We start from the raw sequence: 52,947 nt of genomic DNA on the forward strand, positions 1-52,947 counted from the left end.
GACAGTGGTGAAGGTGTGGGTGGCGTGCGTGTGGACCTGCTGAATGAAAGCGGCGTGTTCGTGCGCAGCACGACCACCAGCAGCGTCAGCACCACCCTCGGCTCCTACCAGTTCAGCAGCGTGGTGCCTGGAAACTACTACGTGCGTATTCCTCCGAGCGAGTTCGCCACGGGCATGCCGCTGGTCAACACCCTCTCCATCACGCCAACCACACCGGTGGACGACGCGCTGGATGACAACCTGGGCAATGGAGACAGCGGCGTCGATGCCGCCACGCCTGCTTCCAGCGGCATCTCCAGCCCGATGCTGGCGCTGTTTGAAGACACTCTGCCCACGAACGCCACGGGTGAGGCCGGCTTCCGCAACACGCTGGACGACAGTGATGACGACAACGGCAACATGACCGTGGACTTCGGCTTCCGCAGCACGGGCCCGAGCGAGACGGGCTGCTATCACCTCGTGTTCGGCGATGCCAACCAGAGCGGCAACGTGAACAAATCCACCGAATTCACACCGACCCAGGCCTACGACTTCCCGTATTCGCCAAACATCGCCTACATCAACAACTTCAACCTAACCTATGATGCGGCAACGAAGCGGCTGGCGCTGGACTCCAGCTTCACGCAGCTGACCGGCAAGAAGGTGGACGCCATCGGCATGCTGGTGAGCACGGGACCAAACCCTGCCACCGCCGATCACGCCGTGATCTACATGAACGGCTTCAGCCGCGGCGCGCCGGTGATCAGCATCTACCGCTTCAACACCACGCTGGGCATCTCCAGCTGGCAGACAGCGGCCAACCTCATGATCAGCACCGCTCCTGGCGGGGCCAACAGCGCGGACGTGCTGCAGAACAAGGTCACGGAGACGGGTTCCAACGTGCGCTTCCAGTTCGTGATCGATGTGAACCGCATCAACACCGCCTCCAACTGGAGCGCCATGGGCGTGAGCGCCTCCACCTGGGAAGGCCTGCTCATGGGCGGCGCCACCGGCCTGGTGCTGCGCACAGCGGACCTCGACAGCGCGCCGACCTATGATGCGTCAGGCGCGATGACGAGCTTCCCCTTCACCCCGAGCAGCACCACGATGGGCAGCTTTGACACCGATCCTTCGGGTGTGGCCACCATCGCCACCGAGCCTTGCTCCGTCTCACCATGGGTCAGCCTGGGCAATCTGGTGTGGAGTGACGTGAACAACAACGGTCTGAAAGACGCGAGCGAGCTCGGTGTCACGGGTGCCACACTGCAGCTCTTCGATCCGGGTGCGGACAACGCGGTCGGCGGCAGCGGCTCGAACGCTGACGTGCAGGTCGGTGCCTCCCTGGTCACCACCAGCAGCGGTGCTTACAGCTTCACCAACCTCGTTCCGGGCTCTTACTACGTGCGTGTCACGCCTCCGGCCAACTTCCCCGCCAGCGGCGGTGTGGCGGTGACGAGCGACAACAATGTGGAAGGTGACAACAACGGCTCGCAGCCCGGCGGCCCAGGCACTGCCATCTTCAGCCCGGTCATCGATCTCGCCGTGGGTGCTGAGCCAGCCTCCGCGGTGGACGGTGACGGCACGAGCGGCAACGCGACGATCGACTTCGGTCTGTGGAGCGGCTTCACCATTGGTGACCTGGTCTGGAACGACGTGAACAACAATGGTGTGAAAGACACCTCTGAAACAGGTGTCAGCGGTGTCTCGGTTGACCTTCTGACTCCAGGAGCCGACAACGCCATCGGCGGCTCTGGCGGCAACGCGGACACGCTGCTGGGCACCACCTCCACCAACAGCTCCGGTGTGTACAGCTTCCGCAGCTACACGCTGGGCAAACACTACGTCCGGATCACTCCCACGGCGTCTCTCTCGCTCTCCAGCTCGACGACGGTGACCACGGACACCGGCATCAACAATGACAACAACGGCGCGCAGCCCGGCGGTGCCGGCAGTGACATCTTCTCCATGGTCTTCGACCTTGCTCCTGGCACTGAGGCCGGCAGCAGTGGCTCAACCAATACTGAGAACACCATCGACTTCGGTCTGCGTGGCTGCCCGACGATCACGATCAGCCCGACCTCGCTTCCAGTCGTGACCATCGGCACGGCCTACAGCCAGACACTGACAGGTTCCGGAGGCAACACGCCTTACACCTGGACCCTGGCCAGCGGCACGTTCCCGACCGGCATCTCCCTGAGCAGCGCCGGGGTGATCAGCGGCACCACGACCGCGGCCACGGGCAACTACAGCATCACCGTGCGCCTCACGGACCTTTCCGGGTGCCAGGTGACACGCGCCTACACCCTCACCGTCTCCTGTCCGACGCTGACGATGACACCCGCCAGCCTGTCTGGCGGATCACAAGCCACCGCCTACAGCCAGACGCTGACGGCCACCGGCGGCACCACACCTTACACATGGTCGCTGCCCACAGGCACCCTGCCTGCAGGCATCACGCTCAGCAGCGGCGGCGTGCTTAGCGGCACACCGACCACGCCGGGCAACTACTCCTTCACCGTCCGCGCCACGGATGCCCGCGCTTGTATCGTGGATCGTGGTTATACCATCGCCATCACCTGCCCTGGCATCACCGTGAGTCCGACCTCGCTGACGGCTGGCACGCTCGGCGTGGCCTACAGCACCACCAGCTTCAGCGCCACGGGTGGCACAGCTCCCTATGCCTGGAGCGTGAGCAGCGGCACCCTGCCCTCCGGCATGAGCCTGACCAACGCCGGCCTGCTGAGCGGCACACCGAGCGGAGCGCCCGGCACCTACAACATCACCGTGACGGTCACGGATGCGAACCTCTGCGCCGGCAGCCGCGCCCTGAGCCTGCTGATCAATTGCGGCACCTTCATCATCACCCCCACCTCGCTTTCCAACGCCACGCAGGGCGCAGCCTACACATCACAGACCATCTCCGCGGCCGGCGGCACGGCTCCTTACACATGGACAGTGAGCGCCGGTGCACTGCCCACGGGCATGACCTTCAGCAGTGCCGGTGTGCTCAGCGGCACGCCGACCTCCGCGCCTGGCACTTACAACTTCACTGCTCGTGCCACGGATGCCTACTCATGCTCAACGACACGCAGCTACGAACTCATCGTCAACTGCCCACCGGTGAACATCACCACCACAACGCTGGCTGGTGCCACCCAATACTCCAGCTACACGCAGACGCTGGCGGCCACGTCCGGCTCCACGCCTTACACCTGGACCATCAGCAGTGGTGCTCTGCCCACCGGCCTGAACCTCTCCAGCGGCGGCGTGATCAGCGGCACACCGACCCAGCTCGGGACCTTTAACATCACCTTCCGCGTGACGGATGTGAACGCCTGCGCCACCACCCGCGCGCTGAGTCTGACGGTGGCCTGCCCGGTCATCTCACTGACACCCGCCACACTGGCCGGAGGTCAGAACAATGTGGCCTACAGCCAGCAGTTCACCGCGAGCGGTGGCACCAGCCCGTATGTCTTCACCCGCACCAGCGGCGCGCTGCCCACCGGCATGACACTGAGCTCGCAGGGCCTGCTTTCCGGCGCGCCGACCTCGGGTCCGGGCAACTACAACTTCACCATCCAGGCCATGGATACCTCAGGCTCCTGCTCCGGCAGCCAGGCTTACACGCTGACGATCACCTGCCCGACCGTGGTGCTGACCCCGGCGACGCTCGGCAACGGCTCCGTGGGCACGGCCTACTCCGTGGGCCTCTCCTCCAGCGGCGGCACAGCCCCGTATACCTACACTGTGACCTCCGGCACTCTGCCCACCGGCCTGAGCCTCTCCGGCAGCGGCCTGCTCTCCGGCACGCCTACCAGCGCCACGACGGCCAGCTTCACCGTGCAGACCAGTGATGCCTTCTCCTGCTCGGCGACACGCTCCTACACCCTGACGGTGGTCTGCCCGGCGATCGACATCGACCCGGATGATCTGGACGATGCCTACTACAATGTGAACTACAGCCAGGCCTTCACCGCCACGGGCGGCACGGGCCCTTACAGCTGGAGCGTCATTGCCGGCGTGCCACCTCCTGGCATCACGCTCAGCAGTGCTGGTGTGCTCAGCGGCAAGAGCACCACCTTCGGCACCGCCAGCTTCACGGTGCGTGTGACGGACAACTTCGGCTGTCAGGCCACGCTCAGCACCTCCCTGACGGTGAAGGGCCTCTCCATCGGCAACCTCGTCTGGGATGACCTGAACTACAGCGGCACGTATGACGCAGGTGAAGCTGGTGTGAAGGACGTGGTGGTGCAGCTCTGGGATCCAGGTGCGGACCACTCCATCGGCGGCAGCGGCCCTAACGCCGACGTGCAGATCGGTGCGAACAAGCTGACCAGCGTTTTTGGCACTTACTCCTTCAACAACCTCCTGCCCGGGTTCTACTACCTGCGTGTCGTTCCCCCCACCAACCTGCCGATCCCTGGTGGCAATCCGGTGGATGCGGACAACGGCACCGACAATGACAACAACGCCGCGCAGCAGCCCGGAGGCTACGGCACCGTCATCTACGGACCCGTGATCGAACTCGCCACCGGCGGTGAACCGACGGATGATGACGGCGATCCTGACACTGATTTCTCCGTGGACTTCGGCCTCTACCGCGGCCTGAACATCGGTGATCCTAACCCGGCCTCCGGCAACTCCAACTTCGTGTGGGCAGACACGAACGACAACGGCATCAAGGATGCTGGCGAGCTTGGCATCGACGGAGTGGACGTGCAGCTCTGGGCCACGGGACCTGACCAGGTCATCGGCGGCAGTGATGATGTGCTGCGCAAGACGGCAACCACGACGGGTGGAGGCAAGTATGGCTTCGAAGGCCTGGCTCCAGGCAAGTATTACCTGCGCATCGCCACGCCACCGTCCACGCATCCGCTGTCCAGCTCCACCACGGTGCTTCTGGACAATGCGACCAACGATGATGACAACGGCCATCAGGTCGGTGCGGGCAGCATCTACAGCCCGGTGATCCAGCTCACCTCCGGAGCCGAAGTCGGCGGCGGTGGTTACAATGAAAACAGCATCGACTTCGGTCTGCTGCCGGTGATCCCGACCGTGTACGTCTCCGCCACCCAGGATGACTCCATCCAGACTTATGACTCGCAGAGCGGCCGCTTCACCGGCGTGCTGCGTGATCCGTTCGGGACCGCGCACAACCAGGGCGATGGCAATCCGTTCGACGTGCCTTACAACATCGAGCTCGGCCCGGATGGAAACTGGTATGTGGCCCATTACGGCAACGGCAACCTGAACCGGATCAGCAGCAACGGCACGCAGACCCCGAACATCCTGAACAAGGCCGGCATGACCATGAGCGAGGTGCAGAACTTCGCGATCGGTCCGGATGGCAACTTCTATGTCGTGGATCATCAGGGCGGCCGCATCGTGCGCTTCCAAGGACCTCTGGGCACCACACCTGGGGCACCGATGGGCACCTCGCCTTACACCTACATCTCCCGCACCGGCATCCAGGACATCGCCTTCGGTCCGGATGGCAACATCTACCTCGTGATCCAGGACGGCACCACGCGTGACGTGCGCCGTTACAACACGAGCACCGGAGCGCTGATGAACACGATCGTCACGGATGCGCAGCTGGCCAGCATGGTGGCCAACGGCCAGCCTGCGCCGATCATCTCCGGCATCGACATCCACGGCAGCACTCTCTACGGCGTGAACCGAAGCGATGGTGAGATCTTCCGGATCAGCCTCGCCACACCATCCGCACCTGGCTCACCGCAGCTGGTGGCCACCATCAGCAGCGCCGGCCTGGGTGATGTGGACACACGCGACCTGGAGTACAATGCGCAGAACGACCTTCTCTACATCACTGGTTATGCCTGGCAGAAGACGGTGATCGGCGGAAGCTACACCAACGGCACGCTGCTGCGCCTGGATCCCGCGGGCGCCCCGAACGCCACAGTGGAACTCTTCGAGGCGCCGATCGCAAGCCCGCCAGGGCCTAACAATGAGATCTGGTCCGGCCCGCGTGATCTTGCGCTCGGCAAGCCACGCGCCACGCTGAGCCAGACGGTCTCGATCGGCAGCACGGTGTGGAATGACTCGAATGGCGACGGCCTGTACACGGCTGGAGAAAACGGCATCCCCAACGTGCGCGTGGAACTGTGGCGTGATGCGGACGGCCTCCCTGGCAATGGCGCGGAGACCCGCATCGGCTGGACTGCCACGAACTCCCGCGGCATGTTCTACTTCTCAGGCCAGGCTCCTGGAGTCTACCAGCTGAAGATTCCTGCCACGAACTTCGGTGACGGACAGCCTCTGGCCGGCTCCGGTGTCAGCAGCGCCATCACGGTGACCACGGACAACCGTGTGGACGGTGATGACAACGGCATCCAGGCCGGTGGCACGAAGACGGAAGTGGTGAGCCCGCTGATCACGCTGACTCCAGATGCCGAGCCAACGGGCGACGGCAACACGGGCACTGAGTCCAAATCCGGAGGTGACCTGGACGACTACCCTGCCATCACGGCCTACAATACCGATGCCAGCGGTGACATGACCGTGGACTTTGGTTTCGTGGAGCCCGGCACGATGGCGATCGGCAACCTTGTGTTTGACGACTCCAACGGCAACCGCCGCTATGACAATGGTGAAGGCCTGAACAATGCGGTGGTGCAGCTCTACTACTGGGGCCAGACACCAGGCGTGAATGAGCCGGTGGCCAGCACCGTGACCAGCAATGGCGGCAAGTATCTCTTCAACGGTCTGTGGCAGGGCCAGTACTTCGTCCACCTCCCGGCGGCGCAGTTCCAGTCCAGCGGCGATCTGCGCGGCCTCTTCAGCCTCGAAGGCGTGCAGGCAGGTGACGATGACGTGGGCGAGGACTCCACGGACACGCTGCAGCCGCATGTGGACGGCATCAACACCGGCCGAATCATCCTGACGAAGGACAGCACCCCCACGAACCTCACCTCTGAAACGGGCTTCGACTCCACAAGCGACGACAGCGACGATGCGAACACCGACCTGACGGTGGACATCGGCCTCTTCCGTCCGGTGGCGATCGGCAACCTGGTCTTCATGGACAACAACGCCAACAACCGCGCGGACAGCGGTGAAGGCATCGACAACATCACCGTGGAGCTCTTTGCCTCCACGCAGAACCCGAACCTCGACGCGCCTCTGGCCACGACCACCACGGCCAATGGCGGCAGGTATCTCTTCAGCTTCATCCGCCCGGGCAACTACCTCGTGCATGTGCCGAAGGAAATGTTCCAGAGCAGCGCTCCTCTCTACCGCCGCGTGAGCATCGCCGAAGGTGTGGCGGGCGATGACGACGCTGGTGAGGACGGCCGCAATGACAGCGTGCCCGAGACGGCAGGCGTAACCACTTATGTGGTCACGGTGATCCCAGCCCAGTGCCCGACGGACCTCTCCTCCGAAACGGGTGTGGACCACACCTCTGACAATGAGAACGACGCCTCAGTGGACCTCACGGTGGACTTCGGCTTCCAAAGCCCGGTGGGCGTGGGCAACATGGTCTTTGTGGACCTCAACAGCAATGGTCATGCCGACTCGAACGAGGGCATCGATGGTGTCAGGCTGGAGATCTACCGCGGCGACCAGAACCCAGGCGTGTCCGAGCCGCTCTTCACCACGATCACCTCCGGCGGCGGCAAGTATGCCTTCAATCATCTCTCCTCCGGCAGCTACATCGTCTTCATTCCGCCCTCCCAGTTTGCTCCGGGCGCGCCGCTCGGTGGCGTGGTGTCCATGACAGGCGCGCAGCTGGGCAATGCCGATGACAACACCGGTGAGGACGGCATCGACAGCGCCACACCGGCCATCACCGGCATCCGCACGCGCATCATCGCGCTGAACATCGACAACGCACCTGTGGACGGTGGTGAGGAAAAAGGTCTCTACAACACCGACGACATCTTTGATGACAACAACTTCGACCTGACCATCGACTTCGGCTTCGTGGCCGCCAATCCGAATGCGCTGGGCATCGGCAACCTGGTCTTCCTGGATGCCAATGCCAACGGTGTGTATGACAACGGTGAAGGTCTGGACGGCGTGGTGGTGCATCTGCATGCAGGCAGCGCTGATCCTCTGACCGCAACACCGGTGCGCACCACGGTGACCAGCAACGGAGGCATCTATCTCTTCAGCGGCCTGGATGCCGGCAGCTACAAGGTGCACATTCCGCCGTCCCAGTTCCAGGCCAGCGCCATCCTCCACAGCTGGATCTCCTTCCCCGGCCAGGGCGGTGACAACGGCATCGACGACAACATGGATGAAAACGGCAGTGATGCCGATGCGGTGGTCCATGGTGTGACCTCCACGGTCATCACCGTGGCCTCGGACAGCGAGCCGGTGAACTTCATCAGCGAGCTCGGACGAGACGCCTTCATGGATGACTCCAACGATGACAACACCGACCTCACGGTGGACTTCGGCTTCTACAAGCCTGTCGCCGTGGGCAACCTGGTGTTCATCGATGCGAACTACAACGGCCGCGCTGAAGCTGGTGAAGGCGTGGCTGGCGTGGAAGTGCAGCTCTTCCGCCAGGGTGACTCACCGCTGTTCGATGTGCCGGTGAGCTCCGCCACCACCGATGCGCAGGGCCGCTACCTGATCACGGACCTGGCGCCGGACAGCTACTTCCTGCACATCCCGTGGACGACGTTCCTCAACGGCTCGCCGCTGTATCTCCATGCCAGCATTGTGGGCACGCAGGCCTTTGACGACAACCTGGGTGAAGACGGCCTGGATGATGCACGCCCGGATCTGAATGGCATCAGCACGGCGGTGTTTGTGCTGAGCAGCACCAACAGCCCGACCGGCTCAGCGGAAGGCGGCTTTGAAGGTGACTCCGACGATGCGCGAGACGCGGCGACGGATCTCTCACGCGACTTCGGCTTCGTGCCGCGCGTGCAGGTCGGCAATGTGGTCTTCAAAGACTCGAACAGCGACGGCATCTTCGATCCGAATGTGGAAACAGGCCTGGATGGCATTCCGCTGCAGCTCTGGAGCGCGACCTCAAACTCACCGCTGGCCACTACGACAACCTCCGGCGGCGGTCTGTACAGCTTCAACGTGGCTCCAGGCACCTATCATGTCCGCATCCCTGCCAGCACCTTTGCCTCCGGTGGCGTGGCTGAAAACCTCATCGCTCCGCCATCGACACCGAACAGTGGCGGCGTGCATGTGGATGATGATGTGGGCCAGGACGGCTATGTGAACGGCTCCAGCATTGTCAGCGGCGGCATCCGCACGGCCAGCTTCACCGTGCTGCCCGGACTGGCGCCCGATGACAGCAATGGTGAGACGGGCTTCCTCTACTTCGATGACGACGTCTTTGACCATGACTCCGACCTCACGGTGGACATCGGCCTCGCGCCGAAGCCCATCTATGTCGGCAACCTGGTCTTTGCTGATGTGAACGGCGACGGGCACTTCACCCCGGCCACAGATCGTGGTGTGGCGGGCGTGCTCATCGAGATGTATGCCACGGGTGCTCTTCCTGGTGTGGACCTGCCGCTGCTCTCCACGTATTCCGGCGCCGATGGCAGCTACCTCATGCGCGCTCCTGGCGCCGGCACGTACTTCCTGCACATCCCGCAGAGTCAGTTTGCCACCGGCGCCCCGCTGCGCAATGCGCTGCCTGTGACCGGCTTTGGTGATGACGACGGCACGGATGACAGCACGAACGAGGACACGCTGCTGTCCTCCGATCCTGCCTCCGATGGCGTGAACAGCATCGTCTTTGAACTCGCCTACGGCACCGAGCCTTCCGGCGCGAAGGAAGGCGGCTTCCTGGGCAGCAGTGATGATGCGATCGACGCAGACTCCGATCTCACCATCGACCTCGGCTTCAACGGAGTGGGTGCCGCGACGGACCTGGGCATCGGCAACGTGGTGTACATGGACACCAACAGCAACGGCCGCTACGACAGCGGCGAGGGCAAGTCAGGCGTGTGGATGATCCTCTACCGCGCAGCAGACACAAGCACTCCGTTCCGCACCACGCACACGGATGCGCAGGGCCGCTACCTCTTCACGCATCTGCCGCCTAACCAGTACATCGTCCACGTGGCCGCGGACAACTTCAAACCCAACATGCCGAACCCAGGCCAGCCTAACCAGACAGGCACTGGCAATGGTCCTCTTTATGGCATGGTGTCCGTGACTGGCAACCAGCCGAACCTGACCACGGGTGATGACAACACGGGCGAGGACGGCATTGACGCGCCTAACCCTGAAGTCGTCGGCATCAGCACGAACTCCATCAACCTGGCCGTGGGCACGGCCCCTGTGGGCACGACCGAGGCTGGCTTTGACGGCAGCTCTGACGGCAGCGCTGGCAGTGCCAAGGATGCGAACTACAATCTGCTGGTCGACTTCGGCTTCAAGGCAGCGCCGGTGGCCAGCAACCTGAAGGTGGGCAACCTGGTGTTCCATGATGAGAACGGCAACGGCATCGCTGATCTGAACGAAGGCGTGCCAGGCGTGACCGTGCAGCTCTTCCCTGCCTCGGCGAACCCGCTGGCCTCCGCGCCGCTGGCCACTCTGAGCACCAGCGCGATCACCAACGAGCGCGGCGCCTATCTCTTCGAGAACCTGGCTCCGGGCGAGTACTTCGTGTTCATCCCGCCAACCAACTTTGCGAATAGCGGGCCGCTGTATCACAAGGTCTCGCTCTTCGGCACGCAGGGCAGCCTGGGCGCGGCCGCAGGTGATGACAATGCGGGCGAAGACGGCCTGGATGAGTCCGCCCCTGAGATCAACGGTGTGCGCACGGCCAGCTTCACCCTTGCCCCAGGAACGATGCCTGCTGGCACGGCTGAGACGGGCTTCCTCGGTGCCTCGGATGACTCGGTGGATGGCAATTCGGATCTCACGATCGACCTGGGCTTCATCACCCGCGTGGGCATGGGCAACCTGGTCTTCAAGGATCTGACACAGGATGGCTTCTATGGCAGCGGTGATGTGACCGTGGACGGTGTGACGGTGGAAGCCGTGCGCATGAATGGCAGCATCGAAGCCGGCATCGCCGCGACCACCGTGTCCGCGAATGGCGGGAAGTATCGCCTCAACGTGTCACCAGGCACCTACAAGGTGCGCATTCCTGCCAGCCAGTTCACCCAAGGCTCAGCGCTGGAGTTCTTCCAGCCCACGATCCTGACCGGCTCCGGTCATGACGACAACACCAACCAGGATGCGCTCTTCACAAGCACGCCTGCCGCCAATGGCGTGAGCACTGCGATCCTGAACCTCACGCCGGGCACACAGCCGACCACCGCGGACAGCCGCGAGCCTGGCCATGACCATGACAGCGACGTGGATGAAGATGCGAACGTGAACCTGACGCTCGACTTCGGCATGGTGCCGAAGGGCTACGCAGTGGGCAACCTGGTGTTCCAGGACACGAACGCGAACTCACGCTACGATGCAGGCACGGACACCGCGCTCAGCGGAGTGACTCTGAAACTCTTCGCCGCCGGAGCCGATGTGCAGACTGCATCTCCTGTGGCCACCACGGCCAGCGCCGCGGACGGCAGCTACCTGCTGATGGTGCCGACAGCCGGCAGCTACTTCATTCACGTGCCTTCCAGCAACTTCCAGTCGGGTGCAGGTGGTGTGCTGGCGGGCATGAAGGCCTGCTCGACGACGGGTTCGGCCACGGCCGCGATGGATGACAACTACGACCAGAACGCGATCAATGCGACCTCGCCATCCGCGAACGGGATCAGCACGGGTGTGTTCACCCTCAACGCCTCCACGCTGCCAGTGGATGGCACCGGCACGATCGGTGAGACGGGCTTCAACAAGACCTCCGACAACTTTGCGGACACCTGGGGCAACATGACGATCGACATCGGCTTTGAAACCGCGCCGCAGGGCTTCCCGCTCGCCCAACGCGAGCGCAACACCAGCAGCGGCACGTTGGCCGCGACGAGCACGCCTGCTCCGGAAACCAGTGGTGAAGGCATGGCCGCCAGCGATGAACCGGTGAGCATGACCTTTGCGCTGTGGCAGAAGGATCACCCTGGCGCGGCCAATGATGACACGGATGCGGACACCGCGGTGAACCTGCTGGAGTATGCGGCGAACTCGGATGCTGAAAGCGGCACCTCACAACCGGTGGTGCGTCTGGTGACGGACAGCAGCACCGGGCGTGTGGATGCGATCTACACGCGCCCAACCAACGGCCGCGGAGACATCCGCTACCTGCTCACGGGCAGGGCTGATGCACGCAGCAACACCTGGAGCCGCATTGTGCTGGCGCCTGCGATCACGCAGAACAATGACGGCAGCGAAACTATTCGTTATGCCGACGTCACGTCTGACGCGGTCTTCACCGGCGCGAACTCCGGCATTGTCCGCCTGGATGTGCAGCTGGATGCGAACCTGGACGGCACGCCGGAAGCTTCCGCCGCCTCCGTGCCACAGGGCTGGCTGCGCCGCGCCATCACCGGCCGCATGACGCTGGCCATGCCGCTGCTCAAAGACGCGCTCTTCACCGGCAAGGTGAGCTCTGTGGAAGGTGACAACGTCCTGGTTCTGCCAGCGGCGGTGACGCTTCCGACCTCCGCACCTTCCTACGTGGAAGTGCACAGCACCGGCGAGCGCCTTGAAATCAACGGCGGCGAGTCCAGCGGCACACGCATCGCCCTGCACAGCACGCATGCTCCAGCGGCGGGCACGCAGATCAGCCTCCACACTCACTGGACCATGAATGAACTTCTGGGCACGGATCTCTTCACCGCTGGCGACAGCAGTGAAACGGCCGACCGCGCGATGCTCTTCGACCCGAGCACCAACGCCTTCCGCACCGCCTGGCTCAGCAGCACGGGCTGGAAGGGCGACTTCACCGGCAAGCGTGTCCTGATCCCTGGCGAAGGCATGCTGCTGCACGCCCGCGAAGGCACCGTGACCCTGACGCTGACCGGTGCTGTGCGCACGCATCGCTTCCAGGTTCCCCTGACAGCGGGAGCCCAGCTGGTGAGCAGCGGCTTCCTGCTGGATCACAGCCCGCACAGCCTGGGTCTGAGCACTGCCAACGGCTTCACGGCGGGTGCGCGTGCGACCAGCGCGGATCGTCTGCGCCTCTGGGAAGGTGACATCACCGAAGGTGCCGCGACCTACCGCAGCCTGTTCCTGCAGCAGCGCACGGGTGGCACCGCCTGGATCCTGGAGGGAGACAGCGCCCAGGTGGATCAGACGCGTGCGGTGCTGGTGCAGCCTGGCCAGGCATTCTTCATCCTGCCGAAGGTGGCGGTGCCTGGGTATCAGGAGCCGTGAGCTTGCGGAAGTTGGATGTGTGTGCGCGCACAGCGGTGTCGCGCTTGAGCGCTACCCCTGGGCTTTACCCAACCAGCGAGTCACCACACATGTCCCCGCATGGACTGCGGCAGCCCTGCTGCCGCTTTCTCCAAGCCAGCCCTGCTGGCCCTCGCCAACACAGAAATGTCCTGAGTTCAATCGAGGCTTTTCTCCCGGCAGCAGGCTGCCGCAGTCCATGTCACTGCCGCGACTTCGGTGATAATGTCTCGTCAATGGCTTTGAGGAGGGAGTGGTCTCCTGGGGCGTCAGAGTTCAGGGACCAGATCATGATGCCGGCGAGGTCTTGATCGAGCACGAGCTGGGTTTTGGCCTTGATGGTGGGGATGCTGTTGTACCAGATGGTTTCTCCGACTTGATCTTTCTTCTCGGCACCGGGATGGGCGGCGATGATGTCCGCATAGGAGTATTCATCGCTCTTGTAGGCTTTGCCGAAGCCGTAGCCATAGAAGGGCACGCCGAGCACGGCCTTGGATTTGGGAAGCCCGCGCTTCAACCACCAGGCGACATTGCTCCTGGCGAAGTCTAACGAAGAATGCTGACCGCTGCCCTCTTTGTCCCAGGGACCGGTGGCGTCGTAGGCCATGATGTTGACGAAGTCGAAGTGCGCAAAGACGCTGGCGGGCACGTTGTCGCCTCCGTAACCTTGGGACAGGGCTGCGGTGAGGAGTTTGCCCTTGGGTTTGAGGAGGGTCGCCAGTTCATCAATGAAAGCACCGTAGTCCTCATTGATGGCGGGCCCTTCGAGATCGACATCCAGGCCATCGAAACCATGGCTCACCACGTAGTCGGCGAATTGGGCCGCAAACTTCGAGCGCCGGGCTTTCTTCAACAGATCAAAATAGCGCTGGCGCATCTTCTTTTCAGACGAAGCCGACCCTCCTCCGATGGAGACAAGCACTTTCACACCCGCGGCCCTGGCCTTCTCGATCAAGACCTTGTTGTCTGGGTTGAAGGAGAGCTCCCCTTCCCCGTTCACGGGATTCTCAAAGGCGACGTTGACGTGCGTGAGCCTGGAGTAGTCGATGGTCTTCGCGAAGGCCCCGAGATCAATCCAGTTCGGCACGTAGGCCACGACCTTTGACTGCGCCTGGGCCAGGACGGCCGACAGGAGAAGCGCGCAGATCGCGATGACGCATCGTTGGTTCGGCATCAGCATCAGGGCGGAGGCGGCTCGGCCTCGAGGCGGCGCAGAGCATCCTGCGCGGCGCTCACGCGGGCCTTCTGGGCGGCGATCTGGCCTGCATACTGGGTCCTGCGGCCCTCGATGTAGTATTTGCGCGAAGCCGAGGGGTTGGAGTTCAGCTCTTTCTCCGCCTGCATCAGCAAGTCCTCCAGGCTGGTGAGATCACGCTGCATCTTTTGCGTGGCGAGCTGGGCATCCAGGATCTTTTTCCCATGCTTCTGGCGAGCCTCAGACATGACGCCCTCAGGAGCGGACGACACGGGAGCTGGTGGAGCGGCGGCGTCAGCGACAGGCTTGGTGTCTGCCAGTGCGCCGGGGCGCAGGCGCTCCTTCAGATCGGCGTTCCATTCGCTGGCTCTGGCCCGGCGGATGCCGAGAGAGTGCTTGATAACGATCTCATCATCCGAGACCTCCTGGATGAGAGCATTTTTCAGGGGCGAGCCTGTGGCCAAGGATAGTTCGTCAAAGCGCATGCCCACGGTCTGCTGGCGGATCTGGGCGATGGCGGCCCGGATGCCCTCTGTCAAGGCAGGGCGCTCAGCCTCGACAGCCTGAATCTCGGCCTCCAACCGGACCTTCTCGTCCTTCAGGGTGGCGAGGGTCTTGGTCAGATCCGTCACCGAACTCCGGCGCTGAAGCTGGCCACTGATCTGATCAATCTGCGACTGCACACCCGTCATCTCCTGACGGACGACTATGAGCTTGGTGTTCAGCTCACCTAGATCCTGGTCCAGGTAGAGCTTGTAGGAACCGCCCAAGGCCGCGCCGATCAGGATGAGGTAGAGAAAGATTTTGCCGTCCATGAGGGTGGTGGGAATCTGTTAGAGCTTGGTGTGCTTGGCGAGATAGGCGTCCTTCTCGGCCTTGATGGCGGCGTTCTTCGCTTCCTCGGCCGCTTTGCGCTGCTTCACCTCCTCAATGGAGGCCTTCAGGTCCTCGACCTCCTTGGTCAGGCGGTCAATCTGGGACTGGCCGGTGGCCATGGGGGTGCTGGAGGCGGCCTTGGACTCCTCCTGAAGCGTGGCATGCTGAGCTTTCTTGGTCTTCAGCTCGGCCTCCGCCACCTGAAGTTGGGTGCGCACGGGGCCACGTTTGTCACAACTGGAGCAGGCCATCATCAGGGCCAGCAGGAGGAGGGAGCGTCTCATAAACGGCATATTCTCTAGATGCTAATGAGGAACCGCAGAAGCACGCAAGGGGCTTTTTACAATTTCCTGATAGCTGATACGGCACCGAACGGGGGAAGAGCATCTCACCCGGGACGGCATGGGAGAGCGATGCCCACGGCCCCCAAGCGGCCAAATTCTGCTGTATTTCCCCGTCTTTTCCCAGGAGCAGGCCGCTGGTGTCAAAACCCTCGTTTGCCAAAACGCGGTTCGCGGGTAGTCTCCGCGCCCTTTTTCCGCCCCCGCCCCCTAAAGAACCATGACGCCCCCCTCAAAAATCCGGAACATCGCCATCATCGCGCACGTCGACCACGGCAAAACCACTCTGGTGGACACCCTGCTCCGCGCCAGCGGCAACTTCCGTGAGAACCAGGCCATCGCCGAGCGTGCCATGGACAGCATGGATCTGGAAAGGGAAAAGGGCATCACCATCAAGGCCAAGAACACCTCCGTTCACTGGAATGATCACATCATCAACATCGTGGACACCCCTGGCCATGCCGACTTCGGCGGCGAGGTGGAGCGCGTGATGAAGATGGTGGACGGCGTGATGCTGGTGGTGGACGCCTATGAAGGCCCGCAAGCGCAGACGCGCTTTGTTTTGAAAAAGGCCATGCAGCAGGGCATCAAGCCGATCATCCTGATCAACAAGATGGACCGCCCGCACATCGAGCCTGCGAAGGTTCATGACAAGGTGCTGGAACTCCTGATGGAACTTGAGGCCACCGAAGAGCAGTTCAACGCCCCCTTCATTTACGGCAGCGCCCGCGCTGGCTGGGTGACTGACAAGCCGGATGGCGAGCAGAAGGACATGACCTTCATCCTTGAGCAGATCGTCAAGCACATCCCCGAGCCCAAGGCTGAGCTCGAAGGCAGCTTTGAGATGCTCGTTTCGAACATCGACTGGGATAACTTCGTGGGCCGTGTGTCCATCGGCAAAGTCACCCGTGGGACCGTGAAGCTGGGTGACCGAGTGTTCCTTCTGGGCAAGACGCCTGAAGAAAAACCCCAGGGTTTCAAAGTCACGAAGGTCTTCCAATACACCACACTCACCACGAGTGACTCCGTGGAAGGCGGCGCCGGTGACATCGTGGGCATCAGCGGCATTGAGAACGTCGACATCGGTCAAACCATCGCCGGTGCGGCCGACGCGCCTGCCCTGCCCTTCGTCGCCATTGATCCTCCAACCATCGTCATGCAGTTCGCTGTGAACGATGGCCCGCTCGCCGGTCGCGAAGGTGAGCACGTCACCTCCCGCAAGATCCGTGACCGCCTGGACCGTGAGCAGAAGATGAACGTGACGCTTTCCTTCAAGGACACGGACACCGCCGGTATCTTTGACGTCAGCGCCCGTGGTGCCATGCAGATCGCCGTGCTGGTGGAGCAGATGCGCCGTGAAGGTTTCGAAGTGCTGGTCTCCCGCCCAATGGTCATCACCAAGAGGATCGACGATGTCGTCTGCGAACCGTTTGAGACCCTCTACCTCGACGTGCCGGATGATTACCTCGGCCCGGTGATGAAGAGCATCTCCGAGCGTAAAGGCCGCATCGAAGACATGAACGCCCACAACGGCCGCACAACCGTGCAGGCCTACATCCCGACGCGTGGTCTGATCGGCTTTGAGTTCGAACTCATGAACTTGACGAGCGGTCACGGCATTCACAGCCATCTCTTCCGCGAGTATGCCCCGCACGCCGGTCACATGCAGACCCGCAGCAGCGGCACGCTGGTCAGCACCGAGGCTGGTGAAGCCACCTCCTACGCGCTGGATACCATCCAGATCCGCGGAAAGCTTTTCGTCACCGCTGGTGACCAGGTCTATGATGGCATGATCATCGGTGAAAACCCACGTACGGACGATCTGCCGGTGAACCCGACACGCGCCAAGCAGCTCACGAACTTCCGTGCCGCTGGTGGTGACAAGGGCATCCAGCTCACCCCGCCGATGAAGTTCAGCCTTGAGCGCGCCATCGAGTACATCGCCCCTGATGAGCTCGTGGAGTGCACGCCGAAGAACCTCCGCCTGCGCAAGCGCACACTGGACTCCAGCCAGCGCCAGCGTGAGAAGAAGAAGATGGAAGCCGAGATCGAAGCCGCAGGCTGATCTCAGCGACTGCTGAATTCAGAGATTCATTCACCCCATCACAGCCCGGGAGTTCGCTTCCGGGCTGTTTTGTTTGTGGACTTCTTCCAGTGAATCGAGGGCCGTGGATTCGATGGCTGTCTAGCTTCAACAGACTGGTCGACTACAAAGCACCAAAGGTGCGCGGCATTAAAGCCTGGGGTTTTAACCCCAGGGAATGGCGTGCGTGGAAGATGGGGGAGCGCTGAAAGCGCGTGTCATGCAGTTCGGAGGTTCGCGTGAAGGAATCATCCGCCGTGTCCATGACACGCGCCTTCAGCGCTTTCCGGTGGTTGGGCGCATTTTCCCTGGGGTTGAAACCCCAGGCTGTATTGAGACGCGCCCTTGGCGCTGAGAAAATGCTCGACCCGTCGCGCGCTCTTGACCTAACTTGATTTCATGCCGCAATCACTGTCGCTTGTGATCGTTCATCTGGTGTTTAGCACGAAAGACCGGATTCCCTTCGTTCTGAAAGAGATGCGACCACGTCTTCACGCTTACATGGCGGAGGTCGCTCGGAGTCATGGATGCATGGCCTATCGAGTCGGAGGAGTGGCGGATCATGTGCATCTGGCGCTCACGTTGCCGAGGACAATGACTCAGAGTGATCTGGTCAAAGAACTCAAGACGGCCTCTAATCATTGGTTGGAGAAACAGGATCGCAAGAGCTATGCGGACTTCGCATGGCAGCGAGGTTACGGCATGTTTTCCATTGGAAAGAGTCAGCTCACTGACTTGGTGCAGTACATCGAGGATCAGGAGGCGCATCATGCCAAGCGCACGTTTCAGGAGGAGTTCCGCGCTTTGCTCAGCAAGTATGGGATGGAGTATGATGAAGCGTATGTGTGGGATTGACCTCTTCTTGGCGGCGCGTGGGAGGGATTTCGGAGGTGGGTCAATCTGGCTACGTGTGGAGTGCATGACACGCGCTTTCAGCGCTTTCCGGTGATGGCGCGTGCCTTTCGCTGGGGTTGAAACCCCAGGCTATGATGGGACGCGCCTTTGGCGCTAAGAGACCAGGAGGTCATGAGCAATCGTGGAGGGCGGGGGCTTTGAGAGTAATCCGATTGGGAATCCTGGGAAAATATGAAGGTGACGGATGCGCACGATAGCGGTGTCGCCGAGGCACGGTGGCCCGTGCCTCTCTGCCACCGCACTCCGGGACGCTCCGCGACTTCGGCGCTCACATTCCTGTGATAAATTCCCTGCGAAGGACGGATTTTGTGGCAAGCCTTGGCTTTTCCATGGCAACCGGTTACGAACTTCTCGACAGCGGCTCTTTTCAGAAACTGGAGCGTTTTGGCTCTGTGGTGCTCTCACGCCCCTGTGCGCAGGCGGTGTGGAAGAAGACGCTGCCTGAGTCTGACTGGCGCAAGGCCACGGCGACGTTCTTTCGCGACGGTGGCAACCAATGGCGCGGGCGTGACAAGCTGCCGGAGACCTGGGACATTGATGTGGACGGGACTCGCTTCAAGCTGAGCAGCACGGACTTCGGGCATCTGGGGATCTTCCCGGAGCAGCGCGACCAGTGGCGGCGCATCCGCGAGGTGTGCGCGGCTTATCCCAAGAAACATCAGCGTGCTCCGAAGGTGATGAACCTTTTTGCCTATTCCGGCGGCAGCACGCTGGCGGCGGCGCATGGCGGTGCTGAAGTGTGCCATGTGGATGCGAGCAAGGGCATGGTGGACTGGGCGCGGGGGAACGCGGGGCTTAACCAACTGGATGACAAGCCGATCCGCTGGATCGTGGATGATGTGACGAAGTTTCTGGAGCGCGAGCTGCGCCGTGAGCGGAAGTATGATCTGATCATTCTGGATCCGCCGAGCTATGGTCGCGGTGCCAAGGGGGAGGTCTTCAAGATCGAGAACGACCTGCCAAATCTGCTTTCTTTGTTAGGCAAGCTGATGTCGGACGAGCCGCTGGGTGTGCTGCTGTCCTGTCACACGCCGGAGCTGACACCGATCTCCCTGCATCATCTGCTGCTGCAGGAGTTTGGTGACAAGGGGACGCTGGAGCATGGGGAGATGCAGCTGCGTGGTGCGGAAGATGTGCTGCCGGTGCCGAGCGGTGGTTTTTGCTGGTGGCTGGGGGGAGGGGCCTTGCCTAAAAGGTCAGGCCGCAGCCTCGCAGCGACCATAGACAAGTGTGCCTCTGAAGTCGGGACGCTGAGGATAATCACAGCGGACAAACTCGAATGAGACCTGCGGGTCGCCACGCTCCGGCCAGCAGAAATCCGCGACGACCTGGGTGACTGTGCCAGCATCAAAGTCCTCGATGATACTTTCGTGCATCGCACCGTCATGCCAGACAATCAGGTGAATGCTCTCGGGGCAGAATTCCACACCGATGAAGCGCATCTGAGTTGTGACCTCTCCCACCAGAGCGCGCTGAACCGACAGCAGTACTCGGTCGTGAAGCTTTGTGTCAGAGGAGGCCATGGATGTCAGTGTGAGATGAGCGTCGGATGTCAGAAGCCGTGCTCAGGTTTTTGGCCGTCAGGCAGGTGGCTATTCCTCGCTCTGAGCTTTGATGATCTTGCGGATGTATTTCGAACGAGTACCGGACCATCCACACTTGGTGCACTTCTTTCCAACGAAGACATGATCACACAGCGGATAGCCATACAGGTAGTGGGAGCATTCCGTGCACAGCTTCCACATTTGAGACGAGGCGGTGATGTAGTCGCCGCCGCATTCATCGCAGGCCTGTATGGGCGGGCGGTCTTGGATGGGGCTAGATCCCATGATTACATCGAGGTGATATTCACCCTCAACACCCCCCAAGACGCCAACGAAGTAAGCATCGATCCACTCTGCCACGGTGTTGAGTTGGAACTCAGCCAGCTCAAATGTAGCGAATCTGTCCGACTCCCAACTCGCAAGCTGTGCAGGAAGTTGGGGCAGTCCCAGAGAGAGTAGTTTCTCCTCCGGGCTGTCGGAATAAGGGTAAGCCGCGTTAATCGTCCGGCCGACAATTTGTATCCAATTTTCAGGAGCGCCTTCGACTTCGAATGTCACGCAGGTGTTGGGCGCACCTTCAGCGACCTCCCGGAGAGCGGGACGGATTTCAGCAAGTTGATCGGCATTCATGTTATTTGCGGTCTAACCCAGGACTTTGTTGGGATGGTATTCAAGGCGGAAACACGGTGTCCAAAGGGTCCGCTTGGGTCCGTTTGCGAATTAGTGAAGGTGATGAAGGGTGCGGGTAACCGTTTGCGGTTAGTCCTTCGCAGCATGCTTCAGAGAATGGATTGTTGGATGTGGTTGGCGATTGTTTACGGTTGTTTTTCGGGAGACCTCTGGAAACGACGGAGCGCTCGAAGGTCGGGATTGAGGCGTTCGGAGAAGCTCGGGTTATCTTTGATTGGGCTACGGAACACACGGAAGACGCGGAAAGGGAAGGGAGCTGGTGATGGAGAGGAGGGGGCGTGAGTTCGCTGCTCTGTCTCGCCCTTTCAGGGCTCTGTGAGGTTGGATGATGCGGGTGGTTTTTCCAGGGCTGCACGGGCTGCGCCCGCTTGCCCTTCGCTTTGCTGTCTTGCCCCTTTGGGGCTGGGGAAGGACGGGAGCCGTCGACGGTGGTTTACTGTGGTTGACAGTTGTTTACGGTGGTTTGGGAGAGGAGGGCGATCCGGCTCAATCCAAGTGGATCCGACCTGGAGGGAAAATGGCAGGGCGGAGGAGATGGCGGTGTTCAAAGAACGGCAGACTCACTTCGGCCGCTACACGGGGCGATCCGAGTCAATCCAACCTGATCCAACCTCCTTGGGAGACTGACAGGATAGAGGGAGATGACGGCGTTCAGGGACGGCGGGCTGACGCCAGCCGCCACGAGGGGGCGATCCAGCCAGATCAAGGTGAATCAAGGCTCGGAGGTTGTGGGAGATGGCGGAGTGGGCTCACCTTTCGGAGGAAGGTGGTCTCGGGCCGATCCAGGTGAATCCAAGTAGATCCAACCGGTTTTTGACAGGGTCTACGGAACACGCGGAAGACACGGAAAGGAGACCGAGGCGGTGCGTCGTGGGGTGGTAATGGATCCTTTGAGGTGGCAGGATCCTCGGCTCATCACACGGAGTGTGATGGCTACTTTATTAGAACAGCTCCGCCTGTCCGCTCACGGGTGGCACGAGGCCTAACTTACGATATGCTGCGGGCATGGCGACGCGGCCGCGGGGGGTGCGTTTGATGAAGCCTTGCATGACGAGGTAGGGCTCGTGGACGTCCTCCAGGGTGGAGGCGTCCTCACCGACGGCGACGGCGACGCTGTTGAGGCCGACGGGGCCGCCATCGAACTTGTGGATGAGGGCTTCGAGGAAGCGCTTGTCCATCTCGTCGAGACCGGTCTCGTCAATGTCACGCATGGTGAGGGCGTGGTGGGCAACGTCCTGCGTGACGACGCTCTGGGCCTTCACCTGGGCGTAGTCGCGGACCCAGCGGAGGAGGTGATTCGCAATACGCGGGGTGCCGCGGGAACGGCGGGCGATCTCCAGGGCGCCGTCTTCCTCAATGGGCACGGCGAGGAGGCGGCCGGAGCGCATGATGATGTGCTGAAGCTCCTCGACGGTGTAGTAGTCCAACCGGTTCGGGATGCCGAAGCGGCTGCGCATGGGGGCGGTGAGCATGCCGGCACGCGTGGTGGCACCGACCAGGGTGAAAGGCGGTAGATCGATGCGGATGGTGCGGGCCTTGGGGCCTTGATCGATGATGATGTCCAGCCGGAAGTCCTCGATGGCCGGGTAGAGGTACTCCTCAATGCTGGGGTGGAGGCGGTGAATCTCGTCAATGAAGAGGATGTCACGCTCCTGGAGATTGGTGAGGATGCCGGCGAGGTCCCCTGCCCTTTCGATCTGCGGACCGCTGGTGGTGTGCAGCTTTGAACCGACAGAGCTGGCGATGAGATTCGCCAGTGTCGTTTTGCCCAAGCCTGGAGGTCCGCAGAGGAGGGCGTGGTCCAGGGGCTCGCCGCGCATCTTGGCGGCCTGCACCATGACGAGGAGCTGCTCTTTGACCTTGGTCTGCCCGTGGAAGTCGTCGAAGTTCGCCGGACGCAGGGCGAGATCGAAAGGAGAGTCGGCTTCGTTAAGGGTGGGATTCACAGGCGGATGGGTCTTTTTAAACGACGGGTGGCTGATGGCAAGGCTGGCGTCAGCACTGAACAGTATCATTGCAATCCTTGTGGCACCTCCCACGTTGAACTTCACCCCAACCATGAAACCCCGTCTTTTCGTTCCTGCCCTCCTTTCTCTCACCACCTCCGCTGTGCTGGCTGCTGATGCGCCAAAGCTGCCGGAGATCCCTGCCCAGGCGATCTCGGCGAAGAAGGAGCTGCTTTTCTCCGATGACTTTCAGAGCAGCCCGCCGGCGAAGCCCTGGCACAAGGTGGTGGACACGTTCACCTTTGAAAATGGCGAGATGAAGGGCACGCAGACTCGTGAGAAGGACATGCCCTCCAAAGACGGCAAGAGTGTGATCAAGGCGCATGCGGCGGTGCATGGCCTGGAGATCCCGACGAAGGACAGTGTGGTGGAGTGCCGCATCAAGTTTGAGGGCGCGACGATGATCGATGTGGAGTTTGATGACCGGAAGTACACGGGCTGCCACTACGGCCACATCTGCCGCGCGCAGGTGCGCCTCACGGGTGTGACGATCATCGACGAGAAGGACGGCAACATGCGCAATGACATCTATGAGATGAAGAAGGACCCGGCAAAGAAGGCCGAGGTGGCAAAGCTGCTGGTGGGACGCCAGGCGACCTTTCCGGCGAAGCTGGAGACGGGCAAATGGTACACGCTGGTGGTGGAAACGGTGGGTGATGAGATGCGCGTGACGATCGACGGCCAGCCGATGGGCTTCCTGAAATCCTCCGGGATCGCCCATGCGACGAAGTCCAAGATCGAGCTCGGGGTGGCTGGCAAGACGGGCAGTTTTGACGACATCAAGGTCTGGAATGCTGAGCCTGTGCCGGCGAAGTGAGGGTGTGAACGGCCGGGAGTGATGGAGTAGTGGAGTCATGGGGTGTTGAGCTGGTGCCCAAACCTCCAGCACTCCATGCTCCCAGAGCGTGACGCTGGGTATAAATCGACCCGACGGGGTGGCGGTAGGCTGCCCCGCCCCTTGACCCTCCCCCCCTTCGGGAGTAAGAAGACGACCCCCAAACCGCCGCCCGCCCCCCGGATGCCCATCGAAAACACCCGCAACTTTTCCATCATCGCCCATATCGATCACGGAAAGACCACGCTCTCCGACCGCTTGTTGGAGTTTACCAAGACCATCACGGTGCGTGAGCAGCAGGATCAGCTCCTGGATGCGATGGACCTGGAAAGGGAGCGCGGGATCACCATCAAGGCGCACCCGGTATGCATGAACTACAAGGGGCGCGACGGGAAAGACTACAAGCTCAACCTGCTGGACACTCCTGGGCACGTGGACTTCAGCTATGAAGTGAGCCGGTCGCTCGCTGCCTGTGAAGGCGCGCTGCTGCTGATCGATGCCTCCCAGGGTGTGGAAGCCCAGACGGTGGCGAATTTGAACCTGGCGCTGCAGCAGAACCTGCACGTGATCCCGGTGATCAACAAAGTGGACCTGCCGAGCGCGGACATCGAAAAGTGCAAGCGCCAGCTCGAGGACATCCTGCAGCTGCCTGCCGACGAGGCCGTGCCTGCGAGCGCGAAGATGGGCATCGGCATCGAAGATATCCTGGAGGCCATCGTGGCCTTCTGCCCGCCTCCGAAAGATCCAGGTGACGGCTATCTGCGCGCGTCGGTGTTTGACTCCATCTTCGATCCGTATCGCGGTGTGGTGAGCTATGTGCGTGTGATCTCCGGCACGATCATCCGTGGTCAAAAGGTGCGCCTGATGGCCTCTGGCAACGACTCTGAAATCAAGGATCTCGGCACCTTCCGGCCAAAGATGGTGCCCTGCGAGAAGCTGGAAGCTGGCGATGTGGGCTACATCATCGCCAACGTGAAGACGACAGCGGATGTGAAGATCGGTGACACGCTCACTGAATCACGCAAGCCTGCGCCGGAGCCGCTGCCAGGCTTTAAAGAGATCCATCCGCTGGTCTTCAGCGGCATCTACCCGGTGAGCACGGATGACTTCGAGGCGCTGAAGCTGGCCGTGGGCAAGCTGCAGATCAATGACGCGGCCTTTACCTTCATGGCGGAAAGCTCCGCCGCGCTGGGCTTTGGCTTCCGCTGCGGCTTCCTGGGCCTGCTGCACATGGAGATCGTGCAGGAGCGTCTACGCCGTGAATTTAACATGGATGTCATCTCGACGTATCCGTCCGTCATTTATGATGTGCGGAAGACGGACGGCACCGAGCTGCAGGTGGACAACCCGACCTTCCTCCCACCGGCGAACGAGATCGAAGAGATCCGCGAGCCGATCGTGAAGGTGGACATCATGATCCCGAACGAAAACATCGGTGACGTCATGCAGATGGTGATGGACAAGCGCGGTGTGGTGAACAATACCGAGACGCTGGATGACCGCCGCGTGCTGCTGCACACGGTGCTGCCGCTGAATGAGATCCTGGTGGACTTCAATGACAAGCTCAAATCCATCACCCGTGGCTACGGCAGCATGGACTATGAGCACGCCGGCACGCAGCCTGCGGAACTGGTGAAGATGGACATCCTCATCGCCAGCGAGCCTGTGGATGCCTTCTCCTGCATCGTTCACCGCAGCAAGGCTGAGAGCCGTGGACGCCAGCTTTGCGCGAAGCTGAAGGAAGTGATCCCGCAGCAGCTCTTCGTGGTGGCCATCCAGGCGGCGATCGGCGGCAAGATCATCGCCCGTGAAAGCATCAGCGCGCTGCGCAAAGACGTGACGGCGAAGTGCTATGGCGGTGACATCTCCCGTAAGCGCAAGCTGCTGGAGAAGCAGAAGGAAGGTAAGAAGCGCATGAAGTCCATCGGCCGCGTGAACATTCCGCAGGAAGCGTTCATCGAGGTGCTGAAGAACAACTAAGGCCTGCCGCTTTTGGCCTAGCCAACTTTTCATTCATTTTTCACAGCATGTCCCAGCCTGCGATCCTCTCAGACATCGGCAATGTGCTGGTGACCTTTGATTTCAAGATCGCGGCCACGCGTGCCACCGAGTTCAGCCCGCATCCGGCGGAGCTGCTGCTGACCAGGCTGGACCCGATCAAGCTCCCGTATGAAAACGGGGACATGGATGACGACACCTTTGTCACAGAAGCCATCCAGCTTCTGGAATTTCGCGGCACACCAGATCAGTTCCGCCACATCTGGTGTGACATCTTTGCGGAGAACAGCGCCATGGACAAAACGCTGTTAGGCCTGCAGGGCCATCTGCCCATGTATCTGCTCTCCAACACGAGCGGACTGCACAAAGACTATCTCCTGAGCTCCTTCGATATCTTCCGCCACTTCCAGGGCGGCGTGTACTCCTACTCGGCGAAGTGCAGCAAGCCGCATGCTTCCATTTTCAATGTGACGGCGAAGGAGCTTTCGCTGGATCCAGAGCGCACCTTTTTCATTGATGACCTGGAGGCGAACATCGCCACGGCACGTGAGCTGGGTTTTCACACGCATCATTATCAGATGAGTCAGCATGAGGCGCTGGAGAAGGATCTGGCTCAGTGGCTGGAGAAGCAGGGCGTTGTGACACACTGACGGCTACTTTGAGCGACGAATCTGACTGCGCGCGAACCGCTATCTCGCCATTGGGACATAGCGATTGAGAGCTCTGATGTTGATCGAATGAGGCCTTTGCAGCCTTGCTGATTCATCACCCTAACCTTCAATAAGTGTCGTAGCATCTATACGGACAAGAAATAAAAGCAAAGCGAGCCGAGTGAGACATGCTTTCCGCAGGAAGGCCTAATGTCTTGATTTCGAGCAACTTAGTTCTGACTCTTCCACCACTAAGTTCTCACCAAGAACTCACAACCAAAGAGTGCTGTCAGAAAAATGTGATAAATATGAAAATTGTTGTTGCGGGCATTTTGTGATTTGCTATAAATACCATACTTCGATTGAAAATTCCCTTCTGGAAATTGGAACTCGGAGCCCTCAAATCCAACAGCCCAAAATACCAAGATATCATGAAACACACCAAAGTTACCTCCCTGAAGGCTGGCTTCAGCCTTGTTGAAATGCTCGTCGTGATCGCGATCATCGGCATCATCGCCGCCATCGCCATCCCGAACATCGGTTCCATCAACGTCAGCGCCCGCGAAGCTACCGCCAAGCGCAATGCTCAGTCCATCGCCTCCGTGCTGAACGCCGCCGCCGCTGCTGGCGTGGACTTCACCGCCGTCCTTGGCTCCACCCCGATCAACACCGTGGCAAACCCAGGCGCAGCTAACTTGGTGGGTACGGATGGATCCGCCCAGCAGCTCTTGATCGTGGACGCTGCTGAAGGTGCTGCTGATGGCGGCGCAGACGTCAGCCCTACCGATGGTGCTTTCTCCGGCAAGGTCTTCACCACCGGCAACATCGACAACACGGAAGAAGGTGTCGCTGCCAAGTATCTTGGCTTTGACCCAGCCAACAACCGCATCATCTACAACCCAGGTAACTAATCAGCTGCGGTTTAAGACCGCCTGAACCTGAAAAGACTTAAACCCGCAAGAGGCAACTCTTGCGGGTTTTTTGTGTCTGGAGGCCCTGAAAGATTTCCCCCCGGACACAACCAGCGGAACTTCGCCCTGTTGAAGGAGGCACTGCATGAAGCATTCATTTCTCCTCCTCGCATTCTTACTCCTGAACATCCAGGCCATGGCGGATGTGAAACCCGCGCCCACAGGTGATCTCATCCTGACCTGGGAGGTGGATGGGGTGAAGAGGGAGGGCATGGTGCACATTCCAGAGTCCGCTCGGGTGTCCCCTGCCCCGGTCATCTTTGCCTGGCACGGTCATGGCGGCAGCATGAACAATGCCGCCAGCAGCTTTGGCTATCACAAGGTCTGGCCTGAGGCTGTCAGCGTGTATCTTCAGGGACTCAACACGCCCGGACGGCTCACGGATCCGGAAGGCAAAAAGCCGGGATGGCAGAGCCGCGCAGGAGATCAGGGTGATCGGGATCTGAAGCTCTTTGACACCGTGCTCGCGCAACTGAAGCGTGACTACAAGGTGGATGAAAACCGCATCTACAGCACCGGGCACTCGAATGGCGGTGGTTTCACCTACCTGCTCTGGCAGACGCGTGGAGAGGTCTTTGCCGCCATGGCACCTTCCGCCGCTTTCTTTGGCGGGCGTGGAAACCTGGCTCTCATGCCGAAGCCTGTGCTGCATGTGGCCGGGGAAACGGATCCTCTGGTGAAGTATGAATGGCAGAAGGCCCTGATCGAGAACCTGAAGACGAACAATCAATGTGGTGAAGGCCACGCGTGGGGTGACTCCAAGCTCTGCACAGAGTATGTCTCGAAATCAGGGAATCCCGTGGTGACCTGCATCCATCCTGGCGCGCATGGCTTTCTGAAGGAAGCACCGGCACTCATCGTGAAGTTCTTCAAGGAGCATTCGAAAGCCGCGAAGACAGCCGGCAAGCCATGATCTCGGCTCGCTCACTCAGGCGATCACATCGCGCAGCACATTCCCGTGCACGTCCGTGAGGCGGAGATCTCTCCCGCTGAAGCGATACGTGAGCTGCTCGTGATCAATGCCCATCTGGTGCAGCACGGTGGCCCACATGTCATAGATGGTGCAGGCGTTCTCGATGGCATGATAACCAAACTCATCCGTGCCGCCGTAAATGTGCCCGCGCTTGAGGCCACCGCCTGCCATCCAGATGGTAAATCCATACGGGTTATGGTCACGACCATCCGTGCCTTGAGCAAAAGGTGTCCGGCCAAACTCGCCCGCCCACACCACCAGTGTGCTGTCTAACAAACCGCGTGACTTCAGGTCCTTGATCAGCGCGGTGATGGGCTGGTCCACCTGATGCGCCATGTTCGCGTGGCCTATTTTGATCTCCCCGTGCTGATCCCAGGGGTTCGCGGCCTGCTTCCCGCCCAGCTTCTGCGGCAGGCAGCTCAGCTCCACAAAGCGCACGCCCTTTTCCACCAGACGTCTGGCGAGCAGACATTGCCGTGCATAGGCGGTGCGTGGAGAGTCCGGTCCATCCATGCCGTAAAGTTTTCGTGTCGCTTCCGTCTCGCCGGAGATGTCGCACAGATCAGGCACGGCCGACTGCATGCGCCAGGCGAGCTCGTAGTTTGAGATCGCCGCCTCCACATGCAGATCATGCTGCGTGGTGCCCGCAAAACGACGGTCCATCGCGCCGATGAAGTCGAGCTGCTTGCGCTGTAATTGGTTAGACTGACGCGGGCGGATGTTCTCCACCGCCTCCGCTTCATCCGCCTGGATGATGCTGGCCTGATGCTGCGCGGGGAGAAAGCCGTTGCTGAATAATCCCACGTCACCATGAGCAGGCTTCGCACCTCCGCTCTGCAGCACGATGTAGCCCGGCAGATCCCGTGACTCCGTGCCCAGGCCGTAGCTGGTCCATGCGCCCACGCTCGGGTATCCCAGAAACGGGAAGCCCGTGTGCAGGAAGAAGTTTCCCTGCGCATGCTCGCTGAACTTCGCCGTCATGCTGCGGATCACGCAGATCTCATCCGCCAGCGTGGCCATGTGTGGGAACAGCTCGCTCACCGGCATGCCGCTTTGCCCACGCTGGCTGAACTTCCAGTGAGAGGGCTGCACCGTGCCGTTGTTGTTAAACTGCGTCTTCTTGACCTCCACCGGCATGGGCTGCCCCGCATACTTCTCCAGCAGCGGTTTGGGATCAAAGGAGTCGAGATGCGACACACCGCCGCTCATGTGGCAGAAGATCACGCTGCGTGCCTTTGGCGCGAAACGCCTCGAGCGATGCACCACCGGTGAAGCTTCCGCCTGCATCAGTCCCGCCAGCGCCGTCAGGCCAAAGCCTGTGGAGGCAGTGGAAAGCATGTGTCTGCGTGTGAGGAGCGGATTCATCAGGCAATGATATCTCTCAATACATTTCCATGCACGTCCGTCAGGCGCAGATCTCGCCCGCTGAAGCGATACGTGAGCTGCTCATGATCCACACCCATCAGGTGCAGCACTGTGGCCCACATGTCATAGACCGTGCAGGCATCCTCAGTGGCTTTGTAGCCAAAATCATCGGTCGCGCCATGCACATGCCCGCCTTTCACACCGCCGCCGGCCATCCAGATGCTGAAGCCATGCGGGTTGTGATCGCGGCCATTGGAGCCTTGAGCAAAGGGCGTGCGGCCAAACTCACCGGCCCACACGAGCAGGGTGCTGTCTAGCAAGCCGCGGGCTTTGAGATCCTTGATGAGCGCGGCGATGGGCTGGTCAATCTGGTTTGCCACCATGCCATGGCCTTCCTTCACCTGGCTGTGATGATCCCACGGATTCGCCGCGTTACCGCCACCGATGTTGTAGCCCAGCGCACTGAGCTCGATGAAGCGCACACCACGCTCGACAAGACGGCGCGCCAGCAGGCACTGGCGTGCATAGGCGGCCTTTTTCGGTTCGGGATCATCGAGGCCATAGAGTTTCTTTGTCGCCTCCGTCTCACCAGAGATGTCGCAGAGTTCAGGCACCGCAGATTGCATGCGCCAGGCCATCTCGTAGTTGGAGATCGCCGCCTCCACATGCATGTCACGCTGTGTATTTTTGGCAAAGCGCCGATCCATCGCGCCGATGAAGTCTAACTGTTTGCGCTGCATGCCCAGCGGCTGACGCGGGCGGATGTTGTCCACCGCCTCCGCCTCATCTGCCTGCACGATGCTCGCCTGATGCTGCGCCGGAAGGAAGCCATTGCTGAACAAACCCACACCGCCATGCGGTGTGCGCGCATCGCCACTCTGCAGCACCATGTAACCCGGCAGATCACGCGACTCCGTCCCGAGTCCATAACTGGTCCAGGCCCCCGCGCTCGGGAAGCCTAGAAAGGGGAACCCTGTATGCATGAAGAAGTTTCCCTGCGCATGCTCGCTGAACTTCGCCGTCATGCTGCGCACCACGCAGAGATCGTCTGCCACACCGCCGATCTGCGGAAACAAATCACTCACCGGCAGACCTGAACGGCCACGATTCTTAAAGGCCCAGTGAGACGGCTGCAGGGTTCCGTTATTGTTGAACTGCGTCTTGATCGCGCCCCCAGGCATGGGCTGGCCCGCATACTTCTGAAGCATCGGCTTCGGATCAAACGAGTCCACGTGCGACACACCGCCGCTCATGTAGAGAAAGATCACGCTGCGTGCCTTCGGCGCGAAACGCTTCGACCGATGCACCAGCGGCAGCGCCGCCTGCGCTTCCTCCTGCATCAGGCCTGCCAAAGCAGCCATGCCAAAGCCCGTGGACGCACGCGAAAGCAGAGAGCGACGAGAAAGGTTCGTGGGAATGTTCGGGGGCGTGATCATCGCAGGTAAATAAACTCCTTCAGGTTGATCAGGGACTGGGCCAGGCTGGTCCAGGCTTGCAGTTGCGGATTGTCATCGCTGAGGTGGTCGCGTGCGGCGGCGAGACTCTGGCTCACTTGATCACGCTGAGTCTGTAGACTCGTCAGGGCGGCGCGTTGCTCATTACTGAGCGCGGCGAGGATGTCCGCCTCGGAAACAGTGGTGGCCTCGATGCGCGAGGTCTGCTCAATCTCCTCTGCCGTGAGCGCGCGATCATAAAGACGTGCACGATAGATGCGGCCGCTGAGCCCCTTGTTTCCCGCAGGTTTACCGTGACGGCAGCCGAGAAGAATCTGGCTCTTCCCTGCCTCGAAGACAGCTCCAGGAGCTTTGCGATAGGTGCGTCCGTAAGGCTTGCCATCACGGTAACCACTGATCGTACCATCAGCTTGATACACGACCGCTACATGCACCGGACGCGTGGCAGCCTCGGTCTCTGAAGTGCCGTCAAAGAGCTCGCTGCGCTCAAAGAAGTTGCTGCCAGCCACCCAGTGCTGCGGGGTCTTCTCGGCGAAGACGATGGAGTCAAACAAGCCCCCATCACGCTCCTGCACGGTCATCACCCCGCCGCCGCGCTGGGTGAGATTGTCCAGCAGGACCCAGGCTTCGAGCGTCTTCGCCGTGAGCTTCTTCGGCAGCGCACCGCTTTCCGCCATGGACTTTCCATCGAGCACCAGTGCACCGCCTTCGATACGCGCAGCACCACTGAAGGTGAGATCGAGTTTGCCTCTAACATCACTCGTGTCCTTGTCGAAGGTCCACTCGGCCAGGGGCGATGGCGCGGACAAGGCCGACGTCACCGATGCCTGACCCGGGAACAGTTTCTCCCGCACGGGAGCAAGGATGGCGGTGATCCGACGATTCAGATCCGTGAGCTTCTTCTCCTCAACCGCAAGCTCACGAGACTGCACATCGCTCTCCGCCCGGAGCACATCCAGATAGGCCAGACTCTGCTTCACCTCCTCATCATTGGCTTCACGGGCAAACGCCTCACGGAACATCTGGCGGATGCGCAGATCATCGGCGCGGTCCTTGTCCTCATTTATCGTGCGCAGTGCCCAGCTCCGCGACCAGTCGATCACGCGTGGATCGTTGAGCAGTGCAAGCGACTGCGCAGGCACGTTCGTCACATCACGTTTGCCACGCGTGGCGAAGGGCACCGGCGCATCAAAGGTGGTTAGGAAGGGCGTGAGTGAGTTACGGATGACTTTGACGTAGATGCTGCGTCTTGGATCACCATTGCCGACCGACTCGCCATAGAGCGCGGGGTTGAGCTTCCCTGACAGGGAGATGATCGAGTCACGAATAGACTCCGCCTCGATCCGGTGAATGCTCCAGTGGCTCAGCAGCTTGTTCTCCGGGTCCTTTTGCGCGCTCGATGCCGAGGCTTCAGCACTTCTCTGGAAGGCCTTGGAGGTAAGCATGAGCTTCAGCAGGTCCTTGATGGAACCTCCGCTCTCGATGAAGTGCTGGGAAAGGAAATCGAGCAGCTCCGGATGCGTGGGCACATCACCCAGCTTGCCAAAATTGTCCGTGGTGGCCACGATCCCACGACCAAAGACGTGGTGCCACAGGCGGTTCACGATCACACGCGCGGTCAGTGGATTGACCTTCATGTCCGCCATGTGCTCGGCGAGCTGAAGACGTCCGCTGCCGCTGGTTTTGAAAGGAGCCGGGTCCAGCGCATCCAGGAACCGCCGCGGCACCAGCTCTGCAGGCTGTTTGTGATCACCGCGAACAAAAAGCGCGGCATCCTTCGCATCGGCCTCGATCACTCCAGGCACGCGGGTCGGCATCGGCAGTTTCGCCTCGACCTCGCGATAGCGCTTCACCAGCCCACTGACCTCCGGAATCACTTCCAGCTTGTTCTCCAGCTCACCTGCTTGAAGCAGTCGGTTGAGTCCTTCCGCATGGGCATCGGTGAGCGTCCCATCTCGCCAGGCCTTGATGGCATCTGGCTTGGAGAAGACAAAGCGCTCCTCCGTGGTCGGTGGAGTCTTGTCCTGCGTGATGATGACATCCGTCAGACCGAACCACGAGCGCGCCCCGTCCATGAACTCCGCCGGCATGTCTGCTGAGGTCATGATCTGGATGAAGATCTCGTCTCCCTTCCAGAAGGCGAGGTCCACGGATTTCCAGCCCAGCTTCTCATCGCGAGCCTCCTTAAGTTCCACCGCCTTGTGGATGGTTCCAGTGCGCGGATAGTTCTGCACCACATACTTGGCCTTCACGCCACCATTGCCAGCCACACGGAACCACAGTGTGCCGCCTTCGCATTGAAAGCGCTTGGAGAAGAGAACAGCACGATCCTTCGTCGTCAGCACATTGCTGAAATAACCCGCCGGATAGATCTGGGAAACGATGCGATCACCTTCCAGGGCAACAGCAAACTCACCCGCCTTGGTCAGGTTCACTCCATTGGAGATCCACTCATACTTGGACAGGCCTGGAGGCTTGACGTCCGCACGATCCGCCGCATTGCCTTTCGCGGTCTTCAACCAATGCTCGGCCACCGCATCCTTGATCTGCACTTTCAGCTTGGCCAGCTCTTCACGCTCGGCCTTGCCAGTGCCAGGAGCATTCACATCGATCACCGCCGGATGCGTGCTGGTGAAGATGCCATACATGGCATAGAAATCGGCCTGCGAGATCGCGTCGAACTTATGGTTATGGCAGCGGGCGCAGCTCACCGTGAGGCCCTGGAACGCCTTCGTGACGGTGTCGATCTGGTTGTCTGTGAAGGTCACCATTTCATCCAGCGAGTCCACCGGGGAGAAGCCATGCAGCACCATGCGGAGCTGGCCGATGCCGATGGCGCTTTCATTGAGGCCATTCTTCACCCGAGGCTTCGCCAGCAGGTCACCGGCGATGGCTTCTTTGACGAGCTGCGGATACGGCACATCCTCATTGAAGGCACGGATCAGATAGTCCCGGTATTGATAAGCATACGGAATCGCAGGATCCCCCTCCGAACCATAGCTCTCGGCATAGCGAACCCAGTCCATGAAATGGCGCGCCCACTTCTCACCGAAGTGCGGCGACGCCAGAAGCTCGTTCACATAAGCTTCATGAGACACCTGGGCCCCGGCCTTGTCAGGCGGCAGGCCCGTCAGCACATAAGCGGTGCGTCGGCGCAGAGTCTCTGCATCCGCGGGCGCCGAGGCCGTCAGTCCATTCTTCTGGAGTTCCGCATCCAGCAAGCCATCAACACTTTGAGACGCTTTTGGTTGGGCAATCGGCTGAAACGCCCACCACTGCTTGCGACGCTGCAACACCGCATTCCAGTCGGTCTCTTTGGCGACCTGCTCTTTGGAAGGTGGTGCGTCACGCGGATCCACCGCTCCATCACGGATCCACTGCTCAAAGTCGGCAATGACCTTGTCATCCAGCTTTGCGCCGTTCTTGGGCATCTTCATGTCCTCGTCATCGTGCTCATGCTTGATGGACTGGATGAGCAAGGAAACCGCAGGATTGCCGGGCTTCAGGACATCTCCCGAATCACCACCCGCCTGCCAGCCAGCGCGTGAATCCAGCACCAGCCCGCCCTTCTGCTTGGTGGCCGTGCTATGGCACTCATAGCATTCTTGCGCGAGGATCGGCCGGATCTTTGATTCGAAGAACTCGACCTGCTGCGGTGTGGCCGCGAGGACTGCGCTGCCGAGAAGCGATGATGCGGAGATGAGCAGCGTCTTGTTCATGCCAGGAGCCTCCGGTTGATGGTTACAGCAGCTTCGATGCAGAGCTGGCCGAGTTGATCAAACTGGTCACGCTTCAGCCGGAAGCTCGGTGCCATGACGGTAATGGCCGCGACCGGATAGCGATACTCATCCAGCACCGCTGCCGCCGCGCAGTGGATGCCTTCCAGACCTTCCGCGATGTCCGTGGCATAACCACGTTTGCGGGTTTTGCCCAGGTCGGCCTCCAGCAATTCACGAGTGGCGAGTGTCGTCGGCGTGTATTGCTTCAGCTTCACCTTCTCAAAGAAGCCCTCAAGTTCCGCCACGGGCAGATGCGCCAGCGTGGCCTTGCCCGGCGCACAGGAATACATCGGCACCTGCAGGCCGACCGTGCTGCTGACCTTGATCGGCTGGGTGGAGATGCACTGCTCCAGCACGGTCATCTTATGATTCACGCTGGTCAGGAGCTGCACCGTCTCGCCCGTGGTATCGCGCAGCCATTTCAGCGATTCCAAGGCGCAGACGACCAGACTTTTTTCACGCACTTGCGGGCGGGAGAGGTCAAAGAGCTTGTTCGTGAGAACGAAGCGTTTGTCGTCCTCGCGGCGCTGGAGGTAGCCGCGATTGTGCAGCGTGTTGCTGATCCGGAACACCGAGTTCACGGGCAGGCCGAGCTCGCGGGCGATCTCCGTGAGGTTCAGTCCGGCGCGATGACGGCCAAGCAGTTCCAGGATGGCCAGCGTGCGCTCCGTGCCGGGGGCGGACGAGGAATCGTCGAGGGGGATGGTTTGAGGGGCGAGTTCCATTTTTCCAAATCTAGAATCGATTCCAGATTTAGAATTCTTGCATCATTCCCGGAAACTCGCCAAATAAAAAGCCTCTCCCTCATGAAATCCGTCATCGCCGTACACCCTGGTCACCTGGAAATCCTTGATACCCCTGTGCCGAAACCCGGCTCGTATCAGGCACTGGTCAGGACGGAGTGCGCCTGCATCTGCAACCGCACGGACAGCGAGCTCCTGCATGGCAACTTCCCCGGCATGGAGGACAAATTCCCCTTTGCCCTCGGCCATGAGAGCGTGGGCATCGTCACCGCCGTGGGAGAAAAGGTGCGGAATTTCGCGGTTGGCGATCGCGCCGTGGGCGGGCTGAATTTCAATCTGCAGATGGAGAGCGTGGACTCCGGCTGGGGTGGCTTTGGGGAATACACCCTGGCCAATGACCATGCGGCCATGGTGGAAGATGGTGTGGCGAATGAGGCCGGTGGCTGGGTGGAAGTCTATGAGATCCAGACCAAGGTGGATGCCGACATCCCGCCGCAGGAAGCCGTGCTGCTCTGCACCTGGCGCGAGGTCCTGGGCGCCTTCCGCGACTTCCATCTCCAGCCTGGCGATGACGTGCTCATCTTCGGCGCAGGCCCGGTGGGACTGAGTTTTGTGAAGCTGGGCCGCCTCTTCGGCCTGCGCTGGATCGGCATTGTGGACCGCCATGCGGACAAGCGCGCCAAAGCCATCTCCTTCGGCGCGGATGCGGCTTTTGAGCCCGGCAAGATTGAGACTCCAGGAAAGCTCGATGCCGTGATCGATGCCGTGGGACATCCAGACATCCTCCAGCAAGGCCTGCCCCTGCTGCGCCGCGGTGGCTCCCACTGCATCTACGGGGTGCTGAGCCAGCCCGTCATGCATCTGGACAAGACGAAGGCTGACTTCAATTTCAACGTGCTGGTCCACCAGTGGCCAACCCGGAAATACGAGCGCGAAAGCCAGCCCCAGCTCTGCCAGTGGATCCGTGAGGGCAGGCTGACCTCCGCCGACTTCATCACCCACCAGTTCCCGCTTCAGGACATCCATCTGGCTTTTGATGAGGTGGCCCGGCGCGGAGTCATCAAGGCCCTGATCGAATATCCGGCCTGACATCTGCCAGGGTGACAAAGCTTGCTGGCATTTCCGCAACACCAGCGGCAGTGATACAGCGTATTACTGCTGCATTGAACTCCCAGCCCTCGCCCTACTCACACGCCGCGCTCATCATCGTCGGCCACGGCTCCACCGTGAACCCGGACTCCAGCGCGCCCACGCATCAGCATGCGGACAGCATCCGCAAGCAAAAGCTCTTTCGTGAGGTCGTGTGCTGCTTCTGGAAAGAGGAGCCAAACATGCGGGAGGTGTATGAGTCCGTGGACAGTGATGACATCTACATCGTCCCGAATTTCATCAGTGAAGGTTACTTCTGCCAGCAGGTGCTGCCACGCGAACTGAGGCTCGAGGGGCCGGTGACGCAGCGCGATGGCCGAACCATCCGTTATTGCGATCCCGTGGGCATCCACCCAAACATGACGAAGCTCCTGCTTCAGCGTGCGGATGAAGTGGCCCCCGGCGTGCCGCGTGGTGAGACCAGCCTCGTCATTGTGGGCCATGGCACGAACCTCAATGAGAACAGTACCAAGGCCATTCAAGATCAGGTGAAGCTCATCCGCGAAGGTGGCTACGGCTTCGCTGAAGTCGTCGATGCCTACATGGAGGAGGCACCGCTTGTTTCTGAGTGGGACAAGCTCACCACCTCGCCGAATGTGGTCGTGGTGCCTTTCTTCATCGCCGATGGTCTGCATAGCTTCCAGGACATCCCTGTCTTGTTAGGCATCGAGCAGGAGGTGGGCAAGGCACTCAGCCAGATGGATGTATTCCGTCATAATCCCATCCCGCTGCGCGGCCGCCAGCTCTACTACAGCTCCGCGATTGGCACAGAAGCATTGATGGCTGAAGTCATCCTCGATCAAGTGCGCGACTTCGATACGAAGCACGGCAGGAATGACGAAGCCCGAATGCCGAATGACGAATTGAAGAGCGCGCTGGCTCGCTGGCTCGATGAAGGACGAGACGTTATCGGCCAGATCAAGATCATCAAAGAGGGCCAGGGCTTTGTGCTGCATCACCTCGATGACACGCAGGAAACCGTGCAGGACTACTTTGGCAATGCCGTCGATGCCCGTGAGATTGCCCGCTATGATGCGAGTGGTGAGTTCAGGCCTATCAAAACTGCACCGACTTTGATTCGCGGATGGCAGATGGATCTGCGAAATCTGGATGAGCTGCTGCTCGCGCTCGAGTTCTTCTATCCCGCCGCCGTTGGCATGGCCATGGCTCAAGAAAAAAGCACACTGGAGCCGGTGCCCCTGCGCTCTCTGCTGCAGCGCCAGACCGGCATGTATCGCTTTGCCAATGGCATCACTGATGAGCAGGCAGACGAGATCATCGGCGAATGCTGTGATACTTCCACGAAGTGCCTTCGCCGCATCGTCTACACTCTGGACGGCACCCGTGCGTTCAGCGGGCCTGCGGCAACAAAGTTGAGTGACGATGCTGGGCATGTGTCTGGCCAGAACAAAGCAATCACGCTCTTCTGCATGGAATCCTGCAATCACATCGTCTCCGCTGCGCGTGGCGTGGCACGGAAGAATGCGGAGAAGAAGACAGACGCTTAATTGATCGGGTGATCTTTAAACAGATTGCCTCCGGGCATCTCAAACAAGGCCACTCCATCAGCGATGAAGCCCACACCAGTTCAACGATTCTTTGCATCTCCGTGGCCGTTCCGTCTCTGGGCAGCAGCCTGGGTTGTGATCACAATGGCCGCGACGATCAAGGAAACAGGCATGACGTTCGCCATGATTCAAGGCACACCAATGCTGCTCCGGTGCCTGCTGGGACTTCTGTCGGTGGGCGCGCTTGGCTTTATATCAGGATGTTTCGCTGCTGCCATCGTTTCGATCTTTCTGATCCCCTGGCGTTCGCATGTCAACGGCGGGCCATTTAAGGTCGGCGATCAAGTTCAGATCATCAATGGTCACCATCGGGGCACAGTCACCAGGATCTATGCACTATGGCAAGGCAACACGTTCCGTGTCGAGTTGGGTCTTGAAGCCAAGGCCGCTTTTAAAGACATCTTCACACAGCTCCAGGTTATGCGTGTGAATTGACATCATCACCCAAAGGCAAAAAAGAAGCGGCTCGTTGGGCAACGACACCGCTTCTTCTGTTTGACTTAAAATTAAACCTGGAATGCCCTAACCAATCATCACGCAGCCTTCTTGACCGCGCCTTTGGCAGCACCCTTCTTTGCCGGCTCAGGCTGGGTGCTGGGGCGGACTTCGATCCTCACTTCGGCGGGCTGGTTGGCCTTGTAGATCTCGTCTTCAAACTGGGCGGCCTTCTGCAGCAGCGTGGCCTCCTGCTTCTTGCCTTCGCCATTCCACCAGGCATCAAAGGCAGCCTGATCACCGGCGCGGAGCTTGCCTTTGCGCTGGCCGTAGAGATTGCGCAGCGGGCGGATGGCCTCGTCATTGCGCTGCTTGTTCAGCATGATGACCTGACGTGCCTGGGAGAGTGTGACGGACTCCGGATCTGCCTGAAGCTCGATCTTCTTCCCAAGTGTGATGTGATCCCAGGTGCCGACAAGCTGGCCGTTTTCCAGCACATCATAGCGGCCGGGTTGCAGACCATTCACCGTCAGCACCTCGCCACCTTTGCGATGGCCGGCTGCGGTGAGGGTGGCGCCGAGCTTGGCTTCTTCCAACACGGCCCAAGGCAGGCACTTCGGCTGTAGCGTGAAGGAAAGAGTCTTCCCAGCCTCCCCTGAAGTCGCGGTGACGGTGCTTCCAGGACTTGCGGTCACTTTCCAACCACCTGCTGCTGCGGGAGTGCTCATGAGACCCCACACGACACCAGGTTCACCGAACGCTTCGATGATGGAATAAGCCATGACAAACTGGCCGTCGCCCGCCGGATGAATGGCATCCGCGATCAGCGTGAAGCTCGGGTCTTTGACGCGGCCATCGGTGGTGAACTTGTTCAGAGGCCCGAAGAGATCGATGAAGCCATAACCACGCTTGCGAGCCTGCTCCTGGCCCCACTTGCCGAAGTAGGCGAGAACGGCGTTGTAGTTGTCAGGCTTTTTGTTTTTCCCACGGGCAGGATCCTTGGCCACCATCTGGTCAAAGGCCTGATGATCAAACATGGTCGGGCTCATCAAAAAGACACGCACCTTCAGCGCATCCAGCTTGTCGAGCAGCTTCGTCATGTCATCCGCATAGGTTTTGAAAATCTCCGGCGTGAAGTCCTGATACGCACCGTCATTCATGCCCAGCAGCACGGTGGCGATGGTGGGCTTGAAGCTGGCGATGTCATCGTCAAAGCGGTTCAGCGCATCCGCCGCGCGGTCACCACTCACCCCGGCATTGCGGAAGTGCAGACGCAGCTTCGGATAACGCGTGTAGAAGAAATCCTCCACATACTGGGTGTACTGGCACTGGTGCGTGATGGAGTCGCCGATGAAGATGATGCGGTCACCGTCCTTCAAACCAAGACCGGCGGGCTTTGGCGCAGGTCGGGCGGCAGGTTTCGGGGCCTGGGCAAAGCTGCCAGCAGCAAGTCCCAGGGTGGCGATGAGCGTGAGAGCAAGACGTGAGTGCATGGTGAAGGGCAGAGCAGAACGAAGCGCGAGGTGCGGGTTATCCTTTAAAATGACGAATGTCTGTCCCTCAGTCCTCTTCTCGCGCCTTGCGGCCTTCGAAGCTGAGAATGACGCGGAAACCGACATCGGCGAGCTGGTCAGTGATCAAGATCTTGCGGCGGAAGGAGGCGAGCAGTTCGCGCGGCTCATAGGTGGTGAAGGAGCCACCGCGGACGATGCCTTCATTGGCATCTGCCGCCCAGGTGTCGGACACCCACTCCCAGACGTTGCCGGCGAGATCGTACATCTGCGTGCGTGGATCAGGCTTGAAGCTGGCCACGGGTGAAGGGCCCGCATTGCCATCAGTATAACCAGCGATGGATTTTTTGCCGGAGGCATCCGCCGTCTTGTCGGCAAAGTTACCTGCTTTGGGCGGCGGGATGGCGGTGAACCCCCAAGGATAGAATCCCAGAATGGCGCCGCTGCGCGTGTCGGTGTCCCCAATCTCACGAGGCAGGTTGACCGCCATGCTCCATTCATCATCCGTCGGCAGGCGATACTCCTGATCCGGCTCCAGCAGGCCTTTGGCACGCTCGCGATCTGTCAGCCAGCGGCAGAACTGCTCGGCTTCAGCTCGCGTGACATTCGTCACCGGCAGATCGGGTGCCTTGTCGAGATCACGATTGACCACCGGGGCCAGCTTGGAACTGCGCGCAAACTCCGCAAAGTCCTTCCGCTTCGTTTCCGTGGCGGCCAGCATGGCCTTGCCCAGCGGCACCAGTCTCATGCCGAGACTGTTGTCCCAGGGCTTGCTGAAGACCACAGCACCCGTGGCACGCAGGCGCAGATTGAAGCTCATGGCCTGGCCTTCCTTCAGGTTGCCGCGCACGACTTCGTTCTTGTAACCCGGCAGACGCACTTCGAACTCAAACTTCTCCGCGCGTGTCTTGTCCAGGTTCAACGGTGTGCGTCCAACGATCAGTTCGCCTCTCAGCACCTCAGCTCCAGGCGGCTTGCTATCAATGCTCACCTTGCCGTAATGCATGGGCACGATCTCCGTGCGAATGGCCTGCCGTCCGGGTGTGGGCTGTGAACCCGGGACACTGACAGCACGCCAGGCGTACTCATGATCAACGTCCAGCCGTCCGCTCTGACGGTCGCGCGTGGTCATCCAGGCACAAAATGCGTCCGCATCTTCCGGAGAAACCATGATGAAGGCACGTTTTTGAGTCGCTGTAGGCTGGATCACCGTGAAGGCAGCGGCGCGGTCGGTGGCATAATAAAACGCCTGGAACTGCGCCACCTCGGCGGGCTCATCTGCCACATGGCGGTCCTTTATGAAACTGAACCACTGGCCGTAGATGTTCTGCCAGGGCTTGCCATTCTGAGGCTGGATGGGCGCGGGCGCGGGCTTCACCGGCAGCGGCAGGTCATAGGCCCAGTCATGCTGATATTTTCCCGCATGCAGCGCGGCCCCTGCCAGCGCCGAACCAATGATGGTAAAAACCGCCGCGCGCGCGAAACGGCGCATGAACTTTTCCGGACGCTTCTCGCCAACTCTTTGCAAAGCTTCCGCAAACTCACCTGCGGTTTGAAAACGCTCCTTCAGATCTGGCGCGCAGGCTTTGCAGATCACACGGTTCAGATCCATCCAGAACGGCCATTCGCTGTCGCTCAGATTGGAAGGGATCTCAGGGAACTCCATGCGGTCCTTCCCGCTGCTCATCTCATAGAGCACCTTGCCGAGACTGTAGATGTCCGCCTGCGGCGTGCCTGGACCTTCCGGCGGCACGAAGCCTTCCGTGCCGACAAAGGTTCGCTCGCCCAAGGCAGCCACGAGACCGATGTCTGCCAGTTTGCACACACCGCCGCAGAAGATGATGTTAGACGGCTTGATGTCACGGTGCGTGAGACCGTGCGTGTGCATGTAGTGCAGCGCATCCGCGAGATACACACCGGCATCACGGCAGAACACAAGGTCCAGCCGACCATGACTCTTCATGTCCGTGCCCAGCGTGCGCGGCACATAGGTCTGCAGATCCTCAAAGTTAGGCCCGGCGTCCGCATCATCCGCCAGTTCCATCACACAGTAGTAGAAACCGCGCTTCTCGTTCCAGCCCACATGCAGGATGTGCACAAGACAGGGATGACCGCGTGAGATGGGCTCAAACTGCTGGATGCCGAGGAACTCACGCTGGAAAGTGCGGGTGAGTTCGAAGTCCTCACGCCAGACGATCTTCACCGCGCGATACGCCCCCGTCACGCTTTGCCCCAGCCACACCTCGCCATAGGCACCCGAGCCGATGCGGCGGATCAGCGTGTAGTCCTGGATGACGATGTCATCACGATGTGAAGGCGGACCATTCCTCTGCCGTGCAGCCGGCGTGTGCCGCGGCACCACCGGCGGAGCAGGCAGCTCCAGCATGGTGGGGTTAGGCTCCGCAGCAGGCGCTTGCGCGTCTGGTACAGGCTGGTCGGCGGGGTTGGGGGGCATTCTGCGGGCGAAGATACGCAGCCGCCGCGCCCGTGACAACATTCCTCTGTGATGTCCTGAAAATCGTTTTCGGCCTCTGCCCTCGAACCTACTCCTGCTTCTTCCCTGCCCTTTTCGCCTCAAAGCTGAACGCAGCCTGAGGATCCATGCGCTTCAGGTCCTCCTCGCTCGGTCCACCGCCAAACTGCGCCCAGTACTCCTCGGCAAAGGGGTTCAGCTTTGGCCCGACCGCCTTTTCATTGAGATCAATCTGCCCGGGCAGGGAGTTCCAAAAGGTATCATAGCTCGCCAGCATGCTCTTCACGACCTCAGGTTTGTCAGCGGCGATGTTCTTCGCCTCCGCCGGGTCTGTCTTCACATCGAAAAGCTGCCATCCTGGCGCATCAGCAGGTGCCGCAGGAGCTGCCGCAGCCTTTTTGCCCTTCGCTTTCCCCTGCCCGCCTCCGGCCTCGCTGACCAGATGATACTGGGTGGTGCGGACGCTGGCATTACGGGTCTTCGCGAGGTTATAATCCGTGCCCTTCGCCCAGCGGCCCACATGACTGAAAAGGGTGCGATCTTCCCAGGTCGAATCAGGCTTCTCCAGAAGAGGTACAAGACTCCGCCCCTCCACCTGTTTCTCCGCTTCCGGCGTGAGAGTAGCGCCCGCGAGGGCAGCCCAGGTGCGGAAGACATCCACATGCGCGGTGAGAGCCCCGCAGTCCGCCGGAGTCAGCGTCCCCGGCCAGCGCCAGAAGGACATGGCCCGTGTGCCGCCGATCCATGGGCTGCCTTTCGACCCGTGCATACCGGCATTGAAGACACGCACACCAGCGGTGCCGCCGTTGTCATTCATGAAGATGACCAGCGTGTTTTTGGCGATGCCCCATTCATCGAGCTTTGCCATGAGCTTGCCGACGTTTTCGTCGATGTTGTGGAGCATGCCGAAGAAGTTCTCCGTGTCCGCGCCGAGGTTTTTACCTTCATAGAGCTTCTTGTCCTCCGGTCTCGCGATGTAGGGACCGTGCGGTGCATTCGTGGCGATGTGGCAGTAGAAGGGCTGCTTGCCTTTCACCGAATCCATCCACTTCGTGGCCTGCGCAAAGAACACGTCCGTGCAGTAGCCCTCCGTCTTTTCGAAGCGGTCATTGTGCAGGATCACTGGATTGAAATACTTGTTGTCCGGCGCATCACCACAGCTTCCCGGATAACTCTGACCAATGCCTCCACCGCCATGGATGAACTGCTCATCAAACCCGCGCTGGCTCGGACGATACGCCTTTTCATCGCCGAGGTGCCATTTCCCAAAGATGCCGTTCGTGTAGCCCGCTCCCTTTAGCACTTGCGCGATCGTGACGGCCTTCGGGTCCATGCGCTCGCGTTCTAGAATGGTGTGCGTGATGCCATTGCGAAACTCATGCCGCCCGGTCTGGATGGCGCTGCGGGTAGGCGCGCAGGTGGGGCTCACCATGAAGTCCGTGAAGCGCACGCTCTCACTGAGCAGCTTGTCCAGGTTCGGTGTCTTCAGCACCGGATTCCCATGCGCGGAGAGGTCTCCATACCCCTGGTCATCCGTGAGGATGAAAAGAATGTTCGGCTTCTTGGAAGCGATCTCAGCAGATGCCAGGGACAGGCAGGACGCTAAGGAAAGAAAGGTCAGGGCACGGAGCATGCGCTGGAGAACGAAGGCTCCGGGGAACACATTTCGCCTCAAACACAGATCTGCGGACCAATCATCAATCGAGTGACGACTTCGGATCCAGCGCATCACGCAGACCGTCACCGATCAGGTTCAAAGCGAGCAGGGTGAGCGTGAAGAACACACTGGGGCCAATGAGCATCCAGGGATAGACAGCCATGCTTGCGGCACCTTCGCTGATCAGCACGCCCCAGCTGGCATCCGGTGGCTGGATGCCGAGGCCGAGGAAGCTCAGCGTGGCCTCCAGCAGCATGACTCCAGGCACGGTGAGGCTGGCGTAGATGATGACCGGACCCATGACATTCGGCAGCATGTGCTTGAAGAGAATGTGCCAGAAGCCAGCACCTGCGGCACGTGCGGCCTGGACGAACTCCAAATTCTTCAGCGACAGCACCTGGCCGCGCACCACGCGTGACATGGTGAGCCACTCCACGGCACCAATGGCCACGAAGATGAGCTCAAACTTCCGTCCGAAAATGACAACGAGCAGAATCACGAAGGTGATGAAGGGAAAGGCGTAAAGCACATCCACCACACGCATCATGAAAGCATCCAGACGACGACCGGACAGACCTGCAATCAATCCATAACCCACTCCAATGATCGTGGCGACGGCTGTGGCGAGAGCGCCCACAAGCAAGGAGATTCGGCCACCCACCATGATGCGGGTGGCGAGATCACGCCCCAGAGGATCTGTGCCCAGCCAGTGATCACCCTGTGGAGGAACTGCTTTTAGCTCCAGGTCCTGGCTATTTGGATCGTAGTGGGAAAGCAAGGGTCCAACCACACAGGTGACGATCATCACTCCAAGAACGATCATCGCCGCCACGGTCACCTTCGAACGAGTGAGTCGCTGCCATGCCTGCTGCCAGGGGGATTTGGAAAGGCCGCTCATTCTCTGAGACTGATTCTGGGATTAAGCAGCGCCTGCACGACATCCACGAGCAGATTGAAAGTCACGATCATGAGCGCGTAAAAGGCCGCAGTGGCCATGGTGAGCTCGTCGTTGCCGTTCTGCGCCGCTGCGACAAAATGCTGTCCGAGTCCGGGAAGCTGAAAAACGTTCTCAGTCACGATGGAACCCGTCATCAAACCCGCCGCCGTGGGACCAAGGAAGTTCAACACCGGCAGGCAGGCCAGTTTGAAGGCGTGACGGAAGACCACCGCGCTTTCCGAAGCGCCCTTGGCTCGCGCCGTGCGGATGAACTCCTGGGCGAGCGTCTCGCGCAAACCACCCCGTGTCAGCCTGGCGATGTAAGCGCTGTAAATGATGCCGAGAGTCACTGCGGGCAACACCCAGTCGTCCGCATCGAACCATCCTGAGGCATTGAACCATCGCAGCTTCAGGCCAAAGACCAGGGCAATCAGCGGGCCAAGAACCAAGCTCGGCGTGCAAACGCCAAACGTCGCCATGATCATGCTTGCACGATCTTCTAGCGAATGCGGCCGCAAGGCCGCAAGCGCCCCCACCGGAATGCCAATGGTCAAGGCAATGGCCAGCGCCGCGAGACCGACCTGCGCAGATACCGGAAAGGCCTGGATAATCACCTCATCCACACCACGTCCGGGCAACTTCAGCATCGGAGGAAAGTCAAAGGTGGCAAAATTGGCGATGTGGCGGCCAAGCTGCACCGGCCAGGGCTTATCAAGGCCTAACAACGCCTTCCGCTGCTTGAGAATATGCTCCTGGACATGGCGTTCACTCTCAAGAGGGTCGCCAGGCTTCAACTTCACCATGATAAACGTGATGCAGAGCACGCTGAAGATGACAGCGATGCCCTGGATGACGCGACTGAGGAGGAAACGAAGCATGAATGCGACCGGACATTAACGACAGAACGACTGCCAGAGCAATCAGAGTTGTGGCACGTGCAGGCCGTCATTGTGGATTTGCACGATGCGCCAGTCCCAGGGCCAGGGTCCCTTCTTATGCCAGTGGAAGAACCATGGTTCCTCGATGCTGTTCACCTGGGCGACGACCATGTCACTGATCCCGAGGCCCTTGCCTTCCACGCGAATCTTCATCTTCACCATGGCGAGACCTGGCACGGCCTGAAGCTGCACGATCTCGGGCTTGATGGTGAGGCTCAAGAAGCTCCCCAGCGCCTGCTGTGCATCCTGCACGGCACTGTCGCGATCATGGCCATAATCATCCGCATAGTCATCCGTGAGCATGGCCTTCACATCATCCCAATCCCGTTCTTCAAGGGCGAGCAAAAAGGCCTGCTGTCGGTCGCGGATCTGATCCGCCGGAGATCTGCCAAAGGCCCACCAACCAAACCAACTGAGAGAGATGAGCAGTATGACACTGCCGAGGACAATGTAAGAGCGGGGGGACATAAATCCGAGCATGAAATGGCCGCCGGGTGAGTGTCAATGCCACGTGACACACAGGCACAAAAAAGCGGGGACTCACGTCCCCGCTTTCGCAAATTTTGTTCAATGAATGGCGGACTATTCCTTGGCCACGCCATTGTTCCAGGCGGAGTACATTTCCTCCACCGTCGGGATCTCCAGCGGGCGGACGATGCGGAAGCCGAGCCAGGTCGCATCCGTCAGATACCAGATGCTCTTCGGAAGCTGCGGGTCCTGCTGCTTCCAGCCGGGCTCGGAAGCACGACGTGCGCCGCTGCGGAGCATTTCCGGATCGTCATCGTAGTGACCACCACGGGCGACATGCGGATACGGTGTCTTGGACTTGATCCAGGTATTGCCAAGCGAGCCGGTGGCAGCATCTGCGGCCCAGCTCTTGTAAGTGCCGTCGCTGTATTGGTCGAGCGTCCACTCGCAGACGTTGCCGTAGATGTCGTAGAGGCCCCATGGGTTCGGCTTTTTCTTGCCGACCACGCTGTACTGGAAGTTCGGGGCGTTCTCAAAGAACCAGGCGTAGTCTTTCAGCTGCGCGGCATCATCGCCGAAGAAGTAGGCGGTCTTGGTGCCGGCACGAGCCGCGTATTCCCACTCGGCTTCTGTCGGCAGACGGTAGAAGTGACCAGTCTGTGCGCTGAGCCATTGGCAATATTTGTTCGCGGCATGCTGCGTCATGCAGATGGCCGGGAAGCCATTGCGGCCCATGCCGAAGTCCATCGGCTGATACGGCGGTGTGGGCTGGGAGATCAGTGTCTCGGGCTTGTCTGTCGGTGCCCAGACCTTGCGGCTGCCGTCCTTGTTACGGCCTTCGCTGGTGAGTTGATAAGGCTCGTATTCATCCCAGGTGATTTCGTATTTGCCGATCCAGAAGGGCTTGATGTTCTTCTTCACCTGCGGGCCTTCGTCTTCAATGCGTCCAGCTTCACCTTCTGGAGTGCCCATGGTGAACTCCCCCCCCTTGATGGCGACCATGGAGTAGGCAGCACCTGTGGAAGGCACCTTGCTGTCATAGCTCTTCATCTCGCCCTCGGCCTTTTCCTTCGAGGTCTGCACGATGAGCGCATGAATCTTCTTCACCAGTTCCAGCGTGTCTGGATTGTTCGTGGCCACAGCCCCTTTTTCCTTGGCCTTGAGAGTCACATCATCCGGCCACGCCGCACCTTGCTCGATCCAGCCTTTCAGCAGGGCGATCTCTTCCTTCTTCAGCGGACCACCGCTCTTCTTCGGCGGCATGAGCTCATCTTCATCCTCACCGAGGGTCGTCAGATGATAGACGGCGCTTTTCGTGAGATTGAAGGGGACGATGTTCGGCGCGCTTTCGCCGGTTTCAAAAGCCTGCTTCTTCGTGCTGACGATCCATTCACCCTTGTCCTTCTCCGGGTTGTGGCAGCTCACGCAGTTCTGTTCCAGGATCGGCTGGATGTGCTTCACGAAATCGATGCGCGGCTTCACGGCCAGGGTCACACCGGCGGGCCAGTCAGCACCCTGCTCGATCCAGCCTTTGATGACTTCGATCTGAGTCTTGTCCAGCAGCCCTTCCTTCGACGGAGGCATGACCATGTCATCGTCATGCCCAAGGATCAGAGTGGAGTAGATAGCGCTCTTTTTGAGATCGCCCGCGGTGAGGCCGGGGCCGTTCTCATTGCCCTTGATCATGTCTTCCTTCGTATGGAGACGGAAGTCGCCTTTGTCCTTCTCCGCGCCGTGACAGTGAGTACAGGCAGCTTCGAGGATGGGCTTCACTTGAGTGTTGAAGTCCACTTTGTCAGCCGCGGCGGCAGGAAGCGCGAGCGCGGCAAGGAGGAACGGTGTGCGTAACGGAATCATGGCAGGGGTGGTTGGAAAGTCTTTAGACGGCTGGAGCGGGCCTGAAAACCGAAAAGTTGCACCCTTAGGCCCCGCCGAACGAGACGCACCTCTATCGTTGGGTCTCGAAAAAACATCGCTGCGCACTGTGACAGTAACGGCCACACCCCTCAATTCGAAGCCCGCATTGCTGAAGCCTCAAGCCGCGGCAGCCAGCTGTGCCTTCACCAGCTCACGCACGTATTTGCCGAGCATGTCGAACTCCACGTTAAGCCGGGCTCCGGTCTTCTTCGTGTGCAGATTGGTGATCTGGAAGGTATGCGGGATGATCCAGCAGGTCACACTCTTCTCCGAAACCTCAGCGGCGGTAAGGGAGATGCCATCCAGACAGATGGAACCTTTCGGAATAACCAGACCGCGATGCTCGGCAGGCAGCTCGACCTCCAGGCGATGGTCCTGACCGTGCTCGCTCCAATCTAAAATGCGCACGGTGGCATCCACATGCCCCTGTACAATATGGCCGCCGAAGCGGGCGCCCATCGCCATGGCGCGCTCGAGATTGACCAAGCTGCCGGTTTCGAGATCGCCCAGGCTGGTGACGCGCAGGGTCTGCATAAGCAGGTCAAACGAGGCGGTCTGAGCCACGGGATCCTTGGCCGTGACGGTAAGACAGCAGCCGTTCACGGACACACTTTCACCATCGGTCAGCTCTGCGGCCATGGGGCCGACCTGCAGGGTCAGGCGGGCACTTTCGCCGCGGGGTTCGAGACTGAGGACGGTGCCAGTGGATTCGACGAGGCCGGTAAACATGAGGTTGTGTAGAGCGAGGCCTCACCAAAGGCAAGCCAGCAGCCGCTGTGAATATGCCCTTGATTCGCTGCGGGATGGTGCCACTCTCCGGGCCAATTTTTCCAGTAACCAAACTAACCAACGACCTAACAAACACATGGGCCAGCAACTCAACAAGATCATCAAACGCCGTCGCCGTAAAGCCTACGTCGCCCGCAAGAAGGCACTCGCCAAATCTGGCGCCGACCGCAAAACCGCCGCCGCGAAGAAGCCTGCCGCCAAGAAGGCCACCGCTGCCAAGAAGCCTGCTGCCAAGAAAGCTCCTGCCGCCAAGCCTGCCGCCGCTCCAGTGGTCGAAACCCCAGCTGCTGAGGCTCCTGCCGCTGAATAAACCCTCCTGAGCGAGGTGTTTTTGACTGTGCGGCGCTGCCTCTGAGATTCTCAGAAACGCGGTGCTGGCTGACATCAAGTCGGGAAATTCCCCAAAATACGGCTTGATTTCAGAGGCTTCGCCCCCACTATCCGCCTCCCCTCGAAAAGTCCCCCCTTTATTCACATATCATGGCTGTTGTTCTTCGTCTCCGTCAGGAAGGTGCCCACGGGCGCCACGTTTATCGCGTTGTCGCCGCTGACAAGCGCTTCAAGCGCGATGGTCGCTTCCTGGAAATCCTCGGCAACTACAATCCTGCCCTGGAGAAAGGCAATGCTAACCTTGATCTCGCCAAAGTGGACTCCTGGATCTCCAAGGGTGCCCAGCCCACCGCCACGGTGAAGAGCCTGATCAAGAACGCTCGCATCGCTGCCGCCAAGTAAGCGGCAACTTTCATCCTCTTTTCAAGAAGCCGCCGGTTGACGTGTCATCCGGCGGCTTTTTGTTTGTCTGGCATCGTATCCCCATTTTCCACCTTTCCCCCATGGACGCCCCTGAAGCCCTCCGCGAGTTCCTGGCCTACATCGTGGCCAATCTGATCGACCATCCCCAGCAGGCCACCATCGCGGTGGGTCGCAATAGTGCCGGGTCCATCGTCTACCGCATCCAGCTCGCTCAGCAGGATGTGCGGCACGTGATCGGCAAAAACGGCCTGACGGTGAGCTCCATCCGCTCCCTGCTGAACACCGCCGCTGAGAAGCATGGTCTCAAGGTCAGCTTGCGCGTCGGTGCAGCCCGCGACCTGGAGAACGAAGAAACACCTGAGCAGGAGCAGGCCCGCGAGGCCGAGCTGGCCTCCGATGCCGAAAACACGCCTGCCGCCTGATTCTCCCACTCATCTCATTTCACGCCCCCTTTCCAACCATGTCCGCCCTCGACGATCTCCTCACCTGCCTCCGTTTCGCCAGCGTCTCCACTGATTCCAAACACCGCGGCGACGTCCGCGCCTGTGCCGAATGGCTCATGGGCAAGCTCACGGGCATGGGCCTCACCGCCCAACTGCATGAGACACCGGGGCATCCGATTATCGTCGCCAAGAACAAGCACATCGCCGGACGCCGTACCGTGCTGCTCTACGGTCACTACGACGTGCAGCCCGTGGAGCCGGTGAATGAGTGGCGCTCTCCGCCCTTCGAGCCGACCATCCGCGATGGCCGCATCTACTGCCGTGGCGCCACGGACAACAAAGGGCAGCTCATCGCCCACGTCTCGGGTTTGGCCGAGACTCTGGCGGAGCATGGCGACCTGCCGGTGAACCTCACCATTCTCTTTGAAGGCGAGGAAGAGATCGGCAGCCCGAACCTGAAACCTTTCCTGGAAGCTCACCGCGAAGAGCTGGCCTGTGATGTCGTGGCCATCTCAGACACCGGCATGGTCGGTGAGGGCATCGGCACCTTCACGTATGGCCTGCGTGGCATCGCCTGCATGGAAGTGAAGGTCCACGGACCCACCATCGACCTGCATTCCGGCATCTTTGGCGGCGCTATCGCGAACCCGGTCACCATGGCCGCGCGCCTTGTCGCGACCTTGCATGATGACGAGGGCCGCGTGCAGATCCCCTGCTTCTACGATGACGTGAACGACCTTCAGGACTGGGAGCGCACCTCATGGGCTGCATTGGGTGATGGTGACGCAGAGACACTTTCCCTCACCGGCTCCCCTGCCCTCTTTGGCGAGCCCGGCTACACCGAGCGCGAGCGCCGCTGGGCACGCCCGACGGCCGAGGTGAACGGCATCGGCGGTGGTTATCAGGGCGAAGGCTCGAAGACCGTGATTGCCCGTGAGGCCTTTTTCAAACTGAGCTTCCGCCTCGTGCCAAGCCAGGATCCAGAGCGCATCCTCGACCTCGCCGAAGCCTATTTGAAGGCCAAGGCACCGGCCGCCGTGCGTCTGGAGATCAAGCGTGGTCACACCGGCATGGCTTATCTCACGGACCCCCATTCAGAGCTGGGCCAGGCCGCACAGCGTGCCCTGCTTTCCACCTTTGGTGGTGATGTGGCACTCATCCGCGAAGGCGGCAGCATCCCCATCGTGCAGGCCTTCAAGGACGTGCTGAATGCGGACACCCTCCTGCTCGGTCTGGCGCTGCCAGACTGCCAGGCCCATGCGCCGAACGAAAACTTCCCCATCGCCAATCTCGAGGCCGGCATCCGCCTGAACAAGGCGCTGCTGCGTGAGCTGGCGGCCTAAAGCGGAAGACCGCGCATGGTTCATCCAGAGGCGGGATGCCCAAGAGGCACCCGCATTGCCTAACGTTTAGTTTGTTGATACTCTCCTTTTGTCTTGTTTATGTCTGCTCAGATTCGCGCTGTGATTTTTGATTTCGATGGCCTCGTGGTCGACACCGAAAGCACCGGTTACCTCACCTGGAAGGAGATCTTTGAGCAGCATGGGCACTTTCTGCCGGTGGAGCGCTACGCTCAGGCCGTGGGAACCGACTTCCTCACCGGCGGCTATGATCCGCGCCGCGATCTGGAACAGCTCACCGGCCTAACCTTTGATTGGGAAGTGATGGAAGAAACGCGCCGCACCCGGGAAAGAGATCTGCGCAAGCTCCTGCAGACACTTCCGGGCGTTCGTGATCGTCTCAGCGAGGCACGCTCACTCGGCCTGAAGACCGCCATCGCCAGCAGCAGCCCGCGCTGGTGGATTGATTCCTGGATGGAGCAACTGGCGATCCGCGACCAGTTTGATCACATCTCGACGGTGGATGACACCGGCAAGGTGAAGCCTGACCCGAGCCTGTTCCTGCACGCCGCGAAAAACCTCGGCGTGGATGTGACCGAAGCCGTGATCTTTGAGGATTCCCTCAACGGCCTGCGTGCCGCACAGACCGCTGGCATCCGCTGCATCGTGGCCCCCGGCCCGATGACAAAGCACCTGGATTTCACCGGAGCCTGGATGCAAGTCGAGGGCCTGAATCAAATCACGTTGGGCGAGATTTCGAGTTCCTGGACTGAAGCGTAGAAGTCGCGGCAGCATCCTGGAGTGCGGTGGCAAGCGCTTAGGCGCGACACCGCTGTGTGCGCAGAAAACGTCTTTTTGTTAGGTAGCGCAGCGTGCGCACGA

At 60.4% G+C, this 52,947-nt stretch carries 35 protein-coding genes (1 of these 35 cut by a window edge); 17 read left to right on the forward strand and 18 right to left on the reverse strand.

Annotation, left to right across the window (positions count from 1 at the left end):
• A protein-coding gene (locus tag BGE01nite_RS15320; RefSeq protein WP_170266809.1) for a putative Ig domain-containing protein crosses the window boundary here: on the forward strand, positions 1-13,251 show its 3' portion. Its footprint begins 23,082 nt before the window's first position; the window shows 13,251 of its 36,333 coding nt (coding positions 23,083-36,333); the start codon falls outside the window, past its left edge; its stop codon occupies positions 13,249-13,251.
• Positions 13,252-13,471: 220 nt separating this feature from the next.
• Here the strand turns inward: BGE01nite_RS15320 and BGE01nite_RS15325 are convergent, their stop codons facing one another.
• Genes BGE01nite_RS15325 through BGE01nite_RS15335 form a run of 3 tightly spaced genes read right to left on the reverse strand, consistent with a single transcriptional unit; the run spans position 13,472 to position 15,624 of the window.
• Entirely contained in the window at positions 13,472-14,443 is a 972-nt protein-coding gene (locus BGE01nite_RS15325; protein ID WP_170266810.1) for a glycosyl hydrolase family 18 protein, read from the reverse strand.
• Positions 14,444-14,448: 5 nt separating this feature from the next.
• Positions 14,449-15,279, reverse strand: coding sequence for a hypothetical protein (locus BGE01nite_RS15330; RefSeq protein WP_146851363.1), 831 nt, complete (start codon positions 15,277-15,279; stop codon positions 14,449-14,451).
• A gap of 18 nt (positions 15,280-15,297) precedes the next feature.
• The gene (locus BGE01nite_RS15335; RefSeq protein WP_146851364.1) at positions 15,298-15,624 is read right to left on the reverse strand and encodes a hypothetical protein; all 327 of its coding nucleotides are present in this window, start codon (positions 15,622-15,624) and stop codon (positions 15,298-15,300) included.
• 277 nt (positions 15,625-15,901) lie between these two features.
• Between BGE01nite_RS15335 and typA the strand changes: the two genes are divergently transcribed.
• The 3 genes from typA to BGE01nite_RS15350 all read left to right on the forward strand — a co-directional run bounded on the left by typA (position 15,902) and on the right by BGE01nite_RS15350 (position 19,962).
• Entirely contained in the window at positions 15,902-17,746 is a 1,845-nt protein-coding gene (typA, locus tag BGE01nite_RS15340) for a translational GTPase TypA (RefSeq protein ID WP_146851365.1), read from the forward strand.
• 417 nt (positions 17,747-18,163) lie between these two features.
• Positions 18,164-18,619, forward strand: coding sequence for an IS200/IS605 family transposase (tnpA, locus tag BGE01nite_RS15345; protein ID WP_146851366.1), 456 nt, complete (start codon positions 18,164-18,166; stop codon positions 18,617-18,619).
• A 389-nt stretch (positions 18,620-19,008) separates the two neighbouring features.
• A complete protein-coding gene (locus BGE01nite_RS15350; RefSeq protein WP_146851367.1) occupies positions 19,009-19,962 on the forward strand; it encodes a class I SAM-dependent methyltransferase in 954 nt (317 codons plus the stop codon).
• Here BGE01nite_RS15350 and BGE01nite_RS29975 read toward each other — a convergent pair.
• The 3 genes from BGE01nite_RS29975 to ruvB form a co-directional block, all read right to left on the reverse strand.
• Positions 19,876-20,202, reverse strand: a complete 327-nt coding sequence (locus BGE01nite_RS29975) for a MafI2 family immunity protein (RefSeq protein WP_484479027.1) — start codon at positions 20,200-20,202, stop codon at positions 19,876-19,878. The genes BGE01nite_RS15350 and BGE01nite_RS29975 overlap by 87 nt on opposite strands.
• 69 nt (positions 20,203-20,271) lie before the next feature.
• Positions 20,272-20,853 (reverse strand): hypothetical protein, encoded by a 582-nt coding sequence (locus BGE01nite_RS29395; RefSeq protein WP_218033000.1) that lies wholly within the window; start codon positions 20,851-20,853, stop codon positions 20,272-20,274.
• Between the two features lie 1,001 nt (positions 20,854-21,854).
• Positions 21,855-22,859 carry a Holliday junction branch migration DNA helicase RuvB gene (gene ruvB, locus BGE01nite_RS15360; protein WP_246145731.1) on the reverse strand — a complete coding sequence of 335 codons (1,005 nt, stop codon included), beginning with the start codon at positions 22,857-22,859 and terminating at the stop codon, positions 21,855-21,857.
• Positions 22,860-22,971: 112 nt separating this feature from the next.
• Between ruvB and BGE01nite_RS15365 the strand changes: the two genes are divergently transcribed.
• The 5 genes from BGE01nite_RS15365 (at position 22,972) to BGE01nite_RS15385 (ending at position 28,286) form a co-directional block, all read left to right on the forward strand.
• Positions 22,972-23,736 (forward strand): hypothetical protein, encoded by a 765-nt coding sequence (locus BGE01nite_RS15365; RefSeq protein WP_146851369.1) that lies wholly within the window; start codon positions 22,972-22,974, stop codon positions 23,734-23,736.
• A 201-nt stretch (positions 23,737-23,937) separates the two neighbouring features.
• The gene (gene lepA / locus BGE01nite_RS15370) at positions 23,938-25,734 is read left to right on the forward strand and encodes a translation elongation factor 4 (protein ID WP_146851370.1); all 1,797 of its coding nucleotides are present in this window, start codon (positions 23,938-23,940) and stop codon (positions 25,732-25,734) included.
• Between the two features lie 47 nt (positions 25,735-25,781).
• On the forward strand, positions 25,782-26,402 hold the full coding sequence (locus tag BGE01nite_RS15375; RefSeq protein WP_146851371.1) for an HAD-IA family hydrolase: 621 nt from the start codon (positions 25,782-25,784) through the stop codon (positions 26,400-26,402).
• A gap of 431 nt (positions 26,403-26,833) precedes the next feature.
• A complete protein-coding gene (locus tag BGE01nite_RS15380) occupies positions 26,834-27,313 on the forward strand; it encodes a type II secretion system protein (protein WP_146851372.1) in 480 nt (159 codons plus the stop codon).
• A gap of 145 nt (positions 27,314-27,458) precedes the next feature.
• Complete coding sequence (locus tag BGE01nite_RS15385; protein ID WP_174770051.1) at positions 27,459-28,286, forward strand: CE1 family esterase; 828 nt, start codon at positions 27,459-27,461, stop codon at positions 28,284-28,286.
• Positions 28,287-28,301: 15 nt separating this feature from the next.
• Here the strand turns inward: BGE01nite_RS15385 and BGE01nite_RS15390 are convergent, their stop codons facing one another.
• From BGE01nite_RS15390 to BGE01nite_RS15405, 4 genes are read right to left on the reverse strand one after another with little or no spacing between them, the layout of a single operon-like run.
• Positions 28,302-29,684 (reverse strand): DUF1501 domain-containing protein, encoded by a 1,383-nt coding sequence (locus tag BGE01nite_RS15390; RefSeq protein ID WP_246145732.1) that lies wholly within the window; start codon positions 29,682-29,684, stop codon positions 28,302-28,304.
• Positions 29,685-29,710: 26 nt separating this feature from the next.
• A complete protein-coding gene (locus tag BGE01nite_RS15395; RefSeq protein WP_146851374.1) occupies positions 29,711-31,147 on the reverse strand; it encodes a DUF1501 domain-containing protein in 1,437 nt (478 codons plus the stop codon).
• On the reverse strand, positions 31,144-34,884 hold the full coding sequence (locus BGE01nite_RS15400) for a DUF1553 domain-containing protein (RefSeq protein ID WP_146851375.1): 3,741 nt from the start codon (positions 34,882-34,884) through the stop codon (positions 31,144-31,146). Before BGE01nite_RS15400 ends, BGE01nite_RS15395 begins: the two co-directional genes overlap by 4 nt.
• The gene (locus BGE01nite_RS15405; protein ID WP_146851376.1) at positions 34,881-35,669 is read right to left on the reverse strand and encodes an IclR family transcriptional regulator; all 789 of its coding nucleotides are present in this window, start codon (positions 35,667-35,669) and stop codon (positions 34,881-34,883) included. Before BGE01nite_RS15405 ends, BGE01nite_RS15400 begins: the two co-directional genes overlap by 4 nt.
• 81 nt (positions 35,670-35,750) lie before the next feature.
• On the opposite strand from BGE01nite_RS15405, the gene BGE01nite_RS15410 reads away from it, so the two are divergent.
• From BGE01nite_RS15410 to BGE01nite_RS15420, 3 genes are all read left to right on the forward strand, one after another.
• Positions 35,751-36,776: a zinc-dependent alcohol dehydrogenase gene (locus BGE01nite_RS15410; protein WP_146851377.1), complete on the forward strand. Its 1,026-nt coding sequence runs from the start codon at positions 35,751-35,753 to the stop codon at positions 36,774-36,776.
• 74 nt (positions 36,777-36,850) lie between these two features.
• Entirely contained in the window at positions 36,851-38,344 is a 1,494-nt protein-coding gene (locus BGE01nite_RS15415; protein ID WP_146851378.1) for a CbiX/SirB N-terminal domain-containing protein, read from the forward strand.
• A gap of 63 nt (positions 38,345-38,407) precedes the next feature.
• Positions 38,408-38,839 (forward strand): hypothetical protein, encoded by a 432-nt coding sequence (locus tag BGE01nite_RS15420; RefSeq protein ID WP_146851379.1) that lies wholly within the window; start codon positions 38,408-38,410, stop codon positions 38,837-38,839.
• A gap of 98 nt (positions 38,840-38,937) precedes the next feature.
• Here BGE01nite_RS15420 and BGE01nite_RS15425 read toward each other — a convergent pair whose 3' ends face one another.
• The 8 genes from BGE01nite_RS15425 to BGE01nite_RS15460 all read right to left on the reverse strand — a co-directional run bounded on the left by BGE01nite_RS15425 (position 38,938) and on the right by BGE01nite_RS15460 (position 49,469).
• Positions 38,938-40,332, reverse strand: coding sequence for an SGNH/GDSL hydrolase family protein (locus BGE01nite_RS15425; protein WP_170266811.1), 1,395 nt, complete (start codon positions 40,330-40,332; stop codon positions 38,938-38,940).
• Positions 40,333-40,399: 67 nt separating this feature from the next.
• Positions 40,400-42,805: a bifunctional serine/threonine-protein kinase/formylglycine-generating enzyme family protein gene (locus BGE01nite_RS15430; RefSeq protein WP_170266812.1), complete on the reverse strand. Its 2,406-nt coding sequence runs from the start codon at positions 42,803-42,805 to the stop codon at positions 40,400-40,402.
• 88 nt (positions 42,806-42,893) lie between these two features.
• A complete protein-coding gene (locus tag BGE01nite_RS15435; protein WP_146851382.1) occupies positions 42,894-44,456 on the reverse strand; it encodes an arylsulfatase in 1,563 nt (520 codons plus the stop codon).
• A 64-nt stretch (positions 44,457-44,520) separates the two neighbouring features.
• Positions 44,521-45,378 carry an ABC transporter permease gene (locus BGE01nite_RS15440; protein WP_146851383.1) on the reverse strand — a complete coding sequence of 286 codons (858 nt, stop codon included), beginning with the start codon at positions 45,376-45,378 and terminating at the stop codon, positions 44,521-44,523.
• The gene (locus BGE01nite_RS15445; protein WP_146851384.1) at positions 45,375-46,295 is read right to left on the reverse strand and encodes an ABC transporter permease; all 921 of its coding nucleotides are present in this window, start codon (positions 46,293-46,295) and stop codon (positions 45,375-45,377) included. Before BGE01nite_RS15445 ends, BGE01nite_RS15440 begins: the two co-directional genes overlap by 4 nt.
• 42 nt (positions 46,296-46,337) lie before the next feature.
• Positions 46,338-46,823: a nuclear transport factor 2 family protein gene (locus tag BGE01nite_RS15450; RefSeq protein WP_146851385.1), complete on the reverse strand. Its 486-nt coding sequence runs from the start codon at positions 46,821-46,823 to the stop codon at positions 46,338-46,340.
• 114 nt (positions 46,824-46,937) lie between these two features.
• A complete protein-coding gene (locus BGE01nite_RS15455) occupies positions 46,938-48,680 on the reverse strand; it encodes an SUMF1/EgtB/PvdO family nonheme iron enzyme (protein WP_146851386.1) in 1,743 nt (580 codons plus the stop codon).
• Positions 48,681-48,857: 177 nt separating this feature from the next.
• Complete coding sequence (locus BGE01nite_RS15460; RefSeq protein WP_146851387.1) at positions 48,858-49,469, reverse strand: riboflavin synthase; 612 nt, start codon at positions 49,467-49,469, stop codon at positions 48,858-48,860.
• Between the two features lie 136 nt (positions 49,470-49,605).
• Between BGE01nite_RS15460 and BGE01nite_RS15465 the strand changes: the two genes are divergently transcribed.
• From BGE01nite_RS15465 to BGE01nite_RS15485, 5 genes are all read left to right on the forward strand, one after another.
• A complete protein-coding gene (locus tag BGE01nite_RS15465; protein WP_176601360.1) occupies positions 49,606-49,839 on the forward strand; it encodes a hypothetical protein in 234 nt (77 codons plus the stop codon).
• A 170-nt stretch (positions 49,840-50,009) separates the two neighbouring features.
• The gene (gene rpsP / locus BGE01nite_RS15470) at positions 50,010-50,261 is read left to right on the forward strand and encodes a 30S ribosomal protein S16 (RefSeq protein WP_146851388.1); all 252 of its coding nucleotides are present in this window, start codon (positions 50,010-50,012) and stop codon (positions 50,259-50,261) included.
• A gap of 101 nt (positions 50,262-50,362) precedes the next feature.
• A complete protein-coding gene (locus BGE01nite_RS15475) occupies positions 50,363-50,704 on the forward strand; it encodes a KH domain-containing protein (protein WP_146851389.1) in 342 nt (113 codons plus the stop codon).
• A gap of 38 nt (positions 50,705-50,742) precedes the next feature.
• Positions 50,743-52,068 carry a dipeptidase gene (locus BGE01nite_RS15480; protein WP_146851390.1) on the forward strand — a complete coding sequence of 442 codons (1,326 nt, stop codon included), beginning with the start codon at positions 50,743-50,745 and terminating at the stop codon, positions 52,066-52,068.
• 99 nt (positions 52,069-52,167) lie between these two features.
• Entirely contained in the window at positions 52,168-52,845 is a 678-nt protein-coding gene (locus BGE01nite_RS15485; RefSeq protein ID WP_146851391.1) for an HAD family hydrolase, read from the forward strand.
• The last annotated feature ends 102 nt before the right edge of the window (positions 52,846-52,947 follow it).

This window comes from Prosthecobacter gellanilyticus (assembly GCF_007992435.1).
Classification (GTDB): Bacteria; Verrucomicrobiota; Verrucomicrobiia; order Verrucomicrobiales; family Verrucomicrobiaceae; genus Prosthecobacter; species Prosthecobacter gellanilyticus.

Bases quoted from the DNA above. Each gene is read 5' to 3' on its own strand.
- BGE01nite_RS15465 (WP_176601360.1), top strand. From the start codon at position 49,606: ATGGGCCAGCAACTCAACAAGATCATCAAACGCCGTCGCCGTAAAGCC.
- BGE01nite_RS15460 (WP_146851387.1), bottom strand. From the start codon at position 49,469: ATGTTTACCGGCCTCGTCGAATCCACTGGCACCGTCCTCAGTCTCGAA.
- BGE01nite_RS15325 (WP_170266810.1), bottom strand. From the start codon at position 14,443: ATGCCGAACCAACGATGCGTCATCGCGATCTGCGCGCTTCTCCTGTCG.
- BGE01nite_RS15390 (WP_246145732.1), bottom strand. From the start codon at position 29,684: ATGCTTTCCACTGCCTCCACAGGCTTTGGCCTGACGGCGCTGGCGGGA.
- BGE01nite_RS15420 (WP_146851379.1), top strand. From the start codon at position 38,408: ATGAAGCCCACACCAGTTCAACGATTCTTTGCATCTCCGTGGCCGTTC.
- BGE01nite_RS15430 (WP_170266812.1), bottom strand. From the start codon at position 42,805: ATGCCCCCCAACCCCGCCGACCAGCCTGTACCAGACGCGCAAGCGCCT.
- BGE01nite_RS15350 (WP_146851367.1), top strand. From the start codon at position 19,009: ATGGCAACCGGTTACGAACTTCTCGACAGCGGCTCTTTTCAGAAACTG.
- BGE01nite_RS15425 (WP_170266811.1), bottom strand. From the start codon at position 40,332: ATGCACTCACGTCTTGCTCTCACGCTCATCGCCACCCTGGGACTTGCT.
- BGE01nite_RS15480 (WP_146851390.1), top strand. From the start codon at position 50,743: ATGTCCGCCCTCGACGATCTCCTCACCTGCCTCCGTTTCGCCAGCGTC.
- BGE01nite_RS15445 (WP_146851384.1), bottom strand. From the start codon at position 46,295: ATGCTTCGTTTCCTCCTCAGTCGCGTCATCCAGGGCATCGCTGTCATC.
- BGE01nite_RS15335 (WP_146851364.1), bottom strand. From the start codon at position 15,624: ATGAGACGCTCCCTCCTCCTGCTGGCCCTGATGATGGCCTGCTCCAGT.
- BGE01nite_RS15405 (WP_146851376.1), bottom strand. From the start codon at position 35,669: ATGGAACTCGCCCCTCAAACCATCCCCCTCGACGATTCCTCGTCCGCC.
- BGE01nite_RS15440 (WP_146851383.1), bottom strand. From the start codon at position 45,378: ATGAGCGGCCTTTCCAAATCCCCCTGGCAGCAGGCATGGCAGCGACTC.
- BGE01nite_RS15330 (WP_146851363.1), bottom strand. From the start codon at position 15,279: ATGGACGGCAAAATCTTTCTCTACCTCATCCTGATCGGCGCGGCCTTG.
- BGE01nite_RS15475 (WP_146851389.1), top strand. From the start codon at position 50,363: ATGGACGCCCCTGAAGCCCTCCGCGAGTTCCTGGCCTACATCGTGGCC.
- BGE01nite_RS15365 (WP_146851369.1), top strand. From the start codon at position 22,972: ATGAAACCCCGTCTTTTCGTTCCTGCCCTCCTTTCTCTCACCACCTCC.
- BGE01nite_RS15450 (WP_146851385.1), bottom strand. From the start codon at position 46,823: ATGTCCCCCCGCTCTTACATTGTCCTCGGCAGTGTCATACTGCTCATC.
- BGE01nite_RS15380 (WP_146851372.1), top strand. From the start codon at position 26,834: ATGAAACACACCAAAGTTACCTCCCTGAAGGCTGGCTTCAGCCTTGTT.
- BGE01nite_RS15410 (WP_146851377.1), top strand. From the start codon at position 35,751: ATGAAATCCGTCATCGCCGTACACCCTGGTCACCTGGAAATCCTTGAT.
- tnpA (WP_146851366.1), top strand. From the start codon at position 18,164: ATGCCGCAATCACTGTCGCTTGTGATCGTTCATCTGGTGTTTAGCACG.
- BGE01nite_RS15455 (WP_146851386.1), bottom strand. From the start codon at position 48,680: ATGATTCCGTTACGCACACCGTTCCTCCTTGCCGCGCTCGCGCTTCCT.
- BGE01nite_RS15385 (WP_174770051.1), top strand. From the start codon at position 27,459: ATGAAGCATTCATTTCTCCTCCTCGCATTCTTACTCCTGAACATCCAG.
- BGE01nite_RS15400 (WP_146851375.1), bottom strand. From the start codon at position 34,884: ATGAACAAGACGCTGCTCATCTCCGCATCATCGCTTCTCGGCAGCGCA.
- rpsP (WP_146851388.1), top strand. From the start codon at position 50,010: ATGGCTGTTGTTCTTCGTCTCCGTCAGGAAGGTGCCCACGGGCGCCAC.
- lepA (WP_146851370.1), top strand. From the start codon at position 23,938: ATGCCCATCGAAAACACCCGCAACTTTTCCATCATCGCCCATATCGAT.
- BGE01nite_RS15485 (WP_146851391.1), top strand. From the start codon at position 52,168: ATGTCTGCTCAGATTCGCGCTGTGATTTTTGATTTCGATGGCCTCGTG.
- BGE01nite_RS15395 (WP_146851374.1), bottom strand. From the start codon at position 31,147: ATGATCACGCCCCCGAACATTCCCACGAACCTTTCTCGTCGCTCTCTG.
- BGE01nite_RS15375 (WP_146851371.1), top strand. From the start codon at position 25,782: ATGTCCCAGCCTGCGATCCTCTCAGACATCGGCAATGTGCTGGTGACC.
- BGE01nite_RS15435 (WP_146851382.1), bottom strand. From the start codon at position 44,456: ATGCTCCGTGCCCTGACCTTTCTTTCCTTAGCGTCCTGCCTGTCCCTG.
- BGE01nite_RS29975 (WP_484479027.1), bottom strand. From the start codon at position 20,202: ATGGCCTCCTCTGACACAAAGCTTCACGACCGAGTACTGCTGTCGGTT.
- BGE01nite_RS29395 (WP_218033000.1), bottom strand. From the start codon at position 20,853: ATGAATGCCGATCAACTTGCTGAAATCCGTCCCGCTCTCCGGGAGGTC.
- typA (WP_146851365.1), top strand. From the start codon at position 15,902: ATGACGCCCCCCTCAAAAATCCGGAACATCGCCATCATCGCGCACGTC.